Here is a 57,671-nt window from a genome sequence, read left to right on the forward strand (position 1 = left end):
CGTCTCTACTATTCTGGGCAATTGTGCCTTGGTTTCAAGTTTTCCCAGATTGGCAATTACTCTCATCACTTCGCCCATTACTACACCGTGTCAATCAATTCTTAAAGGGATTATATGAGGATAAGTTAATTGAATTCGATCGCAATATTGGGTTTTAGCAATGCGATCTAGTGAAGGTACAAGATGCAGCACTGACTGGGGATGTGGTGGAATTTATGTCTCGGCAATTGCATAAGTTGTCAGAAGAAACTCAAAATGTCTTGAAATTAGCGGCTTGTATTGGTAATCGCTTTGATTTAGAGACCTTAAGTATCATTTGCAAAACAGCTTTTGAAGAAGGGGCGGCGGCCTTGTGGGGCGCTTTACGAGAAGGATTAATTTTACCGCAGAGCGACGCTTACAAGTTTTTCCAAGACTGGAAAAATGGGACAGAAAAAACCGATGCAGTTACCGTCAATTATCGCTTCTTACACGATCGCGTTCAACAAGCAGCTTATTCTCTGATTCCTCCCGAACGCAAATCATTGACTCATTATGATATTGGATATATTTTACTCGACAAACTTTCAGGTTCCGAGAGAGAAGAATCGATCTTTGACATCGTCGGTCATCTCAATTTAGGGATCGAGTTAATTACCCAAGAATCGCAAAAAAAGGAACTAGCCCACTTAAATTTAATCGCCGGACAGAAAGCAAAACATGCTAGAGCTTATGGCTCGGCATTTAAGTACTTAAAACAAGGACTTGACTTACTCCCCGACCATCCTTGGGACAGTCTCCATCAATTAACCCTAAATTTGAAATTTGCACTGCGAAGCGATGCAGAGTGGATACTTAAGTGGCAATATTAGCGAATCTGAAACGTTAGGCGAGATCGTTCTGCAACAAGTCCAGGATCAACTCGATGCGATCGAAGTTTACGAGACTAAAATTCAAATTTATATTACCAGTCGGCAGACAGCACGAGCCATTGATATAGGCTTAGATGCTTTGGCGATGATGGGAATGTCTTTGGAGGATATTACCCATAGCGACAAGAATGCAATCGTCTTACCTGCCATTGATACAGTTGCTGACTTATTAGAAGCAACAGATCCGTATTATTTAGCAAAAATGCGGATTTTGACTGCCATTACTTCGGCCGCTTTAATTTCCCGCCCCGATCTCTTATTTGACATTGTCAGCATCCAAGTTCTGCTTTGTCAGGATAATGGTTATTCTGCCTTAGCTGCCTTTACCTATAGTTAGTATGGCGCTCTTCTATGCACCGATTCTAGCGCGATCGATCTCGGATATCAATCGGGTCAATTAGCGATCGCCTTATTAGAACGCTTTCAATAACAAGCTCGCGTCGAGAAATGCAGTATTTATAATATGGTTTATACCTTTATCATCCCTTGGAAGCAACACGTCAGAGACAGTTTATCGTATTTATTAGAAGGCAGTCAAAATGGATTAGATGTTGGCGATTTTGTCCATGCCGGTTATTGCCTCGAAAATTACTGGGGATATTGCCACAAAAATCAAAGATCTAGATTTGGAGTTTGTGGTAGAAGATTTTCCTAAACTTATGACATCCATGGAAACGGGATGCGATCGTATTCATAATATCAGCACTTCCTTGCGCACGTTTTCTCGCACAGACACTGCCAGCAAAACAGAGTTCGATCTTCATGATGGTATAGATAGTACCCTATTAATTTTAAAATATCGCCTCAAAGCCAACGACGAGCGTCCTGCTATTGAAATCATTAAAAAATACGGTACAATTGTACCCATTCAGTGCTATCCTGGACAACTGAATCAAGTCTTCATGAATCTGCTTGCTAATGCTATCGATGCTTTAGAAGAAAGCAATGAAGGTCGAACCTTTACAGAGATCGAAAAAAAAACGAATCAGATTACCATTGAAACCGAATTAGCTGACGATAATAGTCATGTTATCGTCAAAGTTATTGATAATGGTACGGGGATGCCAGAATTTGTACAATCTCACATATTTGAGCAAGGATTTACGACGAAAGCAGTTGGTAGAGGCACGGGGTTAGGAATGGCGATCGCTAAATCAATTATTGTAGAAAAACATAGCGGACAGATCGCCTGTCGATTCAGAACTCGGAAAGGGTACAGAATTTATCATTTCTGTACCGGTGAATTAAGTGGGTAAATTAAGAGAGAGCCCATTGACGTATACAACGGATTGGATAAGATAGTCGTAAAATATGTTATCTCGTATCAGATCAAAGCAGTGACAACTCTTCCTGGCTATCAACTCGGATCATGTCTCTACCAAGGTCCTCGCACCCTCGTTCATCAGGGTACACGCCTTGGTGATAGCACTTCAGTGATCGTCAAAATACTGCGGACTCCCCATCCGAGCTTTAGCCAATTAGTTCAATTTCGCAACCAATATGCGATCTCCCGCCATCTGCAACATCCCCATATCGTCACCCCTGTGGTTCTAGAGCGCTACGGCAACGGCTACGCCCTGATTATGCCCGATTCTGGAGCCATAGCTTTGAGTGATTATTGGCAGCACTTCACCCCAAATCTGGAAGAATTTTTAGAGATCGCCCTACAACTTGTCGATGCTCTGCACTATCTGAGTCAAGAACAGATTATTCATAAAGATATCAAACCGGCAAATATCCTGATTCACCCAGAAACCCAACAAGTCAAATTAATCGACTTCAGCATTTCAACCCTACTGCCCAAAGAAAGCCAAACGATTCAAACGGCCAATACATTAGAAGGAACCTTAGCCTATTTATCCCCGGAACAAACCGGACGTATGAATCGAGGGATTGATTATCGCAGTGACTTCTATTCTTTGGGAATAACATTTTACGAACTGTTAACGGGAACCGTTCCGTTTGCCAGCGACGATCCGTTAGAACTGATTCACGCTCATATTGCCCAAAATCCCAAACCCATAGACAGAGAAGACATTCCCCAAGTCCTTCGCGATCTGATCTTCAAATTAATCGCCAAAAATGCTGAACAGAGATATCAGAGTGCCTTAGGACTCAAATGGGACTTAGAGAAGTGTCTTGAGCAATATCGAGAAACGGGAACAATAGAGCGATTTGAATTAGCGCAGCACGATCGCTGCGATCGCTTCATGATTCCCGAAAAACTCTACGGACGAGAACTCGAAGTTAAAACTCTACTTGAAGGCTTTGAACGAGTCGCAGCAGGCAACTGTGAAATCGTTTTAGTAGCGGGATTTTCCGGCATTGGTAAAACTGCCGTCGTCAACGAAGTTCATAAACCCATCGTCAGACAACGGGGCTACTTTATCAAAGGGAAATTTGACCAATTTAACCGCAATATTCCCTTTAGCGCTTTTGTCATCGCCTTTCGAGACTTAATGGGACAATTACTCGGAGAAAGCGATGCAAAATTGCAAGAGTGGAAACGAAAAATCCTAGCAGCAGTGGGAGAAAATGGGCAAGTTCTCATTGATGTGATTCCCGAACTCAAACGCATTATCGGGATACAACCTCCCGTCCCCGAACTTTCTGGAAATGCGGCTCAAAACCGCTTTAACCTCCTGTTTGAGAAGTTTATCGCCGTCTTCACAACTCAAGAGCATCCCTTAACTCTCTTTCTGGATGATTTGCAATGGGCAGATTCAGCCTCGTTAAATTTGTTGAAAGTGTTGATAGGAGAGAGTCGAACGGGATACTTGCTCCTGTTGGGAGCCTATCGAGATAATGAAGTGTTCCCAACTCATCCGTTGATGTTGTGTTTAGGAGAATTAGAGAAGCAACAGACAACGATTTCGACCATTACTTTAGCGTCCTTATCAGTGAGTCATATCAATCAATTGGTGGCGAAAACCCTCAGTTGTTCGGTGGAATTAGCTGCGCCTTTAACCGATTTAATCTATCAAAAGACGAAAGGCAATCCCTTCTTTACCACGCAATTTTTACAAGGATTGCATGAAGAGGGGTTGATTGCGTTCAATGATAGTTTGGGATATTGGGAATGCGATTTAGTAAAGGTGCGAGACGCTGCCCTGACTTCAGATGTGGTAGAATTTATGACAGTAAGGTTGCATAAATTGCCAGAATCCACGCAAAATATCCTCAAATTAGCCGCCTGCATCGGCAATCAATTTGACCTAGAGACCTTGGCGATTATCTGCGAAAAGCGATCGGAGGAAGTGGCTACTGATTTGTGGAGTGCCTTGCGAGAAGGATTGGTTTTACCTCAGAGCGAAGCCTATAAGTTTTTTCAAGGATGGGAAAATGAGGAAAAGCAAATTGCTGATGTTGCTGTCGGTTATCGCTTCCTACACGATCGCGTCCAACAAGCCGCCTATTCCTTGATTCCCGAAAATAAAAAAGTACGAACTCACTTCAATATTGGCCAGCTCTTACTCAAGACCATCGACCCGTCTCAACGGGAAGACTATGTCTTCGATATTGTCAGGCATTTTAATCTTAGTGTAGAGTTAATTGACGAACAAGCTCAACGATATGAACTGGCTGAATTAAACTTAATCGCTGGAAAAAAAGCTAAGTCTTGCACCGCAAATACGGCAGCCTTTGAGTACCTCAATATAGGCCTCAGTTTATTAGCAAATAATGCTTGGCAAGCCGAGTACGAACTGACGCTCAACTTGCATTTAGAAGCAACAGAAGCCAGTTATCTCAAGAGTGACTTTGAAAACATGGAGCGGTTAGGACAAATCGCGATCGATCGCGCCCGCACTCTCGTCGATCGGATTAAAGTTTACGAAACACAACTTCAGGCGTATTCAGTTCAGAACCGATTTATTGACGGTATTGACACAGGGTTACGATGCTTGAAGCTACTCGGAATAGATTTTCCCGATAATCCCGACCTGGCAGAAATTGGATCGTGGTTAGCGCGAACTCAAGATGCTCTAGAGCCATTTAGCTCAGAAGAATTACTCAATCGTTCTGAGATGAAGGAGCCACAAATACTATCGGCAATGCGGATTTTATCGCGCTTGATTCCGTTAAGTTATTTTGGTCGTCCGAGTTTATTTCCTCTCATTGCTTGTCAGGGAATACTACTCTCATTAGAATATGGAAACGCTCTCGATACACCGGTATCCTACGTCAACTATGCTTTGGTCTTATGTAATCCCGGTGTTGATAAGTTTCGTCAGGCTTACGAATATGGTAAAATCGCCCAGCAAATTATTGATCGACAAAATAATACCCTCCGTCATGTTCTCGTATGTAATAACTTTTATGCTCATGTCTCGTTTTGGCGATCGCATTTTCGCGATGGTATATCCCCTCTAGGTGAAGCCTATCAAAAGGGCATAGAAGTTGGAGAGTTAGAGTATGCAACTTATGCACTAACTAACCGATTGCTCTTAGCTTATTGTTCCGGAATGGAACTCGATATCCTGAAATTGGATCTAGAGAAAGCGATTGATTTTTCTCGATCGATTCACTTTGAAGGGACAGGTATTTATACGGCTTGCATTTTACAGCTCGTTTTTAATTTAATTAGTAATGTAGACAATCCTTGTTCTTTGCAGGGGGATTTCTATGATGAACAAAGAGCAATTGAAAACTTCAAAAAGAGCAACAGTTTGGTAGGATTATCCGTTCACCATTTTAGTAAATTGCAACTGACTTATCTCTTTGGAAATATTGCAGAAGCTCAATATTTTGTTGCGGAAGCACAGACTTATTTAGATGCAGTTGGAGGCTATTTATTTTTACCCAATTTTGCATTTTTAGGAGGTTTGACTTATCTGGCATCAGTGGAATTAGCAGAAGGTACAGAGAAAGAAACCTATTGGCAATGCAGCGAACATTGGAGTACGCGTCTCAAAGCTTGGGCAGAAAATGCTCCCATGAACTACCAGCATAAATCGGATTTACTGGAGGCAGAACGGTACCGGCTTTTAGGAGAGCACTTGAGAGCGATGGAACTCTACGATCGCGCCATAGCCGGAGCTAAAGAAAATGGCTACATCCAAGAAGAAGCCTTAGCCAACGAACTCTTTGCTAAATTCTATCTCGACTGGGGCAAAGAAAACTATGCTGCCCTTCATATGCAAGAAGCCTACTACTGCTACGCTCGTTGGGGAGCCAAAGCTAAGACCAACCAACTCGAAGTCAAATATCCCGAACTGTTTTCCTCGATTCTGCAACAGTCTCAGCTACAGAATCGCAGCGGTCAAACCCTCACGTCTAGGTTGACACAAACGACGAATTTTAGCAGCACCAGCAGCTTTATACTCGACTGGGCAACGGCGATGAAAGCGTCCCAGTTCCTATCGAGTGAAATCCACTTAGACAAGCTGGTCTTAGCCTTAATGAAGGCAGTAATGGAAAATGCCGGAGCAGATGGCGGAATTTTGCTACTGAAGCAACCCGAAAGTTGGCAGGTTGTCGCCCGATACTCGCAAGAAGATAGCAAATTTTATTCTCCGGAAATAACAGAAAAAGGTACTCTGCCGACCAGCGTGATCAATAAAGTGAAACACACCAAAGAAGCAATTATCGTTAACAGTTGCCCTGACGATACTCAGTTTGCGGGCGACCCCTATCTACTACAAGAACAACCCAAGAGCTTCCTGTGCGCGCCCATCCTCAATCAAGGCAAGCTAATCGGTATTCTCTATTTGGAAAATCATTTGGCAGTGGGAGTTTTTACACAAAATCGCGTGGAACTGCTGAATATGCTCTGTTCCCAAGCGGCTATCTCTCTGGAAAATGCCCGTCTCTATGAACAGTCCCAAGACTATGCCCAGAAATTGGAACAATCTCTCGAAGAACTACAACAAGCTCAACTGCAACTGGTACAAAGCGAGAAAATGTCAGCTTTGGGTAATTTAGTGGCAGGAGTAGCCCATGAAATTAATAATCCTGTGGGATTTATTGCCGGAAATATCGACCCAGCACGAGATTATGTGCAAGACTTGTTAAGATTAATTGACCTTTATCAAGAGAAATATCCCCATCCCGATGCTCAGATCGAAGAAGAAATTGAATCAATAGATCTGGAGTTTTTGCGCTCCGATTTACTAGAACTGATTTCTTCCATGCGATCAGGAACCGAGCGCATCCGTCACATCAGCAATTCTTTACGAACCTTTTCGCGCACAGATAAGGAGTATAAAGTCCCGTTTAACTTGCATGAAGGCATCGACAGCACATTGCTGATTCTCAAACATCGTCTGAAAGCTAATGAGGAGCGTCCAGCAATTGAAATTGTTAAAGAGTATGGAGAATTGCCAGAAGTGCAATGTTTTCCCGGACAACTCAACCAAGTGTTTATGAATCTGATTGCTAATGCGATCGATGCTTTGGAAGAAGCTAATCAAGGACGCAGCTTTGAGGAGATTGCCAATTGGATTAAGATTACCACCTCAGCAACGGCAGAAGAGGCGATCGTTAAAATTGCTGATAATGGCACGGGAATGCCAGAAGAAGTGAGAGAACGTATCTTTGAGCAAGGATTTACGACTAAAGCGGTGGGTAAAGGCACGGGGTTAGGCATGGCGATCGCCCATCAAATCGTAGTAGAAAAACATGGCGGTAAGATTACTTGTAACTCTGAACTGGGTAAAGGGACTGAGTTTGCGATCGCAATTCCTTTAGATGAGAAGCCATCAATTACAGATTAGAATCATCTAAAATTTACCCAACTGCGATATACATCATCTTCAAATTTTTGTCAAAAAAAATACAGGTATAATAGATCGGACATTGGAGTGCAATCATGGTATGCAGTTTACAATTCATCTACCGTTAAGTTAAGATAAATTCATCTCATTAACAAAATCTTTATAATCTTATGGAAGATTCTGGGAGAATTTCGCTAGCTGAATATTATCAAAGCTCAACTCTAGATCTGCCAGAATTTTTATCTCTGGGCATTCAACTGTCCCAGATTCTCCATCAATTGCACCAACATCGGGTGATCCATAAAGACATAAAACCTGCAAATATACTCATCCATCCCGAAACCAAAGAAGTGCAACTGATCGATTTTAGCATTTCATCTTTACTGCCCAAAGAAACCCAAACTTTGCAAACACCGAATGTCCTCGAAGGAACTCTAGCCTATATTTCTCCAGAACAAACCGGTCGCATGAACCGAGGTATAGATTATCGCAGTGATTTCTATTCTCTAGGAGTCACATTTTATGAACTCCTCAATGGCAATTTACCCTTTGAGACAAACGATACCCTAGAACTGGTTCACCGTCACTATGTTTGGCGCTTTTGTCAATCCTTGGCGGAATCATCTAAATGCAGGGATTCCAGTTTTAAGGCGTGGGGTTCAAATTGGTTCAGAGATTTTAGATGTCTGGGCGACTTATAACGGATATCATTTGATTCTGCAACGAATTCTCTGTGCAGAGGATCTTAACAGTATTCTAGAAGAGTCCCAGCAGAATCTTGAATTCTGTAACAGAATCAAAAGTCATATTTTTTCTCTGCTTCAAAAATTCTATCAAGGCATTGTTCTAAATTTGAAAGGATTAACTCTAGACAAGTTTTCATTGAGCTTCTCATCCAATTCGTATGATTTTAATGAAGAAGAATGCCTACAAGAATAGAAGGAAACTCTGGTTGAAAAACAATTATTCCGGTACATTAAGTACCCGATTATTTATGGCTTGTGGATTTATGATCTATACAGGCTTAATTATTCATCAAAATGGTGGCGTAACTGAAGCTCATTTCTCCGCATTTGGGTTGATCGGTATTCTGCTTTACTATCGAGACTGGCGCACCATTCTTGTGGCTACAGCGCTGCTCGATATACACCATTTCATTCTTGGCTATGCTCAAACATTAGGCTTTCCAATTTATGTATTTGCCAGCTCCCATTTTTGGTTAATGCTTCTGAGCCATGTTCTCTACTTTCTGCCCTTTGTGGGGATGATGTCCTATCTTTCTATCTGGTTGCGTCGGGAAGGCTATGAAAACCAACGAGATCTCAAGGCACTGAGAGAAGCAGAACAGAAACTCACCCAACTCAATGAATCATTAGAAAAACGGGTAGAAGAGCGCACGATTGAGCTTCAAAAAGCCAAAGCCCAAGCGGAAGTCGCTAACCAAGCGAAAAGCACCTTTATCGCCAACATGAGCCACGAATTGCGATCGCCCCTCAACGCCATTCTTGGGTTCACCCAAATCATGACTCGCTCTCAAACCCTACCCCCAGAACAACAACAAAATGTCAGCATTATTAACCGCAGTGGCGAACATCTCCTGACATTAATTAATAATGTCCTCGATCTCTCCAAAATTGAAGCCGGGCGTATCGTTCTAAACGAGAATAATTTTGACCTCTATCGCCTTCTCGACGACATTCACGATATGTTCCAACTCAAAGCAGCCGATAAAGGCTTGTACTTATTATTGGAACGGGCCGAAAATCTTCCCCGCTACATTCGCACTGATGAAGTCAAACTTCGGCAAATTCTGATTAATCTCATTAACAATGCCCTGAAATTTACTTCAGAAGGAGGAATTTGTATCCGACCAACCCACCAGTCAGCAACTAATAATCAAGCAATAACAGTACATTTTGAAATCGAAGATACCGGGCCGGGAATTGCCCCAGAAGAACTTGACCAGCTTTTTGAAGCGTTCTCGCAAACCGCAAGTGGCAAATATGCCCAAGAAGGAACGAGCTTAGGACTGTCTATCAGCCGTAAATTTGTACAACTGATAGGAGGGGAGATGCACGTTCAGTCTAAATTGGGAGCAGGAACCGTTTTTAGCTTTGAGCTTAATGTAGAAGAGGTTGCTGAGAGCGAAATAGAAAGCAAAAACATTCAACGTCGTATTATTGCCCTAGAACCCGGGCAACCCTGTTATCGCATTCTGATTGTTGACGATAAGTCTGTCAATCGGCAGCTTTTAATCCATTTACTCAATCCCTTGGGCTTCGAGTTGCAACAAGCCAGTAACGGCAAAGAAGCCATAGAAATTTGGGAACAATGGCAACCTCATCTGATTTGGATGGATATACGAATGCCTGTAATGGATGGGTTTGAAGCCACTCAAAAAATCAAAGCAACCCCTCAAGGACAAGCAACGGCAATTATCGCCCTGACAGCGAGCGTGCTAGAAGAAGAACGGGCAGTAGTTTTATCGGCAGGATGCGATGATTTCCTGCGTAAACCCTTTCGAGAAGAGCAAATATTCAAAGTGATGGAAGAGCATTTAGGTGTGGGTTATGTTTATGAAGAGCTAGTTTTGCTGATAGAAAATAAGCCCTCGATACTTGAAGCACTAACAGCCGAAAATATTCAGTCGCTCTCAGCAGAATTGCAGCAGCAACTGCGCCAAGCTACCCTCACAGGAAACCAACAGAAAATGGCTGAGGTGGTTCGGGCTATTGCCGAAGATAATCCCATTTTGTCCGAGGCGATCTCGACTTGTTTTCAAGACTTTGAATATGACAAGGTTTTGAACTTAATACCCGAAAAAGATGGTTTAATATAAATGCTAATACTGTGCCCTTAGGTCAAAGTTCTCAGTACAGGACAAAAAAGTTGAAAAGGATGCAGGGAGAGAGTTTGATGGAAGTTAACACAACACCAATCAAACCCTCATGCAATACAGTAACTTGATTCGAGAGCAATTACGACCCCATCTGGGCTGGCATGGAGCGAGACTATCTTTCATCGCCTTGTTCATCATCGCTGTGTTCCGAACCAAAACCGTGAACCTAGCTGAACTGGCGAGTTTCTGGGGAGGAAGAAGTGTTCAAGCGTCGAACCATAAACGAATACAGCGATTTTTCCGGTCTTTTGAAATCGAGATAGATAAGTTCACCCAGATGGTCATGAGCATGGACAGAACTAACGGGTCATTGGGCAAGACTCACTTCAATATCCTGATGCGGAAAGCTCTTTCTTGCCATAATGCCCAGAGTATCTAACTCTGAGGCAAGCCATGAACCAAATAGAAGAACGTACCGCAGATATCCTCGTTGTTGGTGGGGGAACAGGGGGCACTTGCGCCGCCATTCAAGCTGCTCGGCGGGGCGCTCAAACCCTTCTAGTTAGTGAATTTCCCTGGTTAGGGGGTATGTTAACCGCAGCCGGAGTATCTGCACCGGATGGTAGCGAATTGGCAGCCTTTCAAACAGGAATGTGGGGGGCATTTGTACAGGAATTAACTCAGAAACAACCGGGAGGATTAGACCATAATTGGGTGAGTTTATTTGGCTTTAGTCCCCAGATAGGGGCGCAAATTTTCCAGGACTGGGTAGACGCGCTGCCTAACCTAGACTGGATTTGGGGACAAACGCCGTTAGAAGTGTATCGAAATGGCAACTGCGTTACCGGTGTTCGATTTCAAAGCTTGCGGGTAAATGCCACTCTTACGCTAGATGGAACTGAACTGGGCGATTTACTCGCCTTAGCCGATATTCCCCATCGTTGGGGTTGGGAACTGCAAGCTGAATGGGGAGAACCGAGCGCTCCTCAAGAAGCGAACGAACTGACGCAACGCTATCCGGTACAAACACCGACTTGGGTGATTCACCTACAAGATTATGGACAAGGAGTCAGTGCCCCAGATATTCCCGGTTCTGTCACAGAATCAACCTTTGCGGGAGCATGGGAAAACCATGGGGTAGAGAAATTCTTAAGTTATGGCCGTTTACCGAATGGCACCATGATGATGAATTGGCCGATTCAGGGAAATGATTATGGCATCAATCTAAATCGCCTGATTGAATCCCCTGAAAACCAATTTACCCTCTTACAAGAAGCTTTAGAGTATAGTCTTAACTTTGGGCGCACGATTCAAGCCCAATTGGGACAACGCTACGGGTTAGCGGTTAATCAATTTCCCGTCCTCGATTCCACTATCTCTCCTCGCTCTGCGCTCCTTCCCCAGTTCCAGCAAGGAGTCGCCCTTTATCCCTATTTTCGAGAAAGTCGCAGACTCAAAGGACAAATTACGCTGCGAGAACAAGATATTTTGCCCCAACCGGACGGAAATGTGGCTCAATTACCCAGAGATGAAACTGGAGCCATTAATAGTATTGTCATTGGCAACTATCCTAACGACCATCATTATCCAGGAGTTGACTTCCGTCTGGCTCCCAAGTCTCTACGCTGGGGGGGACGGTGGACGGGAACTCCGTTTACACTTCCCTATGGCTGTTTGGTTCCAGAGGAAATCACCGGATTTCTGGTCTGCGAAAAGAATATTTCTGTCTCTCATATTGCCAATGGAGCCAGCCGCTTGCAACCGGTGGTGATGAATATCGGTCAAGCCGCAGGAATGGCAGCAGCTCTCTGTATTGAACGCCGGGAAGACCCCCACAATTTACCGGTGCGAGTTTTACAATCAGCTCTATTAACGGATAAAAGTGCCCCAGCAGCCGTTATTCCCTGTTTTAATCTCACCCATCGCTCTCCAGATTGGCAAACCTGGCAATTCCATTATTTAGAGCATGGAGAGGAGTATCCAAAAACTGGCTATGCTCCCCATACTTCTTCCCCAGTTGATTTAGGAACAAGTTGTACTGACGGGTTAGAGGTATCAGGACTGTTTAAGCGATTAGAGGAACAAAGCTATCAATTACAGGTCAATGCCCCTGCCCAATGGGGGGGAAGTACCTGGCGATTGATTACCACTGAACCCCTAGTTAATGATGCTTTCGAGGGTCTGGAGGATCAACAACAGATTTGCCTGCGCGGACGCATGAACTCAGCCGGGGGTTGGATAATTGTGGAAGAAATTACGGACGTTTTTAGTTGATAAACTTCCACAGTTTATCCGGATGCACTAGGGAAACCGATGAGAAGTAAAACAGTTACTTCAAGACAGATGTTTCCCATGCGTACCAACAACTCCATTAAAATTAATCGTTTTCTGTTTTTGTCCGTGGTTATTGGTTCGATAGGTTGGGTTAACTTGCAAACCAGTCCTAAGGTTGCTTCCTATTCCAATCAATCTTCCCAATATGTAGAAGAGAGTCAAACTCATCGCGGAAGCGGACGGTGTGATGATACGGAGTGCCCTTCCTCCCAATCCTTTGATAGCATGAAAACTGCTCGTCGAGGCAGTGGACGGATTGACTCTAATCAAACCAGTTAAGAGTTGAGTAGGATAGAATATTTTCTAGTCCTGTATCTCTAAATACAATGATGATCAGCTTTAGATTCTCTCCTCCCCCATAACCCTGAAGTTAATGGGGGGTATTTTTGTTGCTGGAGAGACAGGTTGACATCCTCTTTTGACCAGATTCTTCAAGGCTAAGTCCTCAACCACTATCGTTTGGTTTTCGCGCACCAGTTGAGTCGTTAGCTTATGTACAAGACTTTCTCACATTGTAGTACCTAATATGTAATTGTGGTAGCCTATGTTTAGTCAAGCTGCCCTTCCAGGGCGGGGTTTCCGACCCAATTTTTCTGATGATTAAGGTTTTACATCTATCGGATATCCATTTGGGGAGTGGGTTAACTCATGGAAGAGTGAACCCAAAAACAGGTTTAAATACCCGTTTGGAGGATTTTATCAGGAGTTTGTCCTACTGTATCGATCGCGCGATCGCCGAACCCGTCGATTTAGTCTTATTTGGCGGCGATGCTTTCCCTGATGCTACGCCTCCTCCCTATGTCAGTCAAGCGTTTGCTGGGCAATTTTATCGTCTAGTGGAGGCAAATATTCCGACGGTATTATTGGTGGGTAATCACGATCAACATGCCCAAGGAAAAGGGGGGGCGAGTTTATCGATTTACCAAACGTTGGGGGTTCCAGGGTTTATTGTGGGCGATCGCCTAGCTTTACACCAGATTACCACTGCCCATGGCCCCATTCAAGTGATTACCCTCCCCTGGTTAACTCGTTCGAGTTTATTTACTCGTCCAGAAACCCAAGAATTATCCCTTTCAGAAATTAATCATCAATTAATCGACCGGTTGCGAACTGCCCTTGAAGCGCAAATTCGCCGTCTGAATCGAGATCTTCCCACGATTCTTTTAGCCCATGTGATGGTCGATAATGCCCACTATGGTGCAGAGCGGTTTTTAGCTGTTGGCAAGGGTTTTACTATACCCTTATCCATCTTGGCACGTCCCTGTTTTGATTATGTAGCCCTCGGTCACGTTCACAAACATCAAATCCTCTGCAAGCATCCACCCGTTGTCTATCCTGGCAGTATTGAACGGGTGGATTTTAGCGAAGAAAAAGAACAGAAGGGTTATATTTTAGTGGAAGTGGATAAAGGACAGGCAAATTTAGAATTTTCACCCTTATCTGTGCGCTCGTTTAAGACGATTAAAGTTGATCTGAGTCAGGCAGAAAATCCCCAAGAGAAACTGATTCATACCTTAGAAAAATCTTCCCTTCAAGATGCCGTGGTACGATTGATTTATCAGATTCGTTCCGAACAATTAGATTTAATCGATTCCCGGCAACTTCACGAACGGCTAGACGTGACCCATAGTTATACGATCCAACCCGAATTAGTCAGTCAACTCTCCCGCACTCGACTTCCGGAATTAGGCCAAGGAAAGGAAGTCGATCCCTTATCCGCTCTGCAAGCTTATTTAGATAATCGGGAAGATTTACAAGAATTAGCCCCACAAATGCTAGACGCGGCACAAGAGTTATTGATTTCTAGCAATATTGTAGATTCCTAGAGGAGAGTTAGATACTCGATTCCCTAAAGACAACCGGTTTTTCAGGGAGAGGAATCTTTTGGAAATCACTGATTATTTGTGGATTCGCAATAGCGACGTTTTGACCGTTCTTCCCTTGCTCTTTGGAAGTCTAATGTATTCAGATCGACGGGTTTTCGCATCTGTTCTGGGGTTTCTGGATCGCCTTGGTAAATTGTTGCCCCATCGGGCATTTTAGCCCCATTGAGTTTAATCCGATTGTCAACGATCGCCCCCGTAAAATCAGCTCCGGTTAAGTCAGTATTTCTTAAATCTGCACCTCGCAGATCGACCCCTTGTAATTTAGCATCTACAAAGTTAGACCATTGAAATTTTCCGTCTTGTAAATTAGCATTACTTAAATCAGCACAAGTAAAATAAGCACCTTCAAAGTTACTGTTACTTAAGTTGGCATTCATTAAGCGAGATTGCCTGAGTTGAGAGCCTTTAACGGTTCTGCCAGTAATGTTGCTTAAATCAGCGTTAATCAGATCGCATCCTTGACAGGTGCGACCTCCATTCAGGAGTCGAGTAACGTGATCGGGATTAGCCGCGATCGCTACAGTGGTAAATCCAATACTTACCCCAAGCGCGATCGCTAATGTCTTTTTGAGTTTGATCATGGTAACTGAAATCCTTGAAGAAACTACAATAAAGGAACTGAGCATTATGAAAACAATTATACAAAATCAAACCCGGGTTTTCAAATTAAAAAAAGGTTAATTTTTTCTGACTCGATGATAGAATAATTCCACCTGAACTCAGAAGAAAAAATACTGGATGTATTATCAAAACCCCTTGATTTTAAGCCTCCCCACTGGGTCTCCGAGTCCTGAACCCTTACCAGAACCCGTAAATCTAGTCTCTCACCAGGGTCAAACGATTGTTTATATCGGTATTTTTTTATTGATTGTCACGCTCATTATTATTGTGGGTATGATCAATCAAAATATAGAAAAAGCGCTGATTATCTCAGTTCTACTAAGTTTAATTTTGATTCCCATATTATGGTTGATATAACCGGTCAAAATTAAAAACTAGATTACAATAGAACGGAAAATAGTTTTTGTTGCTGCTTTGAGTATAGCGCTTCGCGCTAGGCACTCTAGCAATAGACACTCTAGCAATAGCTTGCATTGCTTAGGGTTTAAGGCTTCAAGCTGTACTCCATAGAAAAGAGAATCGCTGTACTCACGAATTGTCATGACTTTAATCAAAGTTCCCCAAATCTGGGATATACCCGATCGCCAGATCACCCCAGAGTCCGTATTCATGAATCGTCGGAAATTGCTCAAGGGACTGATGGGAGCCGGCATTACCGCCAGTTTGCTCCCATTAACCGCTTGTGGTCAGCAAAATCAATCGAGCAATATGGGATCGGGTTATACTACGCCAGAGGCGATCGCTCAAAATCCAAAGTTTCTCAAGGGAGATTTGGAGATTACGCCCCAATCCCTTTCTTCTCAATACAATAACTTTTATGAATTTGGCACCACCAAATCGATTCAGCAAGCAGCCCAAGCTTTGCCCACAGAAAACTGGAAAGTAGAAGTTGGAGGATTGGTGAAAAATCCCCAAACCTATGATATGGACGATCTGCGAAATAAATTTGAAACAGAAGAGCGCGTCTATAGATTTCGATGTGTGGAAGCTTGGGCAATGGTTGTACCTTGGTTAGGGTTCCCCATGCGCAAACTGATCGAAGCGGTTGAACCCACATCTGAGGCTAAATTTGTGCGATTTACCTCTTGGTATGATAAAGAAATTAGTACCGGCCCCTCTGGGAATCTGTTTTCGCCTCTTCCCTGGCCCTATACGGAAGGATTGCGAATTGAGGAAATGGCTAATGAATTAGCCTTTTTTGCCACAGGAATTTATGGTCAAGACTTACCAAAACAGCACGGCGCTCCCATTCGTCAAGTGATTCCTTGGAAATATGGCTTTAAGGGAGCAAAATCGATTGTCAAAATTGAATTTCTGGACACTCAACCGGCAACATTTTGGAATACGATCGATGCAAAGGAATATGATTTTGAAGCCAATGTAAATCCGGATAAACCCCATCCCCGATGGTCTCAAGCGACGGAACGGCTCATTAGTGATGGATCTGCGTTCAGTTGGCCCAGACAACCGACCCTACACTATAACGGCTATGGGGAATGGGTGGCTCATTTATATGGTTAAGCCTATGCTTTAAAAAGTGTGAGCATCAAACTTAACCATTAACAGGTGATGAGGAGTGAAAACTAAATATTGGAGATTAAGAGGACTAGGGGCGATCGCCAGCCTAGTCCTATGGGTGTTGCCTGCTTTGGCGGAGCTACCCCGCGATAAAGTTATAGCCCTAGTCGAAGCTCTGCGAGTATCTGCCCCCCAAGGGCAAACCGCAGAAACTCTCTATGGCCCGTGGAAAATTAGAGCCAACAACATTACCCGATGGTCTCAATGGTGTCTGGGGGAAACCGTAACCCCAGAAGCCTTTGCCGCCAATATAGATCAAACCAGAACCGTTTTGGTTTGTATTGTTGGGGATGTTCTAGCTGAAGAATATGACACAAGTGCCCAAGATGAAGACCGTGCCATCCGCAGAACAGCAGCTTGGTGGGTCTCGGGTAATCCAAATTTGTATAACCAAGGGGACATTGCTGTTTACACTAATAAAGTATTGAGGTCTTATCAAGACTTCAGAAACAACCCCACAGACTTTTAAATCCTAAAGTCTGGGACTAGCAAATCACTTGACTGAATCATTACTCGGATTACTCCATGGACACCATTAGAGACCTTTTGCAACCGATTGTTAACCCCATTGCCGATTATTTCGCTGGTTTAGGCATTCCTGAACCCATAACCCATTGGGGACATCCCCTAATGATGGGCATTGTCGTTTTTGTGTTAGGCACGTTTGTGGCCGTTGCTGGATGGCGCGGACGGAGTGCCACGGATGAAGAAGTAGCGACTCAAAATAAGCTCAATCACCGCAAACTGGCCCCATTTTTAACTCTATTCTTAGGCCTCGGATATACCGGAGGAGTTTTATCTTTGGTGATGCAAGGACAGCCTATTCTCGAAAGTCCCCACTTTTGGACGGGTTCAATTGTCTTAGTACTGTTGGGTCTCAATGGTGCAATTTCAATTACCAAATTTGGGGGCGATAATAAACCTTCTTTGCGTACCCTTCATGCTTATTTGGGTACGGCAGCATTGGCATTGTTGTTTGTTCATGCCTTTTTAGGTCTGAACTTGGGCTTATCGATTTAAGCCATAATTCTTTAAGTAGGGGTGGGGGAACTCTCCTCCCTACCATCGGCTTCCCAATTACCCTTCTGCGAGCGCGAAGCGCTATATTAATTGCCTTGACTGTCAAACGCACCGATACGAACCAAGTTTTACGACTCCTGCCGATTATCGTTGGCGTAATTGGGGGAACGCTGTTAATGGTGAATCGGCTATTCACGCCGGAATTAACGCCTTCCCAAGGCCGTTCTGATGTAGTAGGCGTGATGATTAGCGCCCTACTAATTTTAACCGGATTACTCTGGCAGCAGATTCAACCTGTGCCTCCAGAGCGGGTGCAATTAATTGGGGAAGAAGGCTTTGAATTGTCTGCTGAGTTACCCGATTTGGTCAAAGTTGAGTTAGCTTGGGCTTCCCAATTATTGCTCACGAATACGGCCGGGCGATCGCTGGTAATTTATTATCAAGGTCAAGTACTGCTGCGCCGAGGTATTTTAGGCCCAAAGTCTGAGGTTAAACCCGGCCCCATTGTGCAACGGGTTCTCGATAAAGGTAAACCGGTTTATTTAGTCAATCTCAATATTTATCCGGGCAAAATTGAATTTGATTATTTACCTGAGAACACACAAGGGGTTATTTGTCAACCTTTGGGAGAAAATGGCGTGATGATCTTAGGCGCGAATGCACCGCGCAGTTATACGAAGCAAGATGAAGTTTGGATTGCTGGAATTGCTGATAAAATTGGCAATTCCTTAATGGGTAATAGGGAATAGGGAATGGGTGCTAGGTTTCAGTATTAAAACTGTGTCCTAACCAACTCTTTCTCTGCTATACATTATAGTAAACATGGTGTACCTATTCTTCTAGCAAGGCCATAGACTAAAATGACTTCAGAGAATCTTACTCCTACTGAACTTAGGACAAGGGTTAGATTGTCCTTACAAAGAGCGCTTTTAGGAGAAATTGGAGCGAACCTTCGAGGTGTAACTTGTGCATACGATCAACAAGTCATTCAAATCCTTGCAATTTTTGATGGCGAATTTGATGATGATAACGATAAAGAATCTATTGAGTGTGTGGCGACAGAAGTGATTTCTGATTTTGAAAATCATACTATTGATGTTGAGTGTATAAGGGTAGATTATCCTCAACCCCTGAGTCCCTACACTAAGATGCATTGGGTTTATCTTAGAAAAGAATAACAATTTTCTTCAGTTTATATCTCTCTTCTATCAATCTATAGACAAATCCTGTAGTGGCGCGTCAAGCTTAAAATAGTGTAATAGATATCAACAGGTCAATCTGATGGGAAGAGGTCGTCGAGATAAGGTTTGGCTAACTTCACAGCAGAGAAATCAGCTAGAAAATATTAGTCGCCATGGTCATGCGCCAGCAAAAGCGTGAGAGTTGCACCAATTACGTTTTAGTGCGATCGCCTATGGAGTTAATAGAGAATTTTTGGTGGACTGGTGCAACAGGAAGATCTTTACCCTTTTCTTGATAATCTTCTTTAACCAATTCCCAAGCTAATTTTAACTCCTCTAAAGCTTCGGGGGGAGTATCACCAAAGGCTTAAATATTAGGATATATTTCAATTCTACTTAACTGTAGGGGCTTGCATATTTTTCGCCCCTACTATCCGTCTAAATCTCCTTCCATGACTAGGGCGATCGCCTCTTTCGTATTTTCCTGGAACTCCCGGATATTCACCCGATTCAAGAGCCAGGTAGCGGAAATCAAGCCCCCTGCTTGCACGACAAACACCAAGCCGTAGGACAAGACTGGCTCAGAAAACAAGACTTTGCCCAGATCTAGCACAGCTCCTCCTAACACCGTTGCGCCTCCTCGTGCCATTGCCTGAGCTAAACCCCAAGCGCCGATAAACGTTCCGGCAGTTTCCGCAGCAGTTAAATCGAGCATTAAACCCACTGCTCCAGCAGTCAATACTCCAGAGCTTAATCCAAATAGAAATAGGCTTAACATGAGGGCTTGAGGATTACCGGTAAACCCAGAACATAAGAGGAATCCCGAACAAAATGCTGTTGCTACACAGCCACTAAAACAGGTGCGTTGTTTGCCTAAGTGAGGGGTAATTAAAAAACCGGTTGAAGCAATACCGATCAAAGTTCCCATACCAAAAAAGGCATTGAGTCGAGCCGTTTCTGAAATTTTCATCTGGAACACTTCCCCTCCGTAGGGTTCCAAGACGGGATCTTGCATAAACAAGCTAATGCTCATGAACAGGAGAAAGGTGAAGAAAATCCCAGTTTGGCGACTGGCAGTGAGGATTTTTAAGGCATTGCCCAAGGTAATTTGATCTTCTCGGTTCGCGGCGCTGGTGCGATCGCCATAAAGCGAGTATTTTTTCTCGATCCCTAGGGTTCCGACAACGGTCAGCACGCACACTAAAGCTGGCACAATAATAAACAAACGATTAATCGATGCTTGCAGGGCTTCAGGAGGAGCATCTAAGCCTAACTGTTTTAATAAGCTACTACTAATAATCGCCCCAACCACAATACCCACCATCAACATTGACCAGACAATACTGACCAATTGCGATCGATTTCGGTCATCAGAGACATCAAATAATAGGGCAGCAAACGGCGTAGAACTGGCACTTAAGGCTAATCCATAGAAAACAAAGACGAGCGCCAACAAAGCCGCCCAAGTGTAGGTAGGGAGAGTCCATCCCAGGGTAGCGGCACTATTTCCCAGTTGCCAAACCACTTGCATGGCAATAAATGAAGTGGTGGTAAATAGCAGAGTTCCCATCCAAACATAGCCTGTGCGATGGTAACCGGCTATTGGTTTCGCATCCGAGAGTTGGCCAAACCAGATGCGTGCAGGAGAAACAAACTGATGGGCGGCGATCGCCCCTGATGCAATCAAAGCGGGCACTTTCAGCTCATCAATCATCACCCGATTAATCACACCCAACGTGAGCAGGGACATAATCCCTAAACCCATTTGAAAGAGTCCCAAACGGAACATGGTCAATAGATTAATTTGGGATTTCGACTCACCTGTTGCCATCATACGGGTTGACCTTTTAAACCTTAAGACTTTCAATCGGGTACAAACATGTTAGAAGCTATGCCAATGAGCGCCGAGGGACACTTAGGTTAGTTCTCCTATGCTTAGGATACAAAATTTCGGCACTGTGCGATGCCTTTTGTTCTCCAGAGGATTCCCGATGATGAACAATTAGACTGGGGGGGATGCGGGGGCAAGTTCTGCAACTCATCAGCAGATCAAGCCATCACCTTTATCAACCCGCACTCCGAATCGCTTAATTATAAGTGTTCATTGCCGTGCCCCGTAATTGGGTCATCCAATGATCGATGCCTTCCACATTCAGGCGATAACTGAGGGGATGGGCAATCAGATAAGCCGTACTATCAAATAACTTCTTAATTTCCACTAACCCGTTTTCCTTTAAGGTTTTGCCCGTAGAGACTAAATCGACGATTGCCTCTGACATATCAGTAATCGGACCGAGTTCTACTGAACCATACAACGGGATAATCTCCACCGGTAAGTCTAAACCATGGAAGTATTCCCTGGCACAATTGACTGATTTAGACGCAACTCGGCAATGGGCCGGTAAATCGAGTACATCTTGATAAGGACTCGACTGTTTCACTGCCACAGACATGCGGCAATAGCCAAAACCGAGATCGGCAAGTTGGGCAACGGCTGATTTCTTTTCGCGCAGTACATCATAGCCCACAATACCCAATTGGGCTTGTCCATATTCGACATAAACGGGCACATCTTGGGCACGAACCAATAGCCCTTTCATTGTTCCCGTCGGATCGACAATTTGCAGTTGACGGTTACTGGAGTCCAGAAAGGCACTAAAATCGAGGCCGACTTGCTGGAGCAGTTGAATCGTTTCTTTGAGTAATGCCCCTTTGGGGATGGCAACGGTAAGCATGGTTGGGTTTGGGGGAATGGGGGAGTGGGAGGATAAGACCCTATTGCCTCATTCTCCATATCTCCGTGTCTGAGCAGTTTACCATCTATCCTACACACGCTAGAAGCCTAGGGATTAAACCCTATAAGAACGAGCGATCGCCTCCCCCGCCATTCCAGCGCGAAGCGCCATATGCGAAAATGGGGAAGGTGTTTAGATTCCCCGATCCATTATCGATTCTCCTGTCTCTACCATCCAATCCTTACCGCCAGATGTGGTGCATCGGATCGCTGCGGGTGAGGTGATTGACTCGATCGCCGCCGTGGTTCGAGAATTAGTGGAAAATGCCCTCGATGCGGGTGCGACGCGGCTGGAAATCGAGATTTGGCCGCAACAATGGCGCGTCAGAGTAGCCGATAATGGTGAGGGAATGAATCGAGAAGATTTAATTCAAGCGGCGCGATCGCATACTACCAGTAAAATTCATACGATTACTGACCTTGATCGCATTACCAGTTTAGGCTTTCGCGGGGAAGCCCTCCATAGTTTAGCCCAACTTTCGCAACTGGAAATCTGGAGTCGGGGCAGTGCAGGGGAAGGATGGCGAGTAAAGTATAATGCTTTGGGGGAACCGGATATCATTGATGCCGTGGCGATCGCCCCCGGTACAATTGTAGAGATTTCCCATCTGTTTGCAACTTGGGCGCTGCGTCGTCAAGGGTTTCCCTCCCCTCCCCAACAACTGCGAGCCATTCAAACCCTAATTCAAGATATCGCTCTGTGTCATCCCCATATTGCCTGGAAAGTCAGCCAAGACTCGCGCCCCTGGTTTACCATTAGTCCAGGAAAGAATGCCCAATCCATTCTGCCCCAACTGCTGCGGGATGTACAGGTGAACGATCTCTGCTTTCGGGAAATTGCCCTAGAGCAGGAGGGACTGAATCCAGAATTGGATAACTTAGAATTAGTCTTAGGCTTACCCGATCGCTGTCATCGCGGTAAACCCGATTGGGTTAAAATTGCTGTTAATGGGCGTTTGGTGCAATGTCCGGAACTGGAAAATACGGCGATCGCCGCCATGAGTCGCACCGTACCCAACAAACGCTACCCCGTGTGCTTTCTCCATTTGCACCTATCCTGCGATCGCATTGACTGGAACCGTCATCCTGCTAAATCTCAAATCTATCTGCACCCCCTCAAACCGCTCCAAGAAGCCGTGCAACAAGCAATCTCTGATGCTCTGAAACTCAGTGATATTACCTTGCCTCAAGCCGTCCACCAAGAGCGTGTCGGTCAACTGCTCAGAGCCTCCGAAAAGTCCGGTTCCTATCAAGTTTCCCCCAAATCCAATGCCCCCACTCCCTTAGAACTCAAAGCAGTCGCTCAGGTGCGCCAAACCTATATCGTCGCCGAGCATCCAGGAGGAGTGTGGCTAGTGGAGCAACACATTGCCCATGAGCGGATTTTATACGAGGAATTGTGCGATCGCTGGCAACTTGTTCCCCTCGATCCTCCCATCATCCTCAACCACCTCAGCCCCAAAGAAGTCGAACAACTCATCCGTATCGGTTTAGACGTAGACCCCTTTGGCGAAGGTCTGCACGCCATTCGGAACACTCCCCAAATGCTCCAACAACGGGAGGATTGCGCCGAAGCCCTGCGGGAACTGGCCGCCGGAGGAGACCTAGAAACCGCTCAAGTTGCTACAGCTTGCCGCAGTGCTATCCGCAACGGTACCCCCCTGAGCATACCGGAAATGCAAGATATCCTAGATCGGTGGCAAAGAACCCGCAACCCCCACACCTGCCCCCATGGTCGCCCTATATACCTGTCTCTAGAGGAAACCTCCCTAGCCCGATTTTTCCGCCGCCATTGGGTGATTGGTAAAAGTCATGGGATTCAGGAACGTTAAGAATTACACTAAAATTGAGGCGATCGTACTGGAATTCCTCTATTTTTAGGCAAAATGGCCTACCATAGTCCATAACGCAACAGTTTTAACCGAAAATCCCTACAAAAAAAGGAGAACCGATCATGGTAGCGATTATTGCACCCGATGACCGAGATGCCATCTTATTGGGAACAGCAGACAATGATGAAATCCTAGGAAAAGAAGGAAATGACTACTTGTTTGGTTTAGAAGGAAATGATTGTTTAACTGGTGCAGGGGGACGAGATTTACTCAGTGGTAATACCGGTAATGATTCGATTATCGGTGGTGAGGGTAACGATCTCTGTTATGGCGGACAAAATGATGATCTTATCAGTGGCAATGATGGGAATGATTTTCTCTATGGAGATTTGGGCAATGATATCCTAAATGGCGATCGCGGCAATGATTACTTTTTTGGCGGTGAAGGGAACGATACTATTCAAGGGGGTGATGGGAATGATTTGATTTTAGGGGGTCAAGGAGATGATTCGCTAACCGGAGGTGCAGGTAATGATTTTATCTGGGGTGGACAAAGTATAGTCAACGATATGATTGATGGAGGAGAAGGGAATGATACCCTCAGTGGCGATCGCGGTGGCGGAATTTTGAGTGGAGGACCAGGCGCTGATGTTTATATTTTACGGGGTTCTCTAGCAACCGATCCGAGAAATAGACCCCTGATTTCTGGTTATCAAGAAATTGATGTGATTGGTTTAGCAGGAATTAGTGTTAATGATGTTGCAGTCATCCGAACCGGTCGTTTTGAAGCCAGAATCGATCAAATTAGCACAGGTGCAGTGATTGCTTCAATCTATGGTATCGATTCGAGTTTAATCTTCAACAACCAAGTGAGATTTCTAGAAGTGGATGTGGGATTGACTTGATAGTTCTAGAAAAGTAGAGTTCACAATAAAATTCTTTGATCAAAGAAAATTTACTGGACTGATTTTCTACGATCTACCGATTTGAACTGCTCAAATCGGAAATGTATATCGGCTGATTAGAAGTTTTTTAATAAAATCCGTAATCCGAAAAAGTGAAGTTGTAGGAGGGGTATCGACATAACTTAAAGTGATGTCCCGTTAAACGCGACTAGCTAGGTGTATGTATGCTCTTATTCTCCCCTCCAAATCACCAACGCCAATCGACTAAAATAATACCAAAATTAAACCTCTGTGTTGGTCTGGAAGAAACAAACAATATGGTGTGGCAAACGGGACATCAACTCCAAGATGGTCAATATACAATCGCGAGGAAACTCGGTGAAGGCGGATTTGGGATCACCTATCTCGCCCAAACCCAAACCGGCGACAATGTGGTGATTAAAACGCTCAACGAGAAGATCCGCAATCACAAAAACTTCGAGAAATGTCAGCAAGACTTTCTCAATGAAGCTCTATGGATTGCCAAATCGTCCCATCCGCATATTGTTCGCGTTGAAGAGTTGATCCAGGAAGATCACTTATGGTGTATCGTACTAGAGTACATTGAAGGAACCAATTTGGGTACTCTAGTAGATACCGAAGGAGCCTTACCTGAAGCCGAAGCCCTCCACTATATCCAACAAATTGGGGATGCTCTGAATACCGTCCATCATCAAGGGTTTTTGCATCGGGATATCAAACCGCTAAATATTTTACGGCGCAAGGGTGAAGCTTCAACCACACTGATCGACTTTGGCATGGCTCGTAAATTTATGCCTAATTTAGTTCAAGGTCATACCACCTATGTGAGTCGAGGTTTTGCGCCCATAGAACAGTATGACTGGCAATCCTTTCGGGGCCCTTACACCGATGTCTACGCGTTAGCAGCGACCCTCTATGCACTGTTAACCGAAGAAGTGCCAGAGTCGGCAACTAACCGCGATCGCCGCTTGGCTCGCAAGCAAAGCGATCCCCTCATTCCTCCCCAGGAAATTAATCCAGTAATTAGCGATCGCATCAATACCGCTATCTTAGCCGGCATGGCCCTCGAACCCGAAGACCGGCCCCAGTCTATCGAACAATGGTTTGATCTATTGGGAATTGTCCTCATTTCCCCGGCTTGGCAAGCCCCCCCTCCCATCAATGATACCGAGCGTAAGTGGAGTTCTGCGGTAGGAATGGACTACAGTCCTTTAGAACAACTCCTCGCTGCTGGAGACTGGCAGGAGGCCGATCGCCAAACCGACCAGATTTTGCTCGAAATCAGCGATCGCACCTCCCAAGGTAGCCTCACGGAAGAGGAAGTAAAATACCTCCCCGGTCGAGATTTGCGAACCCTTGACCGCTTATGGGTGCATTATAGTAACGGTCACTTTGGGTTGAGTGTCCAAAACCGCATTTGGCGGTCTTTAGACAAAAACTATGAAGAATTCGGCGATCGCGTCGGTTGGCGATCGCCCGACCACTCATGGTTAGCCTACGTCAAGCTTACCTTCGATCTTGGCGCTCCCCAGGGCCATCTTCCCACTTGGGGAAGACGGGGGCGCTTATGGCCCTACCTAGGATCACGACTCAAGCGCTGTGGACTATAGCGCTATGCACTGGTAATGGGTAATCGGCGATCGGTAAACTGATTTACACCAATCTACCCAATTTCCCAGTGCTATATACACAGAATCAGGAGAATTAACTATGGCATTCATTACTGCTGAATCCACTCTATCCGTTGAAGCTCTGACCTTCGTCAAAGTCAACTATGAAGCTGAACTCCAAGCTCACTTTAATCTAGCTGTCTCAGAACTTAGCGATCGTCAAATCGCCGAATTTGCCCTCGAAATTTCCACCACCATTCCTACTCTTGGTGAAGCAATTATTTCCATTGATGCTCAAGCAACAGGTAGCATCACCGGTACTCTAAACAATGGACAGATCCTGATTGGGGCAGGTGGAGAAGATACGCTAGTGGGAGGCAATGGTGACGATGTTCTCATTGGTGGATCTGGAAAATCCTCACGACGCACAGGTACTGCTCGTACACGCACAGGAACCGCTCGTACACGCACAGGGACTGCTCGGACACGCACGGGTACCGCTCGGACAGGTTCAGGTGCGACAGGTTCAGGCGGGGGTTCAGGTGGGGGTTCAGGTAGACTCTCAAGAATCTCTGGATTATCCGGTACTGACGGAGACGACGAAATAGATGGCGGAGATGGCAATGATACTTGCCTCGGTGGAGACGGTAATGACTCCTGCGCTGGTGGTGCAGGCAATGATTCCTGTGTCGGTGGAGACGGTAACGATACCCTAGACGGGGGTGATGATAACGATACCCTCATCGGTGGCGATGGTGATGACTCCTGTGTCGGTGGCGATGGTAATGACTCCTGTGTCGGTGGCGATGGTAATGACTCCTGTGTCGGTGGAGACGGTAACGATACCCTAGACGGGGGTGATGATAACGATACCCTCATCGGTGGCGATGGCGATGACTCCTGCTTTGGTGGCGATGGTAATGACTCCTGTGTCGGTGGCGATGGTAATGACTCCTGTGTCGGTGGCGATGGTAACGATACCCTAGACGGGGGTGATGATAACGATACCCTAGACGGTGGCGATGGTAATGACTCCTGTGTCGGTGGAGAAGGCGATGACTCCTGTGTTGGTGGCGACGGTAAAGATACTCTCGTCGGTGGAGAGGGTAATGATACTCTCGTTGGTGGAAATGGCAATGATAGCCTCGTCGGTGGAGAGGGTGCAGACAGTCTAGTGGGCGGCAATGGTAAAGACACCCTCATTGGTGGGGATGCCCTAGTTGGAGGAGAAGGAGATGACCTCCTAATTTGCGGCGATCGCACATCTCAAATTATTGGTGGTGCTGGATTTGATATAGTCAGCTTCATCAATGTACAGCTAGATATTTCTGTTAATGTGGGATTATCCATCAGCGTCTCTGCATCAGGAACCACTACTGTCACCGGAACCCTAGCAGGAGGTGTCCAACTCAACAATGCTATTGAAGGGGTTGAAGGATTTACCGGTTCCACGGGTAGCGACACAATTACGGGTAGCGAAAATGGCGATGCGCTCGATGGTGGAGAAGGTGACGACAACATTGATGGTGGAGAAGGCGATGATACCCTGACTTGTGGAGAAGGCAATGATACCTTAACGGGTGGCGTGGGTATAGACTTCGTATCCTATGTGGAAGCCTCTGTCGGCGTAGAAATCAACCTCGAAACCGGTATCACAGTGGTGGGTCAATTTGAGAACATTATTTCTGGATTTGAAGGCGCAATTGGTTCTCAGTTTGATGATGTGATTACCGGTGGTGCAGTTGCGGGATTAAGCCTGGAAGCTGGCGGTGGTAGCGATACTTATAAATTAACTGCTGCCAATGCTGTGGGAACCACAATTAAAGATAGTGGCGGTATGAGTGATGTCATCGAGGTTGAAGGGGTTACCCTATCTTTACCTCCACAAGGTGAAGATGCACCACCAGCAACCGGAACTCAGGTTTTACGCAATGGTACGGATTTAGTCGTCGATCTCGATAATAATGGCCAGTTTGACGCAGCAAGTGATTTGGTAATCGCTGATTTCTTCTCCTTTGAAAGCAACTCTGGAGGAGCAGGTGTGGTTGAACAAGTTGGGAATTTAACGAGTGCAGAAATTCTCGCCGCCTTCCCCAACCCGGAACCCCCAACTACGGTTACTGACCCCGTTGTGCCTCCGAGTTCTACAACAACGACTACCACCAATGTCTCCGTTCAAGTCACCACTGAGTTTAACGTGAGCATCAATAATGATGTGGTTGTTGGTACGGCTGGAGCTGATGTGGTTCTTGGTTTACAAGGTAACGATCAAATTAATGCTGGTGCAGGGGATGATTCTGCCAATGGTAACCAAGGTGATGATACGGTTAACGGTGGTGCCGGTAATGATACTTGTTACGGCGGACAAGGGGATGATGCCGTTAGTGGTGGCGATGGTAACGATATGGGTTCAGGCGATCGCGGTAATGATATCGTCAATGGAGATGCTGGCGAAGACCAACTCAATGGCGGCCAAGACAATGACTCTATTGATGGTGGTGCAGATAATGACAACATCTTTGGTGGTCAAGGAAATGACCTGATCAACGGTGGTGATGGCAATGATGTCATTAGTGGTGATGCTGGTAAAGATACCCTTATCGGTGGTGCAGGTAATGATGTCTTCGTTCTGCGCACCGGAACCGCAGCCACAACCGTAGCCGAAGCCGACCTGATTTTAGACTACCGCGAAGGCGATACTATTGGCTTGACCGGTGGCATTACTCCCAATGACTTGACCTTCACCGTAGTCAACGGTAATACCATTATCGAGGTAACCAATAATGGTGTAACCTCCGTTCTCGGTATCGTCAATGGTGTAGCGCCTGAGCAACTCAGCTTTAGCACTGCTGACATTCAGGTGAATGTTACGGGTAATGTTTCTGTCATGAGTAGCGTCTTTGTCGGCGGCAATATTGGCTCTCAAGCCTTTGCTGTTGGTGCAACTGCTTTTGCCAGCGTTGACTTTAGTCAGTCCTTTGCGCTGGTGTAGTTTCTCCATTCTGAGCATTTAGATTAGGTTAAATCCTAATCGAATAGGGGTAATTCATGAATTACCCCTACTTTTTTGTTGGGCGATACAATACAAACACGCGAAATGAACCACAGCAGCCCATAACAATTGGAATTTCTTGACGTTTAGGGTAGATTCTCACCCACATTACCATGATGGAATTTATCAGCCCCAAAACTGATTTCCCCCTTAAGCACATCTTTGGCTCTCAAAAAAGTAAAGATATCTTGATTCTCAGTACAGGACAAAAGGCTTGAAAAGAAAAGGAGGAAACTTGACGATGAAAGCATCATTACCTCAAAGATGCGTGGTATTTGGTTAACAGGGCATGGGGGACTTGATCGGCTGGAAATGCGAAATGATATTCCCGTCCCCCAACCCGGTTCAAATGATGTCCTCATTCAAGTGAAATCTGCTGGGGTGAATAATACGGATATCAACACCCGCGTTGGTTGGTATTCTAAAGAGGATACTGCTGCTGAAGAGACGGGTTGGACCGGTCAGCCCCTTGTCTTTCCTCGGATTCAAGGCGCTGATGTGTGTGGCTATATTGTCGATGTTGGTGCCAATGTTAGCCCAAGCCGAATTGGCGATCGCGTTTTGGTCGAACCTTGTTTAGTTGAGGCTAATGGGAAATCCTTGTCTTCTCCGTGGTATTTGGGGTCGGAGTGTGACGGAGGATTTGCCCAATATACAATGGTGGCATCGCGTCATGCCTATCGGGTCAATAGTCCCTTGAGCGACAGTGAGTTGGCATCTTTTCCCTGTTCCTATTCCACGGCAGAAAACTTGCTCACCCGCTCCCAGGTGAGTGCAATGGATCGTGTCCTGGTGACTGGCGCTTCGGGTGGAGTGGGTTCGGCAGTGGTTCAGTTAGCCAAAGCACGAGGTGCTGAAGTCATTGCTATCACATCTGGCTCCAAAATGTCTGGAATACTGGATTTGGGGGCATCTACTGCCATCTCTAGAAATGACGATCTGTTGACTGTTTTGGGACACAACAGTGTGAATGTCGTGGTAGATTTGGTTGCTGGATCGCAATGGCCTGTCTTGCTTGATGTTCTCCAGCCAGGAGGTCGTTATGCGACGGCAGGGGCGATCGCCTGCCCCCATGTTTCCCTCGATGTCAGAACCCTGTACTTAAAAGATCTGACGTTCTTTGGTTGCACCCAATTGGAGCCATCTGTTTTTTCTCACCTGATTCAGTCTATTGAAACGGGACAGATTCGCCCTCTTGTGGCATCGACCTTTCCCTTAGAGCAAATTGCTCGGGCCCAAGAAATGTTTCTGGCAAAAAAATTCATGGGGAAAATTGTACTCACCTTGGACTGAGGACAATTTTCTAGAGCGATCGCACAGACGGGAGTTGTTTATCCCATGGTTATGACAATCTCAGCTATTCAAGTGGAGCGAAGTCTTTGCCAGGCATGTGAGTAGTACAGCGCTTCACGCGCCAGAAGGGTAATAGTAATGGGCAGAAGGGAAAATCATTTTTCACGCTATGCGTGCCCATTTTTCAGGCTTTTCACGGGAAGGCACGCTCAAGGAAAATTCCGATCCTTGTACCCTATAGCCAAGGAAACTGCTGTATCCTCTTACAGTTTATCTGTCAGGGCTTTTGCTACGGTAACCAAGGTACTGTTGCTGCGTACCATCATCGCATGGGGGAATACAGACAGCTTAACATTTTTGCCCACAGGCATTTGTGAACTTTGTGCCGGCACAATGACAAAATCGTAGGGAGTCCAAAGAGAACTAAACTTGACTTGCTCTAACTTGTGCATATCTGCATTTAAATCGGCTAAAAATCCACTCCCCGGACGCATTTGTACACAACCAATAAACGGCAATAAATAAGCCAGATAAGTCCCATGATGGGGAGAAGAAATGGTGATAAATCGTTGAATTTTATCCAGTCCTCCCAAGCGCTGGACATAATAGCGACTGACTAAGCCCCCCATGCTTAAGCCGATTAAATCAATGGGTTGATCGGGGGCAAAGGTTTGATCGACATAGGTTTTAATTTGTAGGGCTAGTTGATCTAATCCCACAATTGAGGTGTTGGGAACGACATCAAATCGATGGACTTCCCATCCGCGCTCTTTTAGGTATTTTGCCATGCGGTTAAATACATAGGCTTTACGAAAAATACCATGAATGAGCACTACGGGATTACGGGAGTTTGACATATCAATTCAATTCTTAAACACTTACAGCATTTTGTGCTGGGGAATAGGGAATAGGGTTGTGGTGCATGGCGAGAGAGGATTCAAGCTTGTGTTTCATAACGCAAGCAAAGTGCTGTATTGTTTTTTTGTCACTCAGGTCACTCGGAATCTGCTGGGCACTTTAGGTTGACAATTCGGGGCAATTGACTGATAATCAATTTTCCTTAACTTCCTAACCTTACTATAACTCCTGCTTATCTTGCTTCACTTCTCCTCTTTACTTTTTCTTTAGGAATTACCTGTAAGAATTAAAAAATAATCATTCTTGAACGTTGCGTCTGCGCTCCCTTCAACTCTCCGTGTCCTCCCATTCCCCCATCTGCCCATTCCCTCACTCTCCAAAGTTTGATACAATAGTTAGTTATGACCTTACGATGGGGTCACAGTTTTTGGCGATCGCACATGAGAGACAAAGAACCCCTAACGTAATGGGGTATCGTATTTCAGTCCCATAACCGAGGGTTCAGGCTAAAGCATAGAACTTGGCTGCCGGTTGTGCAGTAAACGAGGGTCACGCTCTTTCCCCCCTGCGATCGGCTGGCGGCGAGCAACCCAGAACACCAGCGAGACAAATTGAATGCGTAAGCTGCTTACCTATTACTGACATGCATAATTTGAGGAAATTGGATGCCAAAGCAAATTATTATCGCCGAGCAGCATAGATTAGCTGCTGTTTTTGAAGAAGATCAAATCCAAGAACTTGTAGTCGCCACAGGAAGTCATCAAGTTGGAGACATTTATCTCGGTAGCGTAGAGAACGTCTTACCCGGTATTGATGCGGCTTTTGTGAATATTGGCGATGCCCAAAGAAATGGATTTATTCATGTGACGGATCTCGGCCCTCTGAGGCTCAAACGAGGCTCAGGAACGATTACGGAGCTACTGGTTCCCCAACAAAAGGTACTGGTGCAGGTGATGAAGGAACCCACGGGTTCTAAGGGGCCGCGCTTAACCGGTAACATTACCATGCCCGGTCGTTATTTGGTGCTGATGCCCTATGGACGAGGGGTGAACCTATCCCGGCGAATAATGGGGTCTCAGGAGCGATCGCGCCTACGTGCCTTAGCAATTCTGATTAAACCGACGGGGATGGGCTTGTTGGTGCGCACCGAAGCCCAAGGTATGGCTGAAGAAGCCATTATGGAAGACTTGGAAGAATTACTCGGCCGCTGGGAATCAATTTTAGCTGAAGCGAGTTCCGCCGTTCCCCCAGCCTTATTGGGTCGAGATGATGATTTTATTGTCCGCGTCCTTCGGGATATGTACACCAATGATGTCAATCGCATTGTGGTAGACTCCCATACCGGTCTTAAGCGGGTGAAACAACAAATTATTAACTGGAATGCTGGTAAAATCCCGCCGGGTATCTTGATTGACCATCACCGGGAAAAGAACTCGATTTTGGAATATTTCCGGGTGAATGCAGCCATTCGGGAAGCGCTCAAACCCAGGGTAGACTTGCCTTCCGGAGGCTACGTAATTATTGAGCCAACGGAAGCCTTAACGGTGATTGATGTGAACTCTGGCTCGTTTACCAGTTCAGCCACTGCTCGTGAAACCGTACTGTGGACAAACTGCGAAGCAGCCACCGAAATCGCCCGTCAACTGCGTCTCCGTAATATTGCTGGTGTGATTATTGTCGATTTTATTGACATGGACTCCCGCAAAGATCAGTTAAAGGTGCTGCAACATTTTGAAGAAGCCCTCTTAGCAGATAAGGCTCGCCCCCAAGTAGCCCAACTTTCAGAGTTGGGTTTAGTTGAATTAACCCGTAAACGCCAAGGGCAAAATATTTATGAGCTATTTGGCCATACCTGCAAAGTGTGTAATGGTTTAGGCCATTTGGCTACTCTGCCAGGAGAACTCGAAGAGCCTCCCTCTGCTTTACCCGATCGCTCCTATACTGTAGGACGGGAAACGCCAACTCCAGAGCGCTTTACTGAAACTCCAGCTCCCACGCTTAAGCCAGACTTTTCTAATGATTTTGGCTCTAGCTCTGAGTCTGGCTCCAGTTATGGAGAACCGTCATCCCTGCGAAGTTCTGCGGGTATGGATGAGATGGGAGAAGGCTTTGCAGCCGATGAGGAGGCGATCGCCAGACGGACTCGCCGCCGCCGACCGGAGACCAAAGATTCAGGCGGATATGGGTATCAGGAACCGTCCTATCGCAGTGGCGCTGATTTTTCAGTCACCACTCTCCATGAAGGATCGCGGCCTTCTGATGTTCGCTTCTCCTCTCGCAAAGATTATTGGGATAAACCCACTAATCCCCGTAAACGTATCGGGGGACGATCGATCGAGGCTCCTCCAGAGGTGGTCAAGGTTCCCATGACCGGTGAAGAGCAAAATATCTATGCTTTAATGGGCATTTCCCCTCTGGTGTTGTTGCCGGATGGAGAAAACAAAAACCCAAAAGCAACCATTGTCCAGGTTAGTTCAGTAGATGCCCATGATTCTGAGGGTTCAACTGTAACCCTGGTAGCGACTCCAGAGATTCGGGAAGAGATCTCCCCAGATTCAGAGGAAACGGCTAAAGAAGAAGGCAATTGGGGATGGATGTCTCCGACTCTGGAACAGAAAGACCTGAGTAGCCCAACTTCACAGGAAGAAGCGCTCGATGAGGGAAGTGTTGCGGAAGAGGAGACGGATGAGGAAATCCCAGAACCTCGTCGCCGTCGTCGCCGTCGCTCTTCTGCGGATTCAGAATAATTCATCATTATTTTGGATCGAGTCATTCGAGTGGCAGGTATTGATGAGGTGGGCCGAGGTTCGCTCTTCGGCCCAGTGGTGGCTGCTGCTGTGATGATCTCACCTGAAGTAGAGCGTCAATTGCAAGATTTGGGAGTCAGAGATAGTAAGACGTTGAGCCACCGAAAGCGACAGACCTTATTGGGAGTTATTAAAGACTTGGCTCTTGATTGTCAATTGGGTGTTGCATCGGTGGCAGAAATCGATCGATTTAATATTTTACAGGCATCGTTGTTGGCGATGAAGCGGGCGGTGCTGAAACTCGCGGAGGTTCCCGGAGTGTGTTTGGTGGATGGCTGCCATGAGATTCCCCAGTTAGACAGGGTTCAGAGGACAGTGGTGAAGGGCGATCGGACGGAGGTGGCGATCGCCGCTGCCAGCATCGTTGCTAAGGTCTGGCGTGATGAATTGATCACTCGCTTAGATCCGTTGTTTCCTCACTACGATCTGAGGGCGAATAAGGGCTATGGCACCAAGAAACACCGCCTGGCGATCGCCCAGTTTGGCCCCTCTTGTTTGCATCGGCGATCGTTTAAACTCAAGTCATTCCAGGCTCAATAAATAGGTGTTATAGCAAGGGAAAGGAGCGCTAAGACTGCACCTATTGCCTACCATAACCAACTCCTTCTCTGCTATATCTTCAAGAATTGACTTTCGAGAGAGAGGGATGAAATTCGTCCCTCATTCTAGAGATGCGATCGTAGCACTCTGGAGGGGTCAAGGGTAGATGTTTTAGGTAAAAGAATGTCACTTGATTCCCCGATTCTAATAAAAAAATTGCTTCTGTCTCTGGACAGTAAGTATCGACTGCTTCCAAAATGTGGGCGTTCATAAAATGATGGCGTACAATTCGGGTATCGGGAATACTCAGCCAAGCATTGAGAAAAGGCGCGAGACGAAAACGAGGAACAAAGGCAGCCGAGAATGTTTCACCAGTTATCCCCAGATGGGGATTGTGGGTAGAACAAACGACAACCCCACGAGATCCACTCAAATAGCCAGCCCAAGCATTATAGGCGATCACCATGAAGTTTGTCGCAATAAACTCCTGTTCCCAGTTCAAGTGATCATTTTCCATAAGAAGTTGGGTTTGTATAGACGTTCTCTATTCTCTCGGTGGTATATAGCAAGGCACTCGTTAAGTTAGGACAGCTAAATTGTGGTTTTAGGGAACAGGGAACGGAGAACCAAAAATGTCTTTATCCCTCTTCTGTCACTCTTGGAAATTCTGACGTTTCATGTCCCCGAAGCAGAAATTTCCGTCATTACAGCCCGCGATCGCGAAGCGATGCGGAGCATTATCGCTAACGAAAGAATAAGGATTTCACCCCCCTTTTTTGGACAGTGACAGAAGAGGGTTATATCAAATCCCAAAAATTACGCTACACATCAATCCCCGTGTCTGGAGAGTCTCCCCCTAGCCCTACTTAAAAAAAGGGAGGTAAAAAAGAGGGCAAACGCATTACAACATAGCAGAAGAAACTGCTATCTTCTCGCCTAACCTATGCTTTATTGCGCTATGTTTGTTGTGTTACTTATGGATTTATGGGCAAGGTAAGCGAACCCTTGCACTGAATCGGGTGCAGAGCGCGATCGCACCAGTAGTGCGGAGTATTATAGCTCTTTGTTGATGGTAAAAATATTGAATTAACTATCATCCGTACCTCGCAGATGTTATAGAGCATGGACTAGCGATCGGCGGGCATTCTGACTCGGAGGTGATATATTCTTCCTTCACAGTTGCGGGACAGCGGCAGATTCTCACTGCACTTTCCCCGTTTCCTCTAGCGGCTGATCCCCACTAGAACCGACTTTCAGACTCAACTATATCACAAAATCTCCACTCTCACCATAGTTGGGGAGATAGACAGACTTACAGAGAGTTTTACACAAGCTTCGCTAACGCACTCCGTATTCATGTCCGCGAAGTGGATCAAGCAAGACTCGCGAGATGGCGAGTATTCCTTCATTCCACTGCATTCCATTCCCAATGATCTCTCCGCGTATTTGATTTCCAATCTTGCGATATCATCGAATCAGGTCACCTATTGAAGTATATCGATGTCAGTCTCAGAACACGATCGCATCATCTGCCAGTTCCTAGAAGTCCTCACCCAGGAACGTGAAAAAGAGGCAACTCGCATCAGTCTTCTCGTCTCCTCAATGCCTTGAAGAACATCCAAGAAACCACCGATCGGATTTTGCATAGAGATCCCAACATTGACCTAACCAAACCCTATGTACGCTCAGGGATTAAAACTGCCTAACAGAATTAGGTAAAGTGCAAAAAAGAGAAGTCTAAAAACCGTGATTAATGGATTCCCAAAACTCTATAAAGTAACATTGCGTCTGTTCACATATCACTGGCAAACGGGAAGTTTAACCAACACCGATCGCATTGATATGAGCCGTTCAGAAATCCAAGCCTATTATGAGGTACTTTTAAGGGATTATCACGCCAGTGACTCCCAAGGTTCGCCGCTTCAGGTTCAGTGGCGCTCAGAACAACCCCAAGCACAAGCCTTTGACCTGTTAGAGATTCAGGCAGATCATAACCGCCAAATTCAACATTTTATTCTGGCGTGGCTGCCTCCTATTAAGGGTTTTTTCTATCCCCAATTGTTTGATGATAGTTATATTGGCTCGTTTACGTTCTACTTGCCTGACTTGAGCGGTAAAGATGGATTAACGCTTGCAGAATTACAGACTCTAAAACCTTCAATTCATTATTTTAGTGGTACAACGGTTAGCGCTAAGGATAATCTGGAGGAGCAAAAACTGTGCCAAGTCTTAAGAGCATCCTTTTTGGGTAAAACCCTAATCTTCAGTGCCCAACTGAGGGAAGAGCCGGAAGACTTAACAGAATTTGCCCAAATCTGTTTACTAAGTTTTTTAGGTTTACCGTCTGTGGAAACTGCACCGCCGTTAAGAAATCGTTGGCGATGTTTTAAGGGGTATGTATATGAATTTTGTGGTCCAGAACTCGATGGATATTATGGTAAAATTTGGTTGTTTCTGACCTTTGGTCAAGAGAGTATTACGAGCTTAGACCGGGCACAACTGGAATTAGCAGAATTGTTTTTCTACGATCATAAGAATTACAGAAACTATGAAGATAGTCAGCAAGCCTATCAGAAAGGATTAGAAAATATCAACAAGATTGAACAAATCTCTCAAGAATTGACGATCAATATTTGTGACAATAAATCTCCTGATTCATCCCCATTACAGCTCGACCAGCTTAGGGCAAAGTTGAAGATACTGCTGGATATTTCCCTCTCCTATTCGCAAAATTTGCGCCGTTTATCCGATTTCCACAATATGATTGATTTGCATCGGGAGAATTATGAACAGAAAATCATCTATATTGAGAACATTACCGACAGTAATTTAACTTCGACGCTGAAGTTAGCCGATCGCCAATTTCGTAAGTTCCAAAAGCAAATCACCGCTAACCTCACCTATCTCGGAGAAGGCGCACGACTATTGGATACGGCGATCGCCACGATTCGTGGTTTAATCGAGATCGAGCAAGCAGAGGGCGATCGCAAGCTACAACAGCAACATCAAGACCTACAAGACCATATTCAGGCGATCGGTATTGGGATCGGTGCCGGGGCGATCGCAGCCTCTAGTTCCACATTGATTTTTAAACAACAAGCGATGACGGTTCCGTTTTTCAGCAAACATCCCGGAACATATCCCCATCCCTTTGTTATTGCCGTCGTACTCAGTTTTGGCTTCGCGATCGGTTTTTGGGCAATGGCTAAATGGGTCTTACCCCGAATTTTGCCTAAAAAGAGATAACGGTGCAAGTTGTGCAATTTTCAGGGTTTATCCTCCTCAGCTCTTGATCGAAGTTCAGAAAAGCGTTAACCCAAAAACATCTTAAGAAATAAGATAAATGATATTGAGCCTTACTTCAAGAGTGCTACTCTTCAGTTAGTGTCTCTTTCTTTAGAGAAGTTTATGGTCAAAAATATAGGATTGAAGCTTTTCTTTCAATTCCTCTAGTTAATATTATGGTTAATTGTAATTTATGTTACTATTTAAATTCAAAATTTCCCAAGTAATAGATCGGCAGTTTCAATGATATAATCCAGGCCAGTTGAGCGGAGAAACCCTGTGTTGACCATGTTTTTTATACGAAAGCGTGTTAATCGGATGTCTATTTGGGCGATCGCTTTATCTATCCTCACTGCGGCCTGCTCTGCACCGAATCCGACAGGCTCTGCCGATCTCAACTCTGATTCATCTGTCGCAGAAGTCAAGGAACTCTACATTGCAGTTATTCCCGATCGCAGTGCAGAAATACAACAGGAAAAAAAGCAAAAATTTGCCGCCTATTTAGAATCCACCCTAGGCATTCCGACGGACTTTGAAATCACTCCAAATTATGAGACTTCCATTCAACTTATCGTTGAAGAAAAGGTGGAAATGGCTTATTTAGGCCCTTTTTCTTATATCAAAGCCAAAGATCAAAATCCTAATATTGAACCCCTCGTTGCCCACATTGAAAAGTCTACTGGCCGCCCTTGGTATACTGGGGTGATTGTGGCCGATACCAGTCAAGGAATTAAAAGTTTAGAGGATTTGCGAGGTAAACGTTTTGGTTTTGTCAGTCAATCTTCAACCTCGGGTTATTTAGTCCCGAGTGCCCAATTTCAAGAGATTGGGATTAATCCAGAGGATGATTTTGCACAGATCGACTATGCGGGAAGTCATGATAAAAATACTATGGCGTTGGCGCAAGGAAAAGTAGATGCGATCGCTATTGAAGAAAAAGTATACCAGAAAGCAATAGAATCAGGGGAATTATCCAGCGATCGCTATACCATCCTCTGGCAATCCGATCCTTTACCCAATGCTCCTCTGGTGATTCGCTCTACCCTTCCAGATAAGTTCAAGCTAAAGGTTCGTAAAGCATTGATTGAAGCACCTCCAGGCTTAGGATTGGTTGGAGGAGATCAAGCTTCTGGCTATACTTCAGTCCAAGATGAAGATTATGAACCCATTCGTCGCATTCAAGAAACCCTAGGATTAGACAACTCAGACTGATTGATGAATTTATGAAAATTTCTACCAAATTTCTTGCATCTTCAGTTGCTGTTATTGGGTCAATTACCATCGGTATGGGGAGCAGTATTATGGTTGTGAATCAAGCTGAAGAATCATTATCTAAACGTCGTCAGATTAACCGTCAATATCTTTCGGGAATGTTTGAATTACATCGCAATTTAGAAGAGCAGGTTGTTTCCCTCAAAGATTTTGTCATTCTGGATCAATCTCCAGCTAACTTCCAGAAATATGAAAAAGCTCACTCAAAGTTTCTTTTGCATTTGGATGAATTATCTCTTGGATTACCGAATTCTAGCGAAATTGAAATCTTACGTCGTCGTCATAATGATTTACATCAGTTAAGCAAAAGATTAACCCATTCCCAAGACATCACGAAGCAAAAACAAGATTTAAAATCCATTAATTGGTTTGCCGCAGACATTAATTTTTCTTTGAAATCATTAGTTGAATACGTTCATACGATGGAATTGCAAACAGAACAGTCTGCGGCTCAACTCAAGAGAGATAACCGCATTTTTCAAGCTCTATTGATCGTTGGATTATCTTTTGTTGTTTTCTGGCAATGGAAATGGATTATTTTACCGGTTATTGAATCCCTCGATCAACTTCAGTATGGGACTAAAAAAATTGGGAAAGGAGAACTCAATTATCGTCTTAATATCATCACTGGTGACGAAATTGAGTCCGTAGCCAACACGTTCAATAATATGGCGGAACAACTATCGGATTCGTACCAAATGATGGAACAAAAGGTTATTGATCGAACTACGGAACTAGAAGAGAGCAATCGCCAGTTAAAGATGGTGCTAGCCGAGCTTAAAGAGACTCAATCTCAATTAATCCAAAATGAAAAAATGTCTAGCTTAGGGCAAATGATTGCAGGGATTGCCCATGAAATTAATAATCCAGTTAACTTTGTTTATGGCAATCTTAATTATTGCGAACAATATATTAACGATCTTATCTATTTGATCAATCAGTATCAGAAAGATTACCCTCAGCCAAGTCAAGGCGTACAAGCAGTCTTTGAGGAAATCGATCTGGAATTTTTGAAAAAAGATATTAAAGACATTTTGAATTCAATGAAAGCAGGGGCTATCCGAATTCGAGATATTGTCAAATCGCTACGGACGTTTTCTCGTCTTGATGAAGCAGAAAGGAAAGAAGTAGATATTCATGAAGGGATTGAAAGTACTTTGATGATTTTGCAGCACCGTATCAAGCCGAACCCTGATTTGGGAGGAATTGAAATTGTTAAAGACTATGGAGATTTGCCTAGGGTGGAATGTTATGCCAGTCAGTTAAATCAGGTGTTTATGAATGTCTTAGCTAATGCAATTGATGCCTTAGAAGATCGAGTGAGTTCTGAACAGCCCGGTCAAATTACTATTGTGACTCAGGTAACGGAAAATAGATTTCTTCAGATTCAGATTCGGGATAATGGCCCTGGTATTGATGAAACGACTCAAGATCGCCTTTTTGATCCGTTTTTCACAACTAAACCAGTGGGTAAAGGAACGGGTTTAGGATTGTCTATTAGCTATCAAATTGTGGTTAATCAACATAAAGGACAGCTATATTATCAGTCTCAGTTGGGAGAAGGGACAGCATTTATAATTGAGATTCCTTGTACACAGCAGATGTTAATCAGTAATCCGTCATGAGGGATGAGTCATAAGTAGGAGTTTTTCCCCATTTCCCCACCCTAGTGCGAAGCACTGTATGATATGGCTTGCAGTTCTATTATCCTTATCCATTGTGTCGTTATCTTTGAGTCTTGAAACCCAAGCTGCTCTGAAATATCTTCAGGTGTTTAGCGTGCAACCGGAGTCTGTGGATCTGAGTGTACCAGAGCAACGGCAGCAACTGCGATCGCAGTTAATCCAGATTACAAGTCTAGCCGATCATCATAATTTTGGGGTTTGTGCCGATCAAGGGACGGAAGGGTTTACCGCTCTTGCCCATTATTTGAGCGCTTTGGGCTATCCGGTTCCCTTTAATCTGGTGCAGCTACCAGCAATCGATGAACCAGTTTATATTAAATTCAATGGCCAGACCTTAGCCCATTATCACGATAGTTATACTGGAGATTATCGGGGCGTTTTGATTTCTTGTTTATCTTCTGACTACGATCAACTCAATGGAACCTTTGGATATTTCCCTTTAAATCTATTTGACGATCATGTAATCGTTACTCAGTCTTAAATTGTTCGTCTAAGACCAGCGATTGATGGGTTCTTGAGAGATAAGTGGCTTAAGACTCTTGTTAAAACTGACATCAAAAACCCGGTAGCTTGTTTAGGAATAAACTACCGGGAAGGTCAACAGATGCATAGAACTTAAGCGTTTCTCTCACAAAGTTTCAACACAGATTAGAACTCTATCCATTCAGACAAAGACTCACCATTAAACGGTTGTACGCCAACGCTGGGATATTGATCGCGGTTAGGGCTAAAGATTTCGCCAATCGCATCAAACATATACATCACTATGTCGTTTATAGCAGAAAACATATTCATAACTCTCTCCTTTCTTGCAATTGAGATCATTGATTGATTCTTCTATATTTTGATTATAGCAATCCCCTGACAAGTGGGATCGCTACGCTACTATTCTTTATATTCTGTTGCGTTTAGTCATATGAATAGTTGCAAAAATACATGAAGATTTTTTCATGTATTTAGATAAAGAAGATGGTGAGTGATTACTTCATAATAAGGGGAGAGGCTCTATATACAGCGCTTTGCGCTGGGGAATAGGGAATAGGGTTCTGGTACATGGAGAGAGAGGATTCAAGCTTGTGTTTCATAACGCAAGCAAAATGCTGTAAGAGGACAGGAAGATTGGGGACAAGCAATATTGGTGTCAAAAACTATAATAGATAAGGGCAGATAGCCATTTCTGCGATCGCTAACACGAGAATAAGCGAGCTAATGTCTTGTTTTTGATGATGTGAATTCGAGTTTCTGAAAAAATGGTTGACACATTTATGGTTATATCTACTATAATGAGAAGGGAAGTAGCCTTAAAGGAGGCGATCGCCAAGATGGAAGACTCCTTACTCACCCTGAACCCAGAAGACAATAGCCTATTGACAGACCTCTATCAGCTCACGATGAACGCCTGTTACATCGGTGAAGGTATAGAGGAACATCGAGCCAGCTTTGAACTGTTCACGCGCCGTTTACCCCCAGGTTTCGGTTACCTGATTGCCATGGGAGTGCAACCGGCACTGGAGTATTTGCAAAACCTAGCATTTACGCCTGCTCAGATCGAAGCGCTACGAGCAACCGGCATTTTTAACCATGCGCCTGAAACATTCTGGACAAAGTTAGCTCAATTTCAATTTACTGGCGATGTTTGGGCTGTACCTGAAGGAACGGCTATTTTTGCCAATCAACCCCTGTTGAGAATAGAAGCCCCCCTTTGGCAAGCTCAACTGGTAGAAACCTATTTACTCAATACCTTAAATTATCAAACCCTAATCGCAACCAAAGCTGCCCGAATGCGGGATAGGGCTGGCGATAAGGTCTCAATTCTAGAATTCGGCACCAGACGCGCCTTTAGTCCCCAGGGGGCAATGTGGGCAGCACGATCCGCTCTAGCGGGGGGAATGGATGGTACATCCAATGTACTAGCCGCCCTGAAATTGGGTCGCAACCCAGTCGGAACGATGTCTCATTCTTTAGTTATGGCGATCGCCGCCTGCGAAGGCACAGAAGATGCTGCCTTTCAAGCCTTTTACCGCTATTTTCCCCGCGCTCCCCTACTGATCGACACCTATGATAGTCTGGCAGCAGCCGAACGGTTAGCCGAGCAGATGCAAGCAGGAACTCTAGATGTTGCCGGTATTCGTCTAGACTCGGGCGATCTGGTTTCCCTTTCGCAGAACATCCGCCAACAGTTACCTGGAGTTCCCATCTTTGTCAGTGGAGACATTGACGAATATGAAATGCAGCGCTTAAACCAAGGAGGGGCTTGTATTAACGGTTATGGAATAGGAACAAAATTAGTTACCGGTTCCCCAGTGAATGGAGTCTACAAACTGGTAGACATTGAACAGATACCCGTCATGAAACGCTCCATCGATAAAGTCAGTTATCCCGGACGCAAACAAATCTTTCGGCGATCTAGTGAGGGAAAATATAGTGGAGATCGCCTAGGTTTAATCAACGAATCCCCTGAACCGGAAGAAATGCCCCTTTTGCAACCCATGCTCAAAGCCGGACAACCCTTCGTCCCTCCCGACTCCCTGGATATCATCCAAGAGCGTACCCGCACCTGTGTCCTGAATCTTCCCCCCTCCTGTCGCTATTTAGAAGATCCCACCCCTCTCCCCATGGAAATTTCCGCTAAACTACAACAACTGATCGAGGAGATGGAGGGATAGGGGGATGGGGGAGATCTCCAATGACCAATTACCGATGACCAATGACCAATTACCTATGCTCAAAACTGTTGCTCTTTTTGGAACCAGCGCCGATCCACCCACTCAGGGACATCGAACGATTCTTGAATGGTTGAGCCAACACTATGATTATGTAGCAGTTTGGGCCTCAAATAATCCATTTAAGAATCACCAAACCCCTTTAGATCATCGTCTGGCGATGCTTGACCTATTGATCGAAAATCTCAAAGACCAATATCCTAATATTGGCTTATATCCGCAACTGGGCTATTCGCGATCGCTAGAATCAGTAACCGAAGCCCGTCACCTCTGGCCTCAAGAACGGTTTATCCTTGTGGTAGGTTCCGATCTGATCGCCCAAATGCCCAAGTGGTATCAAATCAAAACTTTATTGGAGAACGTTGAAGTTTTGATTGTACCGAGATCGGGCTATGCCATCAAGTCAGAGCAAGTCCAAGCGCTCGTCGAGTTGGGAGCAGAAGTGGCGATCGCCGATTTTGATGTTCCACCTGTGTCCTCAACAGCGTATCGTGAAAGAAAGGAGACCCAAGTTATTACGCCTCCCATCCAGGATTACATCCATCGGGAGCAGTTGTATCATGCCAGAGAGCCATTCAAAACAAACTCACAAAGAGCCGTTAGCTGATTTTAAGGTGGGCGTAGATAACGTCATCTTTTCCGTTGATAGCGTCCTCAACCGACTCCTCGTCCTCCTAGTGATGCGTCATGAAGACCCCTATCTCAATCAATGGAGTTTACCCGGAACCCTCGTCCGTCGCTCCGAATCCCTTGAACAAGCAGCCTATCGCATTCTCTCAGAAAAAATTCGCGTCCAAAATCTCTATCTGGAACAACTCTATAGCTTTGGTGACCCTGGACGCGATCCGAGGGAAGCGCCCGATCAATATGGAGTTCGGTATCTTTCGGTCAGTTATTTTGCCTTAGTGCGTTTTGACGAAGCTCAACTCATTGCCGATGGAGTCAGTGGTATTGCTTGGTATCCCATTCATCAAGTGCCAGACCTAGCATTCGATCACAATCAGATCCTAGAATATGGCTACAGACGTTTACGCAACAAATTGGAATATAGTCCCGTGGCCTTCGATGTCCTACCGGAGATGTTCACCCTCAACGACTTGTATCAGCTCTACACTACGGTGTTAGGGGAAAATTTTTCAGACTATTCTAACTTCCGCGCTCGGTTGCTGAAGTTGGGATTTCTCTATGACACAGGGGTGAAAGCATCACGGGGAGCAGGAAGACCTGCCAGCCTTTATCGATTTGATGCGGAAGCGTTCGATTTACTAAAAGATAAACCCATGGTGTTTATTTGATGAGTGCGATCGCATGACTAAAATCTACAATAACCCCGGACAAATCCATCAAGCCGAACGGATTGAAGTAACAATTCGTTATCAGTTTAATGAAAAGGAATATCTTTGGCAACTGCTGAAGTCAGGTCGAGTGTTAATGGAGGGCAAAGCTCTCGATGAATCAGGCGATCGCTTGCTATTTCTGGGAGAAGCAGTTTTACAGATGATTGCCGCTGATTGTTGTTATGAACGACCCAAAGCTTGGATTGAATTTCTAGAACCGAAAACCTTGGGACAATTAGCCGAGCAATTGGAAGTAACCAATTGGATACAAATTCGGGTCGATCATCCCGGACACTGGTCTGATGAACGGTTGATTCATTTAGGAGAGTTCCTAAAACTGCTCACGGGTCTCATTTACCTCGATTGTAATTTTTATCAGGTTCGGGATTGGTTTGTGGGGCAAGTCATTGGAATTGATAATCCCCTCATTCCCCCAAATTATCCGGGGAGTGGTTTACCCTATCGCGATTTCTCTCATTTGGGCAAATCTGCCTTAAACTTAATTGCCAGTGATTACTTATTTGCTCGATTTCCCGGAGTCCCCAAAGAGGTCTTATGCCATATTCGAGAAGGGTGTAAGGAAAAAATGCTAGATCTGGGTGAATTCGAGGAAAAAACCTTGGGAAAACACTATGTAAAAGGTCGATTTATTTTTGTGAGAAATAAGTTAATTTCTTTAATTCAAAAAGCTGAAAAATAAGTAGCTTGTTTAAATTAAATCCTATTTTCTTGTCTTCAGGATATGGTGACAACTAGGGTTTCTTTGTACCCAATTCCCCATTACCAGCGCAAAGCGCTATAATTTATGAAAATTGCTATCGCTCAACTCAATCCCACTATTGGTGATTTAGAAAAAAATGCCCAAATGATCCTCAAATCAGCAGAAATTGCTGCTGCTCAGGGCGCTCTAGTCTTGCTCACGCCTGAATTATCTCTTTGTGGTTACCCTCCCCGTGATTTGTTAAATTATCCAGTTTTCGTTGATAAAATGAATCACTTAATCGAAGATTTAGCTCAGAAAATCCCACAAAATTTGATAGTTTGTGTGGGGACAGTAACCCGAAATGTATCCGCAACTAAACAGGGAGGAAAAGAATTATTTAATAGTATTGTAGCTCTCTACAACGGAGAAAATTTAGCTGAATTTCATAAACGATTGCTACCAACCTATGATGTCTTTGATGAAGACCGTTACTTTGAACCGGGCCATGAAAGTCAAGTGTTAGTCATACAGACGGATCGAGTCGATCTGAGGATTGGAGTCACCATTTGTGAGGATTTATGGAATGATGAACAATTTTGGGGGAAGCGGTCTTATCCCATTAATCCTTTGGCGGATTTAATGGATAAAAATGTGGATATTGTTGTTAATCTATCTGCCTCCCCATATAGCTTAAATAAGCCAGGGTTAAGACGCTCGATGTTAAGCTATAGCGCCAATCGATATCAAGTCCCGATTCTTTATGTGAATCAGGTCGGTGGTAATGATGATTTGATTTTTGATGGTCATAGTTTGGCGGTCAATAAAACGGGAAAAGTTGTGGCTCAGTTACCAGGATTTAAGTCTGATTTTCAAGTCCTCACTTTCGATCAAAAACAGCAGGATTTGCTGGGCGATTCTCAACCTCTTTCTGAGGATGAAAACTTGGAGATTTGGTCAGCATTGGTATTAGGAGTTCAGGACTATGCTCGTAAATGTGGGTTTGGTCAAATTGTGTTGGGATTAAGTGGAGGAATTGATTCTGCTTTAGTCGCAGCGATCGCCGCAGAAGCGATCGGTCCGTCTGAAGTTCTCGGTGTCCTCATGCCTTCCCCGTATAGCTCAGAACACTCGATTACGGATGCTCTGCAATTGGCTCAAAACCTCGGTATTCAAACCCAAACTCTTGCCATTGGAGACTTAATGAGCGGTTTCGATCGCACCCTTGAACCCCTATTTGCTCAAACAAAACCCGGTGTAGCGGAAGAAAATATCCAATCTCGCATTCGGGGAAACCTGTTAATGGCGATCGCCAATAAATTTGGTCATCTGCTTCTTTCTACCGGTAATAAATCGGAGATAGCAGTCGGATATTGCACACTCTACGGAGATATGGACGGCGGTTTAGCGGCGATCGCCGATGTTCCCAAAACCCGCGTTTATAGCCTCTGTCGTTGGCTCAACCAGAGTTCAGGAAAAGAAATTATCCCCGAACATATCTTAGTTAAACCCCCCAGTGCCGAACTCAAACCTAATCAATGCGATCAGGATTCTCTCCCCGATTACGATACCCTCGATGATATTCTCCAGCGTCTCATCCACGATCATCAATCCCCGGAGGCGATCGCCGATGCAGGTCGCGATCCAGCCATCATCAATAAAGTGTTACACTTGGTCAAACGGGCTGAATTTAAGCGTCGCCAAGCGCCTCCTGGCTTGAAAATCACCTCCAGAGCCTTCGGTACAGGATGGCGAATGCCAATCGCCGCCAAAGGTATTCCCAGTCTAACGAGTAAAGAATAAGAAAGACGGAAAGCACGATCAGAGGTTTTAAGACATGATCCAGAACGTGACTCAAAATCCCCAAAAGCTATTCACGTCTGATTGCGTAACTTCGGGTTCACCCACTCATTCAATCCTTCACCTACTAAGGATAACCCCACCACCATCAATGTCATCGCCATGCCAGGAAAAAGGGCAGTCCACCAAATACCTGTGGGTAGAACTTCTAGGGCTAATCTGAGATCGTGTCCCCATTCCGGAATGTCTTCAGGTAACCCTAAACCGAGAAATCCTAAACCCCCTAATGTCATGATCGCATCGGCTCCATTGAGGGTAAATAATACGGGCACGCTTTGAATCACATTGAGGAATAAATAGCGGGTTAAAATGCGCCAAGTTGAGGCTCCCATGGCTTGCGCCGCTTCCACGTAGAGTTCGGTTTTGACGCTGATGGTGTGGTTGCGAACGACACGATAATATTGGGGGACATAGGCGATACTAAGGGCGATCGCCGCATTGAAAATCCCTCGTCCCACCACAAACGCCAATGTAATCGACAACAATAAGCCCGGCAACGTATAAAGGGTATCCATGGCGAATAGGACAACGCGATCGAATTTACCGCCCTTATAACCACTCACCAACCCCAGAGGCACGCCCACCATAATACTCAGGAGCGTGGCTAAAATCACCACTTTCCAAGCCGCTTGCGCTCCAAACAAAGTACGAGAAAACACATCATAGCCCAACCGGGTTGTACCAAACCAATATTGGCCAGAAGGCGGTGCTTGGGGCGGGTTCATCAGCGCTTCTGTGGGATCTTGCAACCATCCCCAAGCCTGGAAAACCGGGGCAAACAGGGCAACAATGAGGAAAAATAGGGTAATGACAATGCCGATCGCCATTAACCGCATCGAAAGATTCGGCGATCGCCCCACCAACCGAGAAAACCATCCAGACTTAACAGAAGCCATAATCTAAGCTACCGTATGGCCAGCCGCCGTAACTGCACCATGGATCTCCTGCTCTGACGAACCTGTTTCCACCGTCACCGCTTTCGTTTCCAAGACAATATTGACTTGGGCGCTACTGTCTGTTTTGGCGATCGCCTTCTTCACGGTATCGACACAGCCCTCGCAAACCATTGACGGAACCTTAAACTCCAACTTCATAAATTTAACCCTTACATTACTCAACCCTAGTATTGTGTCATCCCCCGCGCTACCAAGCAATCTCCCGATCGCCCCATCCCCCTATCCCCCCATCCCCTTTCCTGGTACTCTAGTGTCCGACTGGCCCTTAATTCAATTCAACTAAAAAAATCCTTATGACCATTATTGCCGACAACTTCGCTATTGATATCAATAGCTACAAAGCTCTCACCCTCGACCCCAGCCAACCCCAACTCACCGACGAACAACGGGAAGCCCTCAAATACAACATTCAACTCTGTCGCGATACCCTCATCTTCTTCACCGCAACCGGTGCAGCCAAAGGTGTCGGCGGACACACAGGTGGACCTTACGATACCGTACCCGAAGTCATGATTCTCGATGCCTTCTTCCGGGGAGCACCTGATAAATTTGTCCCCATCTTCTTCGATGAAGCTGGACACCGCGTCGGAACCCAGTACCTCATGTCCGTCCTTAATGGAGACATGCCAGCGGAAAAACTGCTCCACTATCGCGAAGCCCATCACCACCTCCCCGGACACCCCGAACTCGGTTTAACTCCCGGTGTAAAATTTAGTTCTGGACGTTTAGGTCATATGTGGCCCTACGTTAATGGAGTTGCCCTAGCCAACCCTGGCAAAACAGTCTTCTGTCTCGGTTCCGATGGTTCCCAGCAAGAAGGAAACGACGCAGAAGCTGCCCGGCTAGCCGTCGCCCAATACATCAATGTCAAACTGATTATTGATGATAACGATGTCACCATTGCCGGCAATCCATCTAAGTATTTACCCGGCTTTAACGTTGCCCAAACCCTTGCCGGTCATGGCGTGAAAATTCTCGAAGGCAATGGAGAAGACATTGATGACCTCTACGGTCGTCTCTGCGAAGCTATCAATACTCCTGGCCCTGTTGCAGTGATTAACAAGCGTCCCATGTGTCCTGGTATCGAAGGACTCGAAGGATCGAATCACGGTCATGATGTCATTTCCTTAAAATTGGCACTGCAATATTTAGAACAACGGGGTCATACCGCCGCTGTTGAATACCTCAAGGCTATTGAAAAACCTTCACAAAGCTATACCTTCCTCGGTTCTAGTGACAAAGTTGGCTCGAACCGGAATGTCTTTGGAGAATCTGTAGTTGCCATCCTCGGACGCATGAGTGAAGAGGAGCGCAAGCAAAATGTTCTCTGCGTTGATAGCGACTTAGAAGGCTCCTGTGGCTTAAACAAAATCCATGCAGCTCATCCAGAGATCTTTGTCAGTGGCGGCATTATGGAGCGGGGGAACCTCTCTGCGGCTGCTGGGTTTGGCATGGAGAAAGGCAAGCAAGGGATTTTTGCTACCTTCAGCGCCTTTCTAGAGATGTGCATCTCCGAAATTACCATGGCTCGCCTCAACTATTCTAATCTCCTCTGTCATTTCTCCCATGCGGGAATTGATGACATGGCAGACAATACCTGTCACTTCGGCATCAATAATCTGTTTGCCGATAATGGGTTAGATGATGGCTATGAAACCAGGGTTTATTTCCCAGCCGATGCCGGACAAATGAAGGCTTGCGTGGAAGCAGTTTTCCCTCAACCGGGACTGCGGTTTATTTTCTCCACTCGTTCTAAAGTGCCCTTCTTACTCGATAGTGAAGGTAAGGAACTCTATGGTGAAGGCTATACCTTTACCCCTGGCAAAGATGAAGTGATTCGCGAAGGAACTGCCGGTTATATTGTCAGCTTTGGGGATGGTCTCTATCGCGCTCTAGATGCGGTTGAGCGGTTGAAGCAAGACGGTATTGATGTGGGTTTAATTAATAAATCCACCCTCAATGTAATCGATGAAGAGATGATGACCAAGGTCGGAAATGCTCCCTTTGTCTTGGTGGTTGAATCCTTTAACCGCAAAACGGGTTTAGGTAGCCGGTTTGGTTCCTGGTTACTGGAGCGGGGATTAACACCGAAATTTGCTTATTTGGGTGTGCATAAGGAAGGATGCGGTGGACTGTGGGAACAGTTCCCCTATCAAGGCATTGACCCCGTTGGCATTATGGATAAGGTGAAGGCGTTAGTCGGTTAATTCTGATCGCCAATTGGCATAGAAACCGGGTTTCTTGCAGAAACCCGGTTTCTCTACATTAATTGAGTTTATTTTTTCCGATCATGCATTAGAAATAGTTTTAGTTTTCATCTAAGGAGCCTCCATATTGAAGTGAGAGAGTAACAGAAGGTATAGTTGCAGGTGAGAAGGTTTCCCCCTACTCCTGTCAGGGCACTTTCTCCTCTAAGGGGAAATCATCCGTTATTCTAGAGATCGTAGAGAGTGAAAACCAGTATATCGACCAAGGGTAAACTAAACAGAACATGGATATTACGGAGAAACTCAACCGTCTACAGACCCTATTTACTCAAATGGATCGGGCGCTGATTGCCTATTCTGGGGGAATTGATAGTACGTTGGTGGCGAAAATTGCCTACGATCGCCTGGGCGATCGCGCCCTAGCCGTAACGGCTGAATCCCCGTCTCTGTTGCCGGAAGATCTAGAGGAGGCTAAGGTGCAGGCGGCGGCGATCGGGATTACCCATAAAATTGTCCAAACCCACGAAATGGACAATCCTAACTATACGTCGAATCCGATCAATCGTTGCTATTTCTGTAAAAGTGAACTCCACGATACTCTAAAACCCCTAGCCGAAGCCTGGGGTTATCCGTATGTTATTGATGGAGTGAATGGAGATGATTTACAGGATTATCGCCCCGGAATTCAAGCCGCAAAAGAGCGAGGAGCGCGATCTCCATTAGCCGAAGTTGGCGTAACCAAAGCTGAAGTACGAGAACTCTCCAAATATCTGCAACTTCCCTGGTGGGATAAACCGGCTCAACCTTGTCTGAGTTCTCGCTTTCCCTACGGCGAAGAAATTACCCTCTCTAAATTACAACGGGTAGGACGAGCCGAGCGCTATTTACGGCAACTCGGCTTAACCCAAGTTCGGGTACGCTCGGAAGGGGAAAGTGCCAGAATTGAACTCCCCCCAGAACAGATTCAATCCTTTGTTCTCTCCACCCATTTACCGGAATTGGTGAAACAGTTTCAAGATTTTGGTTTTCTCTATGTCACCCTCGACTTAGAAGGCTATGTCAGCGGCAAACTCAATCGCGTATTGGGGGAAGTCACGAAGATTTAGCTAAAACGTTAAACACAAACAAAAAAATCTATAGCAGTGAAAGAGTTGATTAGGATAGTGAGGCTATGGTTTGAGGCAAGAGGCAATAGAAAATTTCCTAACTCTCCTTTCTCAGCTATATCTTTCTCTATTTTCCGAACAACTGTGGTTGCACTCTGATTCTTGATGGGAGTGTCGTTAACTGTCATCAGAAAAACTTCTCCCGATCTTGGAAAGTAGAAAAAGATGGATAGAATAGAAATTATTAATATCCTTATTCGTAAGTTAAGGCAATCATGATCGTCTCCATTCTTTCCTGGAAATTTAACTATTTCTTTAGACTAGCGCAAGAAATTGGCTATTCAAACTTTTTATACCGTTATGGATTGCGTGGATTCCATAAGATCCTCAAACTCAATCAAAAAATGGTTTTATTCAACAATGTGGAAATGATATTACCTTTTGGAAGTCGGTTTGGTACAGAGCTTTTCCTCAAAAGAGAGAAGTTAGATTGGGGATCAGAAGCTTTATTAACTCAGTTTTTAGATCGGGAAAAAATATTTATTGATGTCGGTGCAAATATTGGATACTACAGTTTGCTTGCAGCTCCACTATCGCGTGAAGTTTATGCCTTTGAACCCGATCCAAGAGTCATTAAAATTCTAGAAGATAATATTTCACAGTTTCAAAATTGTCACATTGTGAAAGAGGCACTGTACTCTGAAGTGGGAACCATGGAAATTTCTTTGAAAGCCATGCCTGAACTGAATTCACTGGTGAGAACTAAGATAGAAGATGAAGTTGAAAAAATGACGGTCAAAGTTAACACCTTAGAAAATTTTATGACTGAGTTTCCTTCAGTAAAAGTTGCCGGAATTAAGACGGATGCTGAAGGCGCAGATTTTGAGATTTTATTAGGCGCAAAAAAACTGCTTTCCCGAGATCAACCCTTGGTTTTATCTGAGGCTTACCCCAATACAAAACTACTAAATTTCATTGAATCTATTGGCTTTTCGTGTTATGCATTCGTGAAGCCAAAAAGCAAGGAGAATTATCAATCTAAGCCTCAATTGATGAGAATTCAAGAACAGCCGAAGAAGTACCGAACTAAAATGATTTTTATAGTTCCTGCTAGACTAGTGGCAGAGTTTGAAAAAATAGCAAATTCCTAATACAGCAGTTCCCCCGATCGCTATGCTTGACCAAATTGCTAAAGCCTTTAAACGGAAAGACTATCGTACAGCCCAAAACTTGCTGAAGAATTTCTTGCAAAAAGAACCCCGAAATCCCTGGGGACGACTGTATGCGGGACGATTATATGAGGAAAAAAGGAAACTGGACTTAGCTGAATCCATTTATCGGCAATTATTACAGCAAGCAGAACATCCGAAAATTGTTGCTCAAGCTCGCTCTGGACTGCAACGACTGCAAAGCCAAAAAGAAGCTCAGGAACAGCAACAACGACAACAGGCGATCGCCAGAGTCAGCAAAGATCCGAACCAAGCCAAACCTGGCCTATTAATTATTGAACCCGTCATTGGAGAAGCGCGTAAAGCAGCAGCCAAAGAATTTTCGCGGATCATGAACCTGGACTCTTATAGTGCCCAACGGCAACTCCCTGGACGGTTTTGGCGTTTGCATCGCACGGGGAATATAGGCGAATTGGGGATTTATGGTCAAGAATTGCGAGAGGTGGGAATTCCGGCGTTTTGGGTGAATTTAGAGAAAATTGAGCAGATCCGGGTGTTTCGGGTGCAGTCGATTTCGGAACTGGGAAAAACGGTTAGTATAATGTGCCATGATGAATCCAATCAGTTGGGAACGTTGAGTTTTGAATGGTCAGAAGTGGCACAACGGGTGGAGGGAAAGTTACCTATTTTTGAATCAGTGGTGATGTTAGTGAGCGGAAAACAGGAGAGGGTGGAGCGCACTCAGGATTATGTTTATCTGTGTGATTTACATCTTCCCCAGAGAAATTGTGTACTACGGTTTTGCGATCGCTCCTTTGACTTTCATCATAGTGTAGGGATTATTCCCCCAGATACTCCTCGCTCTCAACTGAGTACCCGTCTTCAATGGAATAGCTTAATTCAAGTGATGATTCAATATCTGCCCCAGACTCCCCTTTGGTCAGATTTTACCCCTTTTGCGGAAACCGTCTTACAGGAAGCTAAAGTAGTGGCAGATCCAAGAGATTTGTTTGCCGAGATTCGCCCCTATATTGATATTTTCCGTAGAGCAGAAACAGAAACCACCTGGGATCGCGCTTTTGCCCTGTACAGTGGCTTAGTATTCTGCCGTAAAGCAGATTAAATATTCATGAGAATTGCAATTGCTCATCATGGGGCGATCGCCACGGCTACGCTGCAACGGATGTTAGAGGGTGTGGCTGACTACCAAGTGATTTGGACAGCATCGGATGGAGCAGAAGCAGTGGTTAAATGCCATCAAAACCGGCCGGATTTAATCTTAATGGATCTGGATTTGCCGGCGATCAATGGTGTAGAAGCAACCCGGCAAATTATGAAACAGTCCCCCTGTGCCATTCTCATCGTGACTGCAAATGCTAAACAAAAGGTGGCTCAAGTTTATGCTGCCATAGAACAGGGGGCGATCGATGCAGTTGATCGACCGGTTTTGAGTGGCATAACCCCCAATAGTGCTGATCGGTTGCTCTCTAAAGTCGCTAAAGTGGGTAAACTTCTCAAACCTACTCCCTCAAAATCCTTCCATTCCCTCCCAAAACGATCCCCTCCCTTAGTAGCCATTGGAGCGTCAACAGGTGGGCCCAAAGCCTTAGCCACGATCCTTTCACAACTCCCGGTTAACTTTAGAGGCGCTATTGTTATTGTTCAGCATGTGGATGCCCAATTTTCCAGTGGCTTAGTAGACTGGTTGCGACAACAAACCCCCTTACCGGTCAGAATAGCAGCGAGCGGCGATCGCCTGCTCTCCGGAACAGTTCTCGTTGCTGGTACAAACGATCACCTCTACCTCAAACCCAACTTAACGCTTGCCTACACCCAAGATCCCCGCCATAACCCCTATCGTCCTTCTGTAGATGTATTTTTTAAGAGCCTCGCTCAACACTATACCCATCAAGGTATCGCGGTTTTACTGACTGGAATGGGTCGAGATGGGGCAGAAGGATTACAGTTACTCAAGGGCCAAGGTTGGCACACCATTGCCCAAGATCGACACAGTTGTGTGGTTTACGGAATGCCGAAAGCGGCTATAGAGTTAGAGGCGGCGATCGAGGTTTTATCCCTAGATGCTATTCCCAAAGGGATCATGTCCCGGATGGGGAGATGGGGAATAGTTAGATGAGTTCATGCAGACATGACACAGTATTCGAGTAAGGCGAGTAACCAACTGGAGAGAGAATTTTACCCCCTGCTATGGAAGCAACGCTCCCCCAAGATCTGCATCTGTCAAAATTGTACCGGTGAGATCGGCTCCCGTTAAGTCCGCATGACTTAAGAGCGCTCCGGTTAAATCCGCATAACTGAGGTCAGCATAGCGCAGACTCGCTTCTCGTAAATCCGTTTGAAACCCTCGTAGTCTTCGCCCTAATCCTAAATTGGCACGACAGAGAATGGCTCGATCTAAGTTCGCTCGGTGGAGAATCGTTTGGCTGAGATTGGCGTAGCTTAAGTTAGCTTCTGAGAAGATAACGTCTTCTAAGTTTGTGGGTTGATCAGAAGTGGGGCGTAAATCTGCATCGAGCAGAATAGCTTGGGATAGGTTAGCTCCTTTCAACGTTGCACCACAAAGACTCGCTTTGATGAGATTAGTACGAGTTAAGTTGGCTTGGTCTAACTTGGCTCCACTCAAATCCGTATCGCGTAAAATGGCTTGCGTCAAGTTAGCTTGTGTTAAGTTAGCTCCCCAGAGTAAAGCTTCACTGAGGTTAACCCCATTCAGTTGAGCGCCAGAAAAGTTGCTTTTTCCCAGTCGAGCTTGTCGGAAATCTGTGCCGGAAAAATCAGCATCAGAGAAATCGATCTCGACTAATTCTATATCTTTGAGGTCAAGTCCTTGAAATTGGCGATCCCCTCGATTATACCGTTCTAGTAGTTCAGATAGATTTACCACAGTTGTCCAACCTTGTTCTATTGCCACGATCGCAAACAATCTTTACTCTACCAAGGATGGCTACTTATAGGATATCGATCGCCAGAACTCTTAGTTATTCGGCCAGAAGCGCTCCCAAAACAAATTCATGGGCACATAAATTACTGGGGCCCAAAGGCTACTGAGAATGGCTGAACATAGAGCAATTTGTTGATGAGCTAACCAAATACTGGAGAAATCGCGATCGCCAATCAACACCAACTGAAGCGCAATCACCGTCTCCGCCAACAGCGTCATCCCGAAGGTGAGTAGAGCCACCGAAATAAAATCCTCTTGGAAATACCGATCTTTTTGGAATTTACCCGTCAAAAATCCGACTAAAACCAATCCCAGCATATGAGTGGGTGAGGCATTAACCACCCCATTTTCCAAGAGAGGATAGGGAGAGGTGAGGGCATCTTGGAGTAAACCTAAGCCTAAACCGGCGATCGCCCCTTGCCAAGCATTGCGCTTCAGACTCCAAACCACCACCCACACCAATGCCCAATTTACCCCAATTCCCAACAACTCCATACCCGGTAATCGGGTAAACATAATCAGGGCACACAACAGGATAGACAAACCCGTTAGGCTAATATTAACCAAACGGCCCAAAGAAGCCAGGCGATCGAGCAATTGTTTTACCACAGTCTATTTCTACTCATTTAACTCATTCAACTCCAAATCCACAGCCGGTTTACCCTCAGAAACCATGACCCACTCTAAATGACCAATGGGAGCCGAAAACCGAACTTGTGCCTCTGGAGCAGGACTTTTTTTCAAATCTACTGACTCAACAATCCCAACCAATAAACCCGATTGAAAGCGAGGAGAATAGGGGGAGGTAAACACCTTGTATCCCGGTTTCACTTCCGGAACCTTATCAAAAAACTCCATCACCGCCTTACTTTGGCCCCTGCCATGCAAGATTCCCATATAACTGCGGTCTTTTCCCACTCGAATGGTTGCCCCTAACCGACTAGTGGGATCGCTTAAGAGTAACACTCGACTGGTATTTTCCGTGACACTAATGACCCGGCCGACCAAGCCTCCAGTACCCGTAACAATATAATCCTTCTCAATCCCATCCAAACTCCCTCGGCCCAGAGTAATTTGCTTCCACCAATGATCCGCACTGCGGCCAATAATGGGAGCAATCACCCCTTCCCGATTTGACTGTTCCTGATAGTCAATTAACTGCTTTAATCGGCTATTTTGCTGTTCGAGTTCTTCCACTTTCGCTTCTAACTCCAGCACCCGTGCCGTTGCTAACTGTTCTTGTTGAGGGGGATTTCCTTGGAAGGGTTCTACCAGACGGCCATAGAGTTCAAACACCAAAGTACCTTGAGTTTGCCGCACATAAACCGCCAAACCTAGGCCAACCACCATCAGCACTAAGTTTAACCAATGTCTTTCCCACCAGCGACGAATTTGACGTATATACATTCACTTTACATCCGCGATCGCGCACTAAAAACCCGTTCTAACTGCTTAAAGTTTTCCAAAACTCGGCCCGTGCCCAAAACCACACAACTCAAAGGATCTGCTGCCACATGGGTCACAATTCCCGTTTCATGGCTCACCAGAGTATCCAAACCCTGAAGCAGTGCGCCACCCCCAGCTAACATAATCCCTCGGTCGATAATATCAGCC

The 57,671-nt window shown here is 45.2% G+C and carries 47 protein-coding genes, 3 pseudogenes and 1 riboswitch (1 of these 51 running past the window's edge); of the genes and pseudogenes, 37 read left to right on the forward strand and 13 right to left on the reverse strand.

The genetic code is table 11. The features are described from left to right. Positions 1-170: 170 nt before the first annotated feature. From J7529_RS12005 to J7529_RS12045, 9 genes and pseudogenes are all read left to right on the forward strand, one after another. On the forward strand, positions 171-851 hold the full coding sequence (locus J7529_RS12005; protein ID WP_318729154.1) for a hypothetical protein: 681 nt from the start codon (positions 171-173) through the stop codon (positions 849-851). After that, complete coding sequence (locus J7529_RS12010; RefSeq protein ID WP_318729155.1) at positions 820-1,248, forward strand: hypothetical protein; 429 nt, start codon at positions 820-822, stop codon at positions 1,246-1,248. Before J7529_RS12005 ends, J7529_RS12010 begins: the two co-directional genes overlap by 32 nt. Before the next feature lie 211 nt (positions 1,249-1,459). Further along, a complete protein-coding gene (locus J7529_RS12015) occupies positions 1,460-2,167 on the forward strand; it encodes a HAMP domain-containing sensor histidine kinase (protein WP_318729156.1) in 708 nt (235 codons plus the stop codon). An 81-nt stretch (positions 2,168-2,248) separates the two neighbouring features. Continuing rightward, positions 2,249-7,624, forward strand: coding sequence for an AAA family ATPase (locus J7529_RS12020; RefSeq protein ID WP_318729157.1), 5,376 nt, complete (start codon positions 2,249-2,251; stop codon positions 7,622-7,624). A 167-nt stretch (positions 7,625-7,791) separates the two neighbouring features. After that, positions 7,792-8,211, forward strand: a pseudogene (locus tag J7529_RS12025) (serine/threonine protein kinase); the annotation flags it as partial. Between the two features lie 365 nt (positions 8,212-8,576). Then, a complete protein-coding gene (locus tag J7529_RS12030; protein ID WP_318729159.1) occupies positions 8,577-10,463 on the forward strand; it encodes a response regulator in 1,887 nt (628 codons plus the stop codon). Between the two features lie 109 nt (positions 10,464-10,572). Continuing rightward, a pseudogene (locus tag J7529_RS12035) lies at positions 10,573-10,863 on the forward strand (IS4 family transposase); the annotation flags it as partial. A 53-nt stretch (positions 10,864-10,916) separates the two neighbouring features. After that, on the forward strand, positions 10,917-12,737 hold the full coding sequence (locus J7529_RS12040) for an FAD-dependent oxidoreductase (RefSeq protein WP_318729160.1): 1,821 nt from the start codon (positions 10,917-10,919) through the stop codon (positions 12,735-12,737). 78 nt (positions 12,738-12,815) lie between these two features. Further along, positions 12,816-13,076, forward strand: coding sequence for a hypothetical protein (locus tag J7529_RS12045; RefSeq protein ID WP_318700360.1), 261 nt, complete (start codon positions 12,816-12,818; stop codon positions 13,074-13,076). Positions 13,077-13,214: 138 nt separating this feature from the next. On the opposite strand, the pseudogene J7529_RS24715 reads toward J7529_RS12045, so the two are convergent. Continuing rightward, positions 13,215-13,295, reverse strand: a pseudogene (locus J7529_RS24715) (RNA-guided endonuclease TnpB family protein); the annotation flags it as partial. A gap of 98 nt (positions 13,296-13,393) precedes the next feature. Between J7529_RS24715 and sbcD the strand changes: the two are divergent. Further along, the gene (sbcD, locus tag J7529_RS12050) at positions 13,394-14,623 is read left to right on the forward strand and encodes an exonuclease subunit SbcD (RefSeq protein ID WP_318729161.1); all 1,230 of its coding nucleotides are present in this window, start codon (positions 13,394-13,396) and stop codon (positions 14,621-14,623) included. Between the two features lie 65 nt (positions 14,624-14,688). Here sbcD and J7529_RS12055 read toward each other — a convergent pair whose 3' ends face one another. Then, positions 14,689-15,264 (reverse strand): pentapeptide repeat-containing protein, encoded by a 576-nt coding sequence (locus J7529_RS12055; RefSeq protein WP_318729162.1) that lies wholly within the window; start codon positions 15,262-15,264, stop codon positions 14,689-14,691. 157 nt (positions 15,265-15,421) lie between these two features. Between J7529_RS12055 and J7529_RS12060 the strand changes: the two genes are divergently transcribed. The 6 genes from J7529_RS12060 to J7529_RS12085 all read left to right on the forward strand — a co-directional run bounded on the left by J7529_RS12060 (position 15,422) and on the right by J7529_RS12085 (position 19,080). Beyond that, positions 15,422-15,661, forward strand: coding sequence for a hypothetical protein (locus tag J7529_RS12060; RefSeq protein ID WP_318729163.1), 240 nt, complete (start codon positions 15,422-15,424; stop codon positions 15,659-15,661). A 183-nt stretch (positions 15,662-15,844) separates the two neighbouring features. Beyond that, positions 15,845-16,825: a protein-methionine-sulfoxide reductase catalytic subunit MsrP gene (gene msrP / locus J7529_RS12065; RefSeq protein WP_318729164.1), complete on the forward strand. Its 981-nt coding sequence runs from the start codon at positions 15,845-15,847 to the stop codon at positions 16,823-16,825. A 55-nt stretch (positions 16,826-16,880) separates the two neighbouring features. Next, positions 16,881-17,351 carry a hypothetical protein gene (locus J7529_RS12070; RefSeq protein WP_271945138.1) on the forward strand — a complete coding sequence of 157 codons (471 nt, stop codon included), beginning with the start codon at positions 16,881-16,883 and terminating at the stop codon, positions 17,349-17,351. 56 nt (positions 17,352-17,407) lie between these two features. After that, positions 17,408-17,902, forward strand: a complete 495-nt coding sequence (locus J7529_RS12075; protein WP_318700365.1) for a DUF4079 domain-containing protein — start codon at positions 17,408-17,410, stop codon at positions 17,900-17,902. A 95-nt stretch (positions 17,903-17,997) separates the two neighbouring features. Further along, complete coding sequence (locus tag J7529_RS12080; RefSeq protein ID WP_318729165.1) at positions 17,998-18,651, forward strand: cofactor assembly of complex C subunit B; 654 nt, start codon at positions 17,998-18,000, stop codon at positions 18,649-18,651. A gap of 111 nt (positions 18,652-18,762) precedes the next feature. Beyond that, positions 18,763-19,080, forward strand: a complete 318-nt coding sequence (locus J7529_RS12085; protein ID WP_318729166.1) for a hypothetical protein — start codon at positions 18,763-18,765, stop codon at positions 19,078-19,080. 433 nt (positions 19,081-19,513) lie between these two features. Here the strand turns inward: J7529_RS12085 and J7529_RS12090 are convergent, their stop codons facing one another. Together J7529_RS12090 and hisG are read right to left on the reverse strand one after the other, a co-directional pair. Next, positions 19,514-20,917 carry a BCD family MFS transporter gene (locus J7529_RS12090; RefSeq protein WP_318729167.1) on the reverse strand — a complete coding sequence of 468 codons (1,404 nt, stop codon included), beginning with the start codon at positions 20,915-20,917 and terminating at the stop codon, positions 19,514-19,516. A 253-nt stretch (positions 20,918-21,170) separates the two neighbouring features. Then, positions 21,171-21,818 carry an ATP phosphoribosyltransferase gene (gene hisG, locus J7529_RS12095; protein ID WP_318729168.1) on the reverse strand — a complete coding sequence of 216 codons (648 nt, stop codon included), beginning with the start codon at positions 21,816-21,818 and terminating at the stop codon, positions 21,171-21,173. 211 nt (positions 21,819-22,029) lie between these two features. On the opposite strand from hisG, the gene mutL reads away from it, so the two are divergent. From mutL to J7529_RS12120, 5 genes are all read left to right on the forward strand, one after another. Next, complete coding sequence (mutL, locus tag J7529_RS12100; protein WP_413038876.1) at positions 22,030-23,709, forward strand: DNA mismatch repair endonuclease MutL; 1,680 nt, start codon at positions 22,030-22,032, stop codon at positions 23,707-23,709. A gap of 122 nt (positions 23,710-23,831) precedes the next feature. Next, positions 23,832-24,614 (forward strand): calcium-binding protein, encoded by a 783-nt coding sequence (locus J7529_RS12105; RefSeq protein WP_318729169.1) that lies wholly within the window; start codon positions 23,832-23,834, stop codon positions 24,612-24,614. Between the two features lie 317 nt (positions 24,615-24,931). After that, entirely contained in the window at positions 24,932-26,245 is a 1,314-nt protein-coding gene (locus J7529_RS12110; RefSeq protein ID WP_318729170.1) for a serine/threonine-protein kinase, read from the forward strand. A 100-nt stretch (positions 26,246-26,345) separates the two neighbouring features. Next, positions 26,346-29,237, forward strand: a complete 2,892-nt coding sequence (locus J7529_RS12115; protein ID WP_318729171.1) for a calcium-binding protein — start codon at positions 26,346-26,348, stop codon at positions 29,235-29,237. Positions 29,238-29,561: 324 nt separating this feature from the next. Further along, complete coding sequence (locus J7529_RS12120) at positions 29,562-30,590, forward strand: alcohol dehydrogenase family protein (RefSeq protein WP_318729172.1); 1,029 nt, start codon at positions 29,562-29,564, stop codon at positions 30,588-30,590. A 263-nt stretch (positions 30,591-30,853) separates the two neighbouring features. On the opposite strand, the gene J7529_RS12125 is transcribed toward J7529_RS12120, so the two are convergent. After that, complete coding sequence (locus J7529_RS12125; protein WP_318729173.1) at positions 30,854-31,447, reverse strand: esterase/lipase family protein; 594 nt, start codon at positions 31,445-31,447, stop codon at positions 30,854-30,856. A gap of 666 nt (positions 31,448-32,113) precedes the next feature. Between J7529_RS12125 and J7529_RS12130 the strand changes: the two genes are divergently transcribed. Beyond that, positions 32,114-34,195 (forward strand): Rne/Rng family ribonuclease, encoded by a 2,082-nt coding sequence (locus J7529_RS12130; RefSeq protein ID WP_318729174.1) that lies wholly within the window; start codon positions 32,114-32,116, stop codon positions 34,193-34,195. Positions 34,196-34,207: 12 nt separating this feature from the next. Continuing rightward, complete coding sequence (locus J7529_RS12135) at positions 34,208-34,795, forward strand: ribonuclease HII (RefSeq protein WP_318729175.1); 588 nt, start codon at positions 34,208-34,210, stop codon at positions 34,793-34,795. A 79-nt stretch (positions 34,796-34,874) separates the two neighbouring features. Here the strand turns inward: J7529_RS12135 and J7529_RS12140 are convergent, their stop codons facing one another. After that, positions 34,875-35,312 (reverse strand): hypothetical protein, encoded by a 438-nt coding sequence (locus tag J7529_RS12140; protein ID WP_318729176.1) that lies wholly within the window; start codon positions 35,310-35,312, stop codon positions 34,875-34,877. A gap of 601 nt (positions 35,313-35,913) precedes the next feature. Next, a riboswitch (cobalamin riboswitch) is annotated at positions 35,914-36,061 on the reverse strand. A gap of 480 nt (positions 36,062-36,541) precedes the next feature. Between J7529_RS12140 and J7529_RS12145 the strand changes: the two genes are divergently transcribed. From J7529_RS12145 to J7529_RS12160, 4 genes are all read left to right on the forward strand, one after another. Beyond that, positions 36,542-38,041 (forward strand): hypothetical protein, encoded by a 1,500-nt coding sequence (locus J7529_RS12145; protein ID WP_318729177.1) that lies wholly within the window; start codon positions 36,542-36,544, stop codon positions 38,039-38,041. Between the two features lie 327 nt (positions 38,042-38,368). Next, on the forward strand, positions 38,369-39,292 hold the full coding sequence (locus tag J7529_RS12150) for a phosphate/phosphite/phosphonate ABC transporter substrate-binding protein (protein ID WP_318729178.1): 924 nt from the start codon (positions 38,369-38,371) through the stop codon (positions 39,290-39,292). A gap of 11 nt (positions 39,293-39,303) precedes the next feature. Continuing rightward, positions 39,304-40,977 (forward strand): ATP-binding protein, encoded by a 1,674-nt coding sequence (locus tag J7529_RS12155; protein WP_318729179.1) that lies wholly within the window; start codon positions 39,304-39,306, stop codon positions 40,975-40,977. Positions 40,978-41,035: 58 nt separating this feature from the next. Next, on the forward strand, positions 41,036-41,518 hold the full coding sequence (locus tag J7529_RS12160; RefSeq protein ID WP_271945183.1) for a DUF1824 family protein: 483 nt from the start codon (positions 41,036-41,038) through the stop codon (positions 41,516-41,518). 167 nt (positions 41,519-41,685) lie between these two features. Here the strand turns inward: J7529_RS12160 and J7529_RS12165 are convergent, their stop codons facing one another. After that, positions 41,686-41,826, reverse strand: coding sequence for a hypothetical protein (locus J7529_RS12165; RefSeq protein WP_318729180.1), 141 nt, complete (start codon positions 41,824-41,826; stop codon positions 41,686-41,688). A gap of 494 nt (positions 41,827-42,320) precedes the next feature. Here J7529_RS12165 and J7529_RS12170 point away from each other — a divergent pair, with 494 nt between their 5' ends. From J7529_RS12170 to J7529_RS12190, 5 genes are all read left to right on the forward strand, one after another. After that, the gene (locus J7529_RS12170) at positions 42,321-43,703 is read left to right on the forward strand and encodes a nicotinate phosphoribosyltransferase (protein WP_318729181.1); all 1,383 of its coding nucleotides are present in this window, start codon (positions 42,321-42,323) and stop codon (positions 43,701-43,703) included. Between the two features lie 4 nt (positions 43,704-43,707). Then, the gene (locus tag J7529_RS12175) at positions 43,708-44,367 is read left to right on the forward strand and encodes a nicotinate-nucleotide adenylyltransferase (RefSeq protein ID WP_271945189.1); all 660 of its coding nucleotides are present in this window, start codon (positions 43,708-43,710) and stop codon (positions 44,365-44,367) included. After that, positions 44,321-45,055, forward strand: coding sequence for an NUDIX hydrolase (locus tag J7529_RS12180; protein ID WP_318702313.1), 735 nt, complete (start codon positions 44,321-44,323; stop codon positions 45,053-45,055). The genes J7529_RS12175 and J7529_RS12180 overlap by 47 nt, the downstream gene beginning before the upstream one ends. A 13-nt stretch (positions 45,056-45,068) precedes the next feature. Continuing rightward, positions 45,069-45,797 (forward strand): hypothetical protein, encoded by a 729-nt coding sequence (locus tag J7529_RS12185; protein ID WP_271945195.1) that lies wholly within the window; start codon positions 45,069-45,071, stop codon positions 45,795-45,797. 105 nt (positions 45,798-45,902) lie between these two features. Further along, positions 45,903-47,600, forward strand: a complete 1,698-nt coding sequence (locus J7529_RS12190) for an NAD+ synthase (RefSeq protein WP_318729182.1) — start codon at positions 45,903-45,905, stop codon at positions 47,598-47,600. A 71-nt stretch (positions 47,601-47,671) separates the two neighbouring features. Here J7529_RS12190 and J7529_RS12195 read toward each other — a convergent pair whose 3' ends face one another. Next, positions 47,672-48,553 carry an ABC transporter permease gene (locus J7529_RS12195; RefSeq protein ID WP_318729183.1) on the reverse strand — a complete coding sequence of 294 codons (882 nt, stop codon included), beginning with the start codon at positions 48,551-48,553 and terminating at the stop codon, positions 47,672-47,674. Positions 48,554-48,556: 3 nt separating this feature from the next. Then, complete coding sequence (locus J7529_RS12200) at positions 48,557-48,751, reverse strand: heavy-metal-associated domain-containing protein (RefSeq protein WP_318729184.1); 195 nt, start codon at positions 48,749-48,751, stop codon at positions 48,557-48,559. Positions 48,752-48,906: 155 nt separating this feature from the next. On the opposite strand from J7529_RS12200, the gene J7529_RS12205 reads away from it, so the two are divergent. The 5 genes from J7529_RS12205 to cheB all read left to right on the forward strand — a co-directional run bounded on the left by J7529_RS12205 (position 48,907) and on the right by cheB (position 55,232). After that, the gene (locus J7529_RS12205; protein ID WP_271945207.1) at positions 48,907-50,820 is read left to right on the forward strand and encodes a transketolase C-terminal domain-containing protein; all 1,914 of its coding nucleotides are present in this window, start codon (positions 48,907-48,909) and stop codon (positions 50,818-50,820) included. Positions 50,821-51,104: 284 nt separating this feature from the next. Beyond that, entirely contained in the window at positions 51,105-51,926 is an 822-nt protein-coding gene (larE, locus tag J7529_RS12210) for an ATP-dependent sacrificial sulfur transferase LarE (RefSeq protein ID WP_318729185.1), read from the forward strand. Positions 51,927-52,201: 275 nt separating this feature from the next. Next, entirely contained in the window at positions 52,202-53,077 is an 876-nt protein-coding gene (locus tag J7529_RS12215; RefSeq protein ID WP_318729186.1) for an FkbM family methyltransferase, read from the forward strand. A gap of 22 nt (positions 53,078-53,099) precedes the next feature. Then, positions 53,100-54,218 carry a tetratricopeptide repeat protein gene (locus tag J7529_RS12220; RefSeq protein WP_318729187.1) on the forward strand — a complete coding sequence of 373 codons (1,119 nt, stop codon included), beginning with the start codon at positions 53,100-53,102 and terminating at the stop codon, positions 54,216-54,218. A gap of 6 nt (positions 54,219-54,224) precedes the next feature. After that, a complete protein-coding gene (cheB, locus tag J7529_RS12225; protein WP_318729188.1) occupies positions 54,225-55,232 on the forward strand; it encodes a chemotaxis-specific protein-glutamate methyltransferase CheB in 1,008 nt (335 codons plus the stop codon). Between the two features lie 69 nt (positions 55,233-55,301). Here cheB and hetL read toward each other — a convergent pair whose 3' ends face one another. The 4 genes from hetL to J7529_RS12245 all read right to left on the reverse strand — a co-directional run. Further along, positions 55,302-56,027: a heterocyst differentiation pentapeptide repeat protein HetL gene (hetL, locus tag J7529_RS12230; protein WP_318729189.1), complete on the reverse strand. Its 726-nt coding sequence runs from the start codon at positions 56,025-56,027 to the stop codon at positions 55,302-55,304. Positions 56,028-56,090: 63 nt separating this feature from the next. Then, the gene (gene mreD / locus J7529_RS12235) at positions 56,091-56,666 is read right to left on the reverse strand and encodes a rod shape-determining protein MreD (RefSeq protein WP_271945221.1); all 576 of its coding nucleotides are present in this window, start codon (positions 56,664-56,666) and stop codon (positions 56,091-56,093) included. 9 nt (positions 56,667-56,675) lie between these two features. Then, a complete protein-coding gene (gene mreC / locus J7529_RS12240; RefSeq protein ID WP_271945223.1) occupies positions 56,676-57,464 on the reverse strand; it encodes a rod shape-determining protein MreC in 789 nt (262 codons plus the stop codon). 5 nt (positions 57,465-57,469) lie between these two features. Then, positions 57,470-57,671, reverse strand: the final stretch of a protein-coding gene (locus J7529_RS12245) for a rod shape-determining protein (protein ID WP_271945225.1). Its footprint extends 836 nt past the window's final position; the window shows 202 of its 1,038 coding nt (coding positions 837-1,038); its start codon lies beyond the right edge, outside the window — the gene reads right to left on this strand; its stop codon occupies positions 57,470-57,472.

Origin of the sequence: Roseofilum sp. Guam (assembly GCF_017746735.1) — a bacterium.
In the GTDB taxonomy this organism is placed as follows: Bacteria; Cyanobacteriota; Cyanobacteriia; order Cyanobacteriales; family Desertifilaceae; genus Roseofilum; species Roseofilum reptotaenium.

Excerpts from the sequence above, each read along its gene's own strand:
- J7529_RS12010 (WP_318729155.1), top strand. The coding sequence starts at position 820 with ATGCAGAGTGGATACTTAAGTGGCAATATTAGCGAATCTGAAACGTTA.
- J7529_RS12015 (WP_318729156.1), top strand. The coding sequence starts at position 1,460 with ATGTTGGCGATTTTGTCCATGCCGGTTATTGCCTCGAAAATTACTGGG.
- J7529_RS12040 (WP_318729160.1), top strand. The coding sequence starts at position 10,917 with ATGAACCAAATAGAAGAACGTACCGCAGATATCCTCGTTGTTGGTGGG.
- J7529_RS12045 (WP_318700360.1), top strand. The coding sequence starts at position 12,816 with ATGCGTACCAACAACTCCATTAAAATTAATCGTTTTCTGTTTTTGTCC.
- sbcD (WP_318729161.1), top strand. The coding sequence starts at position 13,394 with ATGATTAAGGTTTTACATCTATCGGATATCCATTTGGGGAGTGGGTTA.
- J7529_RS12055 (WP_318729162.1), bottom strand. The coding sequence starts at position 15,264 with ATGATCAAACTCAAAAAGACATTAGCGATCGCGCTTGGGGTAAGTATT.
- J7529_RS12060 (WP_318729163.1), top strand. The coding sequence starts at position 15,422 with ATGTATTATCAAAACCCCTTGATTTTAAGCCTCCCCACTGGGTCTCCG.
- msrP (WP_318729164.1), top strand. The coding sequence starts at position 15,845 with ATGACTTTAATCAAAGTTCCCCAAATCTGGGATATACCCGATCGCCAG.
- J7529_RS12075 (WP_318700365.1), top strand. The coding sequence starts at position 17,408 with ATGGACACCATTAGAGACCTTTTGCAACCGATTGTTAACCCCATTGCC.
- J7529_RS12085 (WP_318729166.1), top strand. The coding sequence starts at position 18,763 with ATGACTTCAGAGAATCTTACTCCTACTGAACTTAGGACAAGGGTTAGA.
- J7529_RS12090 (WP_318729167.1), bottom strand. The coding sequence starts at position 20,917 with ATGATGGCAACAGGTGAGTCGAAATCCCAAATTAATCTATTGACCATG.
- hisG (WP_318729168.1), bottom strand. The coding sequence starts at position 21,818 with ATGCTTACCGTTGCCATCCCCAAAGGGGCATTACTCAAAGAAACGATT.
- J7529_RS12105 (WP_318729169.1), top strand. The coding sequence starts at position 23,832 with ATGGTAGCGATTATTGCACCCGATGACCGAGATGCCATCTTATTGGGA.
- J7529_RS12110 (WP_318729170.1), top strand. The coding sequence starts at position 24,932 with ATGGTGTGGCAAACGGGACATCAACTCCAAGATGGTCAATATACAATC.
- J7529_RS12115 (WP_318729171.1), top strand. The coding sequence starts at position 26,346 with ATGGCATTCATTACTGCTGAATCCACTCTATCCGTTGAAGCTCTGACC.
- J7529_RS12120 (WP_318729172.1), top strand. The coding sequence starts at position 29,562 with ATGCGTGGTATTTGGTTAACAGGGCATGGGGGACTTGATCGGCTGGAA.
- J7529_RS12125 (WP_318729173.1), bottom strand. The coding sequence starts at position 31,447 with ATGTCAAACTCCCGTAATCCCGTAGTGCTCATTCATGGTATTTTTCGT.
- J7529_RS12130 (WP_318729174.1), top strand. The coding sequence starts at position 32,114 with ATGCCAAAGCAAATTATTATCGCCGAGCAGCATAGATTAGCTGCTGTT.
- J7529_RS12140 (WP_318729176.1), bottom strand. The coding sequence starts at position 35,312 with ATGGAAAATGATCACTTGAACTGGGAACAGGAGTTTATTGCGACAAAC.
- J7529_RS12150 (WP_318729178.1), top strand. The coding sequence starts at position 38,369 with ATGTTTTTTATACGAAAGCGTGTTAATCGGATGTCTATTTGGGCGATC.
- J7529_RS12155 (WP_318729179.1), top strand. The coding sequence starts at position 39,304 with ATGAAAATTTCTACCAAATTTCTTGCATCTTCAGTTGCTGTTATTGGG.
- J7529_RS12160 (WP_271945183.1), top strand. The coding sequence starts at position 41,036 with ATGATATGGCTTGCAGTTCTATTATCCTTATCCATTGTGTCGTTATCT.
- J7529_RS12165 (WP_318729180.1), bottom strand. The coding sequence starts at position 41,826 with ATGTTTTCTGCTATAAACGACATAGTGATGTATATGTTTGATGCGATT.
- J7529_RS12170 (WP_318729181.1), top strand. The coding sequence starts at position 42,321 with ATGAGAAGGGAAGTAGCCTTAAAGGAGGCGATCGCCAAGATGGAAGAC.
- J7529_RS12175 (WP_271945189.1), top strand. The coding sequence starts at position 43,708 with ATGGGGGAGATCTCCAATGACCAATTACCGATGACCAATGACCAATTA.
- J7529_RS12180 (WP_318702313.1), top strand. The coding sequence starts at position 44,321 with ATGCCAGAGAGCCATTCAAAACAAACTCACAAAGAGCCGTTAGCTGAT.
- J7529_RS12185 (WP_271945195.1), top strand. The coding sequence starts at position 45,069 with ATGACTAAAATCTACAATAACCCCGGACAAATCCATCAAGCCGAACGG.
- J7529_RS12190 (WP_318729182.1), top strand. The coding sequence starts at position 45,903 with ATGAAAATTGCTATCGCTCAACTCAATCCCACTATTGGTGATTTAGAA.
- J7529_RS12195 (WP_318729183.1), bottom strand. The coding sequence starts at position 48,553 with ATGGCTTCTGTTAAGTCTGGATGGTTTTCTCGGTTGGTGGGGCGATCG.
- J7529_RS12200 (WP_318729184.1), bottom strand. The coding sequence starts at position 48,751 with ATGAAGTTGGAGTTTAAGGTTCCGTCAATGGTTTGCGAGGGCTGTGTC.
- J7529_RS12205 (WP_271945207.1), top strand. The coding sequence starts at position 48,907 with ATGACCATTATTGCCGACAACTTCGCTATTGATATCAATAGCTACAAA.
- larE (WP_318729185.1), top strand. The coding sequence starts at position 51,105 with ATGGATATTACGGAGAAACTCAACCGTCTACAGACCCTATTTACTCAA.
- J7529_RS12215 (WP_318729186.1), top strand. The coding sequence starts at position 52,202 with ATGATCGTCTCCATTCTTTCCTGGAAATTTAACTATTTCTTTAGACTA.
- J7529_RS12220 (WP_318729187.1), top strand. The coding sequence starts at position 53,100 with ATGCTTGACCAAATTGCTAAAGCCTTTAAACGGAAAGACTATCGTACA.
- cheB (WP_318729188.1), top strand. The coding sequence starts at position 54,225 with ATGAGAATTGCAATTGCTCATCATGGGGCGATCGCCACGGCTACGCTG.
- mreC (WP_271945223.1), bottom strand. The coding sequence starts at position 57,464 with ATGTATATACGTCAAATTCGTCGCTGGTGGGAAAGACATTGGTTAAAC.